Source organism: Streptomyces physcomitrii, from assembly GCF_012273655.1.
GTDB classification, from domain to species: domain Bacteria; phylum Actinomycetota; class Actinomycetes; order Streptomycetales; family Streptomycetaceae; genus Streptomyces; species Streptomyces physcomitrii.
This window is the reverse complement of record NZ_JAAWWP010000029.1, coordinates 3,513-61,183: the sequence shown is the minus strand read 5'-3', so window position 1 is coordinate 61,183 and position 57,671 is coordinate 3,513. Positions and strand designations below refer to the sequence as shown.

General features: G+C 72.9%; 30 protein-coding genes and 1 riboswitch (1 of these 31 only partly in view). Of the genes, 21 read left to right on the top strand and 9 right to left on the bottom strand.

Annotated features, from left to right (window positions below):
- From HFV08_RS29225 to HFV08_RS29155, 15 genes are all read left to right on the top strand, one after another.
- Nucleotides 1-6,490: the final stretch of a type I polyketide synthase gene (locus HFV08_RS29225; RefSeq protein WP_210430927.1), read on the top strand. The gene continues 6,674 nt to the left of window position 1, outside the view; 6,490 of the gene's 13,164 nt are visible here — the last part of the coding sequence; its start codon lies off the left edge, out of view; it ends in the stop codon at nucleotides 6,488-6,490.
- Entirely contained in the window at nucleotides 6,490-11,358 is a 4,869-nt protein-coding gene (locus HFV08_RS29220) for a type I polyketide synthase (protein WP_168543573.1), read from the top strand. Before HFV08_RS29225 ends, HFV08_RS29220 begins: the two co-directional genes overlap by 1 nt.
- 66 nt (nucleotides 11,359-11,424) lie before the next feature.
- A complete protein-coding gene (locus HFV08_RS29215) occupies nucleotides 11,425-16,320 on the top strand; it encodes a type I polyketide synthase (RefSeq protein ID WP_168543571.1) in 4,896 nt (1,631 codons plus the stop codon).
- Nucleotides 16,321-16,346: 26 nt separating this feature from the next.
- Nucleotides 16,347-26,576 carry a type I polyketide synthase gene (locus HFV08_RS29210; RefSeq protein WP_168543569.1) on the top strand — a complete coding sequence of 3,410 codons (10,230 nt, stop codon included), beginning with the start codon at nucleotides 16,347-16,349 and terminating at the stop codon, nucleotides 26,574-26,576.
- 46 nt (nucleotides 26,577-26,622) lie between these two features.
- A complete protein-coding gene (locus HFV08_RS29205) occupies nucleotides 26,623-32,871 on the top strand; it encodes a type I polyketide synthase (protein ID WP_168543567.1) in 6,249 nt (2,082 codons plus the stop codon).
- Between the two features lie 54 nt (nucleotides 32,872-32,925).
- Nucleotides 32,926-33,708 (top strand): thioesterase II family protein, encoded by a 783-nt coding sequence (locus HFV08_RS29200; RefSeq protein ID WP_168543565.1) that lies wholly within the window; start codon nucleotides 32,926-32,928, stop codon nucleotides 33,706-33,708.
- A gap of 110 nt (nucleotides 33,709-33,818) precedes the next feature.
- Nucleotides 33,819-35,072 (top strand): activator-dependent family glycosyltransferase, encoded by a 1,254-nt coding sequence (locus HFV08_RS29195; RefSeq protein ID WP_168543563.1) that lies wholly within the window; start codon nucleotides 33,819-33,821, stop codon nucleotides 35,070-35,072.
- 2 nt (nucleotides 35,073-35,074) lie between these two features.
- Entirely contained in the window at nucleotides 35,075-35,698 is a 624-nt protein-coding gene (locus HFV08_RS29190) for a dTDP-4-dehydrorhamnose 3,5-epimerase family protein (protein WP_376770753.1), read from the top strand.
- A 153-nt stretch (nucleotides 35,699-35,851) separates the two neighbouring features.
- On the top strand, nucleotides 35,852-36,760 hold the full coding sequence (locus tag HFV08_RS29185; RefSeq protein ID WP_040255765.1) for an ABC transporter ATP-binding protein: 909 nt from the start codon (nucleotides 35,852-35,854) through the stop codon (nucleotides 36,758-36,760).
- Nucleotides 36,761-36,814: 54 nt separating this feature from the next.
- Nucleotides 36,815-37,552 carry an ABC transporter permease gene (locus HFV08_RS29180; protein ID WP_168543559.1) on the top strand — a complete coding sequence of 246 codons (738 nt, stop codon included), beginning with the start codon at nucleotides 36,815-36,817 and terminating at the stop codon, nucleotides 37,550-37,552.
- Complete coding sequence (locus tag HFV08_RS29175; protein WP_168543557.1) at nucleotides 37,549-38,925, top strand: sensor histidine kinase; 1,377 nt, start codon at nucleotides 37,549-37,551, stop codon at nucleotides 38,923-38,925. The genes HFV08_RS29180 and HFV08_RS29175 overlap by 4 nt, the downstream gene beginning before the upstream one ends.
- Nucleotides 38,922-39,572, top strand: coding sequence for a response regulator (locus HFV08_RS29170; RefSeq protein ID WP_168543555.1), 651 nt, complete (start codon nucleotides 38,922-38,924; stop codon nucleotides 39,570-39,572). Before HFV08_RS29175 ends, HFV08_RS29170 begins: the two co-directional genes overlap by 4 nt.
- A 118-nt stretch (nucleotides 39,573-39,690) precedes the next feature.
- On the top strand, nucleotides 39,691-40,716 hold the full coding sequence (locus HFV08_RS29165) for an NAD-dependent epimerase/dehydratase family protein (protein WP_168543554.1): 1,026 nt from the start codon (nucleotides 39,691-39,693) through the stop codon (nucleotides 40,714-40,716).
- Nucleotides 40,716-41,702, top strand: a complete 987-nt coding sequence (locus tag HFV08_RS29160; RefSeq protein ID WP_168543553.1) for an aldo/keto reductase — start codon at nucleotides 40,716-40,718, stop codon at nucleotides 41,700-41,702. The genes HFV08_RS29165 and HFV08_RS29160 overlap by 1 nt, the downstream gene beginning before the upstream one ends.
- Nucleotides 41,696-43,150 carry an NDP-hexose 2,3-dehydratase family protein gene (locus HFV08_RS29155; protein WP_210430926.1) on the top strand — a complete coding sequence of 485 codons (1,455 nt, stop codon included), beginning with the start codon at nucleotides 41,696-41,698 and terminating at the stop codon, nucleotides 43,148-43,150. The genes HFV08_RS29160 and HFV08_RS29155 overlap by 7 nt, the downstream gene beginning before the upstream one ends.
- Before the next feature lie 263 nt (nucleotides 43,151-43,413).
- Here the strand turns inward: HFV08_RS29155 and HFV08_RS29145 are convergent, their stop codons facing one another.
- The 3 genes from HFV08_RS29145 to HFV08_RS29135 all read right to left on the bottom strand — a co-directional run bounded on the left by HFV08_RS29145 (nucleotide 43,414) and on the right by HFV08_RS29135 (nucleotide 45,171).
- The gene (locus tag HFV08_RS29145; RefSeq protein WP_168543549.1) at nucleotides 43,414-43,560 is read right to left on the bottom strand and encodes a hypothetical protein; all 147 of its coding nucleotides are present in this window, start codon (nucleotides 43,558-43,560) and stop codon (nucleotides 43,414-43,416) included.
- A gap of 64 nt (nucleotides 43,561-43,624) precedes the next feature.
- Nucleotides 43,625-44,695: a methyltransferase gene (locus tag HFV08_RS29140; protein ID WP_246342162.1), complete on the bottom strand. Its 1,071-nt coding sequence runs from the start codon at nucleotides 44,693-44,695 to the stop codon at nucleotides 43,625-43,627.
- Nucleotides 44,692-45,171, bottom strand: a complete 480-nt coding sequence (locus HFV08_RS29135; RefSeq protein ID WP_244296383.1) for a PhzA/PhzB family protein — start codon at nucleotides 45,169-45,171, stop codon at nucleotides 44,692-44,694. Before HFV08_RS29135 ends, HFV08_RS29140 begins: the two co-directional genes overlap by 4 nt.
- A 276-nt stretch (nucleotides 45,172-45,447) precedes the next feature.
- Here HFV08_RS29135 and HFV08_RS29130 point away from each other — a divergent pair, with 276 nt between their 5' ends.
- The 5 genes from HFV08_RS29130 to HFV08_RS29110 all read left to right on the top strand — a co-directional run bounded on the left by HFV08_RS29130 (nucleotide 45,448) and on the right by HFV08_RS29110 (nucleotide 50,689).
- The gene (locus HFV08_RS29130; RefSeq protein ID WP_168543545.1) at nucleotides 45,448-46,662 is read left to right on the top strand and encodes an FAD-dependent oxidoreductase; all 1,215 of its coding nucleotides are present in this window, start codon (nucleotides 45,448-45,450) and stop codon (nucleotides 46,660-46,662) included.
- A 738-nt stretch (nucleotides 46,663-47,400) separates the two neighbouring features.
- Nucleotides 47,401-49,062, top strand: a complete 1,662-nt coding sequence (locus HFV08_RS29125) for an ATP-binding cassette domain-containing protein (protein WP_168543543.1) — start codon at nucleotides 47,401-47,403, stop codon at nucleotides 49,060-49,062.
- A gap of 210 nt (nucleotides 49,063-49,272) precedes the next feature.
- On the top strand, nucleotides 49,273-49,659 hold the full coding sequence (locus tag HFV08_RS29120; protein ID WP_168543541.1) for a VOC family protein: 387 nt from the start codon (nucleotides 49,273-49,275) through the stop codon (nucleotides 49,657-49,659).
- A complete protein-coding gene (locus HFV08_RS29115; RefSeq protein ID WP_168543539.1) occupies nucleotides 49,656-50,291 on the top strand; it encodes a TetR/AcrR family transcriptional regulator in 636 nt (211 codons plus the stop codon). The genes HFV08_RS29120 and HFV08_RS29115 overlap by 4 nt, the downstream gene beginning before the upstream one ends.
- A 161-nt stretch (nucleotides 50,292-50,452) precedes the next feature.
- Complete coding sequence (locus tag HFV08_RS29110; protein ID WP_168543537.1) at nucleotides 50,453-50,689, top strand: hypothetical protein; 237 nt, start codon at nucleotides 50,453-50,455, stop codon at nucleotides 50,687-50,689.
- Between the two features lie 119 nt (nucleotides 50,690-50,808).
- Here the strand turns inward: HFV08_RS29110 and HFV08_RS29105 are convergent, their stop codons facing one another.
- The 6 genes from HFV08_RS29105 to HFV08_RS29080 all read right to left on the bottom strand — a co-directional run bounded on the left by HFV08_RS29105 (nucleotide 50,809) and on the right by HFV08_RS29080 (nucleotide 56,418).
- Nucleotides 50,809-51,834, bottom strand: a complete 1,026-nt coding sequence (locus tag HFV08_RS29105; protein WP_312885877.1) for a chitinase — start codon at nucleotides 51,832-51,834, stop codon at nucleotides 50,809-50,811.
- Between the two features lie 250 nt (nucleotides 51,835-52,084).
- On the bottom strand, nucleotides 52,085-52,879 hold the full coding sequence (locus HFV08_RS29100) for a class I SAM-dependent methyltransferase (protein ID WP_168543533.1): 795 nt from the start codon (nucleotides 52,877-52,879) through the stop codon (nucleotides 52,085-52,087).
- Nucleotides 52,880-52,893: 14 nt separating this feature from the next.
- Nucleotides 52,894-53,328: a DUF7144 family membrane protein gene (locus tag HFV08_RS29095; protein ID WP_168543531.1), complete on the bottom strand. Its 435-nt coding sequence runs from the start codon at nucleotides 53,326-53,328 to the stop codon at nucleotides 52,894-52,896.
- Between the two features lie 212 nt (nucleotides 53,329-53,540).
- Nucleotides 53,541-54,314 (bottom strand): transglycosylase SLT domain-containing protein, encoded by a 774-nt coding sequence (locus HFV08_RS29090; RefSeq protein ID WP_168543529.1) that lies wholly within the window; start codon nucleotides 54,312-54,314, stop codon nucleotides 53,541-53,543.
- Between the two features lie 2 nt (nucleotides 54,315-54,316).
- A riboswitch (cyclic di-AMP (ydaO/yuaA leader) is annotated at nucleotides 54,317-54,500 on the bottom strand.
- A gap of 451 nt (nucleotides 54,501-54,951) precedes the next feature.
- Nucleotides 54,952-55,545, bottom strand: coding sequence for a VanZ family protein (locus tag HFV08_RS29085; RefSeq protein WP_246342161.1), 594 nt, complete (start codon nucleotides 55,543-55,545; stop codon nucleotides 54,952-54,954).
- Between the two features lie 234 nt (nucleotides 55,546-55,779).
- Entirely contained in the window at nucleotides 55,780-56,418 is a 639-nt protein-coding gene (locus tag HFV08_RS29080; protein ID WP_168543527.1) for an HNH endonuclease family protein, read from the bottom strand.
- A gap of 311 nt (nucleotides 56,419-56,729) precedes the next feature.
- On the opposite strand from HFV08_RS29080, the gene HFV08_RS29075 reads away from it, so the two are divergent.
- The coding region (locus HFV08_RS29075; protein ID WP_168543583.1) for an NADPH:quinone oxidoreductase family protein at nucleotides 56,730-57,671 on the top strand (942 nt) is incomplete at its 3' end.

Genomic DNA, 57,671 nt, shown 5'->3' with positions numbered 1-57,671 from the left:
GCTCGCCCTGGGCGCGGCCACCGGGGCGCAGGTCTTCGAGGAGGCGGACCAGGCCCCGCAGGCGGTGCTGGTCCCGCTCACCGCCGGTGGGGACGAGGTGGCCGAGGCGGCGCACGAGGCGGCCCACCGGGCGCTCGCGCTGATCCAGCGGTGGATCGCCGAGGAGCAACTCGCCGACACCCGGCTGGTGTTCGTCACCCGCGGCGCGCTCGCGGCGGTCGAGGGCGAAGAGGTTCCGGACGTGGCGCACGCCGCGGTCTGGGGTCTGGTGCGCTCGGCCCAGTCCGAGCACCCGGGCCGCTTCGTCCTGGTCGACCTCGACGGGCATCCGGGCTCCGCGCCCGCCCTGCGAGCCGCTCTGGCCTCGGGCGAGGAGCAGTGCGCGATACGCGCGGGCGAGATCCGGGTCCCCCGGCTGGCCCGCGCCGAAGCGAGCCCCGAGGCCGCCGAAGGGGCGGGTGGCGCGCTGGACCCGGAGGGCACCGTACTGATCACCGGTGCCACCGGCACGCTGGGCGGCCTGCTGGCCCGGCATCTGGTCACCGTCCACGGTGTTCGGCGGCTGCTGCTGATCAGCAGGCGCGGCCCGGCCGCCGCGGGCATGGACGAACTGCGCACGGAACTGAGCGCTTTGGGAGCCACGGTCACGGTCGCCGCCTGCGACGCGGCCGACCGGGAGGCACTCGCCCGGCTGCTCGCGGAGATTCCCGCCGCGCACCCGCTGACCGGTGTCCTCCACGCGGCCGGTGTCCTCGACGACGGGGTCGTCGACGCGCTCACCCCCGAACGCCTCGACGCGGTGCTGCGGCCCAAGGCCGACGCCGCGCAGAACCTGCACGAGCTGACGGCGGACGCGGACCTCGCCGCGTTCGTGCTGTACTCCTCCGTCGTCGCGACGATCGGCAACGCCGGACAGGCCAACTACGCGGCCGCCAACGCCTTCCTGGACGCGCTGGCCCAGCACCGCCGGGCGCGCGGACTGAGCGGGCAGTCGCTGGCCTGGGGCCTGTGGGAGCAGGCCAGCGGCATGAGCGGGCATCTGGCCGAGGCCGATGTGCAGCGCATGGCACGCTCGGGTGTCCGCCCGCTGCCCAGCACACTGGGCATGGAGCTCTTCGACGCCGCCCGGGCCACCGGGGACGCCACCCTGGTACCGGTCCTCCTCGACCTCACGGAGCTGCGCAGGCGCGCCGCAGGGGGCGAGACACCCCCGGCCTGGCTGCGCGGCCTGGTGCACACGCCGCCGCGCCGCCTGGTGCGGACCCGGGCGGGCCAGGAGCAGGACACCTCCTTCGGCGCGGCCCTGGCGGCACTGGCACCGGCCATGCGGGAGTCGTTCCTGCTGGATCTGGTACGGGAACACGCCGCGGCCGTCCTGGGTCTGGCCTCGCCGGAGGACATCGCGGCCGGGCGCGCCTTCCGCGAGGTGGGCTTCGACTCGCTGACCGCGGTCGAGCTGCGCAACCGCCTCAACGCGGCCACCGGGCTGCGGCTGCCGGCCACCCTGCTCTTCGACTACCCGACACCCGCCGTCCTCGTCGGCCATCTGCGCACCGAGGCGCTGGGCGAGGAGGCGGCCGCCGTCGAGGTGAGCGCTCCGGTGCGGGGTGCCGACGCGGATGATCCGATCGCCATCGTGGCGATGAGCTGCCGCCTGCCCGGCGGCGCCCGCAGCCCCGAGGAGCTGTGGGAGCTGGTGGCGGAAGGCCGCGATGTCATCTCCGGCTTCCCGGGCGACCGCGGCTGGGACGTCGAGGAGCTGTACGACCCCAACCCCGGTACGCCCGGCCGCAGTTACGCCAAGGAGGGCGGCTTCCTCTACGACGCCTACGACTTCGACGCGGACTTCTTCGGCATCTCGCCCCGCGAGGCCCTGGCGATGGACCCCCAGCAGCGGCTGCTCCTGGAGACGAGCTGGGAGGCGCTGGAGCGCGCGGGCATCGACCCGCACTCCACCCGGGGCACCGCGGCCGGGGTGTTCATCGGCAGCACCGGGCAGGACTACGCCTCCCAACTGCGGGAGATCCCCGAGGAGATGGAGGGCTACCTGCTGACCGGCAAGGCGGCCAGCGTGGTCTCCGGGCGCATCGCCTACTCGCTCGGCTGGGAGGGCCCGGCGCTCACCCTGGACACCGCCTGCTCTTCCTCCCTGGTGGCCATCCACCAGGCGGCGCAGGCACTGCGGCAGGGCGAGTGCACCCTGGCGCTCGCGGGCGGCACGACGATGATGTCCACGCCCAGCCTGTTCGTGGAGTTCAGCCGCCAGCGCGGACTGGCCCCGGACGGCCGTTCCAAGGCCTTCTCCTCCGACACCGACGGCACCAGCTGGGGCGAGGGCGTCAGCATGGTCCTTCTGGAGCGCCTGTCCGACGCGCGGCGCAACGGGCATGAAGTGCTCGCCCTGGTACGGGGATCGGCCGTCAACCAGGACGGCGCCAGCAACGGCCTCACCGCACCCAACGGACCCTCCCAGCAGCGCGTCATCCGCCAGGCCCTCGCCCACGCCGGGCTGAGCGCCGACGAGGTGGACGCGGTCGAGGCACACGGCACCGGCACCCGCCTCGGCGACCCCATCGAGGCGCAGGCGATCCTGGCGACCTACGGGCAGGGCCGGGAGAGCGAACGGCCGCTGTGGCTGGGCGCGTTGAAGTCCAACATCGGCCACACCCAGGGCGCCGCGGGTGGCGCCGGCGTCATCAAGATGGTCATGGCGATGCGGCACGGCCTGCTGCCGCGCACCCTGCACGTCAAGGCGCCCACCCCGCACGTGGACTGGACGGCGGGCGACGTCGAGCTGCTGACCGAGGCCCGTCCGTGGCCGCGCTCGGCACGGGTACGCCGCGCCGGGGTCTCCGCCTTCGGCATCAGCGGCACCAACGCCCACCTGATCCTCGAAGAGGCACCCCCCGCCGAACCGGCCGAGGAGATCACCCCGGAAGAAACCACCACCGAGGACCGCTCCCTCACCAGCACGGCATGGCCGCTCACTTGGCCGCTCTCCGGCCACACCGCCGCAGCCCTGCGCGCCCAGGCCGCCCGCCTGCACACCCACCTCCTCAGCCGCCCCGAACTGCACCCCCTGGACATCGGCTACTCCCTGGCCACCAGCCGGGCCGCCCTCGACCACCGCGCCGTCCTCGTCGGCACCGACCGCGAGCAACTCCTCACGGAACTGGGACAACTCGCCACCGGAATGACCCCCGGCACCACCACCCAGGAAGGCCGCACCGCCTTCCTGTTCACCGGGCAGGGCGCCCAACGCCTGGGCATGGGAAGCGAGTTGTACGAGACGTTCCCCGCCTTCGCCGCAGCCTTCGACGCCGTGTGCGCGGAACTGGACCGCCACCTGGACGTCCCCGTACGGGACGTCGTCTTCGGGCTAGACGCGGAGGCGCTGGATCGCACGGTCTCCACGCAGAGCGGCCTGTTCGCCCTCGAAGTAGCCCTCTTCCGGCTGGTCGAATCGTGGGGCGTGGCACCGGACTTCGTCATGGGCCACTCCATCGGCGAAATCTCCGCCGCACACATCGCCGGGGTGCTCTCCCTCGAAGACGCCGCCGCGCTGACCGCCGCCCGCGGACGCCTGATGCAGGCACTGCCCGAAGGCGGCGCCATGGTCTCCCTGCAACTACCCGAAGCCGAAGTGCTGCCCCATCTGGACGGCTACGAAGACCGCGTGAGCATCGCCGCCATCAACGGCCCCACCGCCACAGTGATTTCAGGCGACGAAGCAAGCGTCCTCCAGATCGCCGAAGCAACCGGCGCCAAGACCAAACGACTTCGCGTCTCCCACGCCTTCCACTCACCCCTCATGGAGCCCATGCTCGCCGAATTCGGCAAGCTCGCAGCCACCCTCACCTACCACACCCCCCGCATCCCCGTCGTCTCCAACGTCACCGGCACCCTCGCCGACGAAGACATCGCCACCCCCGACTACTGGGTACGCCACGTCCGCCAAGCCGTCCGATTCGCCGACGGGGTCCGCTATCTGCACGGCCAGGACGTCGCACGCTTCGTGGAGGTCGGCCCCGCGGGTGTCCTGGCCGCGATGGCCCGCGAAAGTCACCCCGACACCGGGACCGGCAACGGCACGGGCGCAGGTACGGGCACGGGTGCGGGTGCCGCGTTCGTACCGCTGCTGCGCAAGGACCGGCCCGAGGCCCAGGCACTGTTCGCCGCACTCGGCCAACTCCACGCCCACGGCGGCGCGTTGGACTGGCACAAGCTCCACCGGGGTCGCGGTGCACAGCGCGTCGAGCTGCCCACGTACGCCTTCCAGCGCAAGCGGTACTGGTTCGCCGCGCCCGAGGAGACCGGCTCCGAGACGGCTGCCGGAGTCGGGTCCGTGGAGGCGCGGTTCTGGGACGCGGTGGAGCGGGAGGATCTGGCGGAGCTGACGGCCGCCCTGCGGGTGAACGAGCGCACCCGGCTGGGTGAGCTGGTGCCCGCGCTGTCCTCCTGGCGCCGCGGCCAGAGCGACCGGGCGGTGCTGGACTCCTGGCGGTACCGGGTGAGTTGGTACCCGGTGGCCGACAGCGGGCAGTCCGCGGTCTCGGGCGGCTGGCTGGTGGTCGTACCCGCCGGGCAGACCGCGAGCGAACCGGTGGAGTGGGCGCTGCGCGGGCTCCGGGAGCGGGGCGCGCGGGTGGTGCCCCTCCCGGTGGCGGGGCAGGAACCGGCGGAGCTGGCCGGGCGGCTGCGGGAGGCCGCCGCCGAGGGCAGGTTCGCGGGGGTGTTCTCGCTGCTCGCCCTGGACGAGACCGCGTACCCGGAGCATCCGAGTCTGTCGGCCGGTCTGGTGGGCAATCTCGCGCTGGTGCGGGCGCTCGGTGAGGCGGGGATCGCCGCGCCGCTGTGGCTGGCCACCCGGGGAGCGGTGTCGGTCGGCCCCTCGGATCCGCTGAACGGCTGGACGCAGGCGGCCACTTGGGGCATGGGCCGGGTCGTGGCGCTGGAGCATCCGCAGCGCTGGGGCGGTCTGGTCGACCTGGGCACGCATCTGGACGCGCGGGCCGCCGACCGCTTGTGCGCGGTCCTGGCAGGACTTGAGGGGCCGAGCGGGGTGGAGGACCAACTCGCCCTGCGCGACGGCGGAGTGCTGGTGCGGCGGCTGGTGAAGGCGCCGGTACGGGATACGGACAAGAAGGGTTTCACTCCGCACGGCACGGTGCTGATCACCGGCGGTACCGGTGGTCTGGGTGCGCAGGTGGCCCGCCGGCTGGCCCGCGGCGGTGCCGGGCATCTGGTGCTGACCAGCCGCCGCGGCGAGGCGGCGCCCGGCGCCGCGGAACTGCGTACGGAGCTGCTCGCGCTGGGTGCGGACCGGGTGACGGTCGCGGCCTGCGACATGGCCGAGCGGTCCGAGGTCGCGGCGCTGGTCGAGCGGGTCACGACCGGGGGCGAGGCGGTGCGGGCCGTCTTCCACGCGGCCGGGGTGGTGGAGTTCGCGCAGCTCGCGCAGAGCACACCGGCCGACTTCGCGCGGATGGCCGACGGCAAGGTGCGCGGCGCCGGGTATCTGGACGAACTCCTCGACCCGGAGAGCCTTGAGGCCTTCGTCCTGTTCTCCTCGATCGCCGCGACCTGGGGCAGCGGCGGGCAGAGCGCCTATGCCGCCGCCAACGCGCAGTTGGACGCGCTGGCCGAGCACCGCCGCGCCCGCGGACTGCCGGCCACCTCGGTGGCCTGGGGCCCCTGGGCGGACGAGGGGATGATCGAGCAGGGCGAGGTGGCCGAGCATCTGAGCCGCCGCGGGCTGCCCGCGATGGAACCCCGCCTGGCGGTGGCCGCGCTGACCGAGGCGCTGGATGGCCGGGAGACCTCGCTGGTGGTGGCGGATGTGCGCTGGGAGCGGTTCGTGCCCGGCTTCACCTCGGCGCGGTCCCGGCCGCTGCTCGGGGAGCTGGCGGAGGTGCGCGCCGTGCTGGCCGCGCCCGCCGCCGGGGAGAGCGAGTGGGCCGAGGAGGAGGCGCACGGCTTCCTCGAGGGCCTGGCCGGGCTGCCCGCCCAGGAGGTGGAGCGGGCGCTGCGGGATCTGGTGCACGCCCAGACCGCGGCGGTGCTCGGGCACAGTTCGCCGGAGGTGGTCGCCACCGGGCGCGCCTTCAAGGAGCTGGGCATCGACTCGCTGACCTCCGTGGAGCTGCGCAACCGGCTCGGTTCGCTGACCGGCCTGGAGCTGCCGGCCACGCTCGTCTTCGACTATCCCGCGCCCGCGCCGCTGGCGGGTTATCTGCGCGAGGAACTGCTGCGCGGCCGCCCTGACGAGGCGCTCAGCGTCTTCGAGGACCTGGACAAGTGGGAGTCGGCGCTGCCGGAGCTGCTGGCCGACGAGGCGGTACGCGACCGGCTGGCCGGGCGGCTGCACGCGCTGGTGGCCAAGCTCGGCGCGCCGGCGGAGCAGGGCACCGGCTCCGTGGACTCCTCTCTCATATCCGCAACCGCCGACGAGGTCTTCGACTTCATCGACAACGAATTCGGGGCTTCCTGATGGCCAGTGAGAACGAGGAGAAACTCCTCACCTACCTCAAGCGCGTCTCCTCCGACCTCAAGGAGGCCCGCGGCCGCCTGGAGGAGGCGGAGGCCAAGGAGCACGAGCCCATCGCGATCGTCTCGATGGCCTGCCGCTTCCCCGGCCAGGTGCGCTCCCCGGAGGACCTGTGGGAGCTGGTGGCGGGCGGCCGCGACGCCGTCTCCGCCTTCCCCGCGGGCCGCGGCTGGGACCTGGAGGCCCTCTACGACCCCGACCCCGGCCGCTCGGGCACCTGCAACACCCGCGAGGGCGGCTTCGTCCACGACGCGGACCGCTTCGACCCGGCGTTCTTCGGGATCTCCCCGCGCGAGGCGGCGGGCATGGACCCCCAGCAGCGGCTGCTCCTGGAGGTGTCCTGGGAGGCCGTGGAGCGGGCGGGCATCGACCCGCTGAGCCTCAAGGGCAGCAGGTCCGGGGTGTTCGTGGGGCTCGCCTCCTTCCAGTACGGCGGCGATCCGCAGTACGCGGACAAGAGCGTCGAGGGCCATCTGCTCATCGGCAATGTCACGAGCGTGGCCTCCGGCCGGATCTCGTACACCCTGGGTCTCGAGGGACCGGCGATCACCCTGGACACGGCGTGCTCGTCCTCGCTGGTGACGATGCATCTGGCGGCGCAGTCGCTGCGCCGGGGCGAGTGCTCGCTCGCGCTGGCGGGCGGGGCGGCCATCATGTCCACGCCGGGTGTCTTCGTGGAGTTCAGCCATCAGCGCGGGCTGTCCGCGGACGGCCGCTGCAAGTCCTTCGGCGCGGGCGCGGACGGCACCGGGTGGGGCGAGGGCGCCGGCATGGTGCTCCTGGAGCGGCTCTCGGACGCCCGCCGCAACGGGCACCAGGTCCTCGCGGTGCTGCGCGGCAGCGCGATCAACCAGGACGGGGCGAGCAACGGCCTCTCGGCGCCCAACGGTCCCGCCCAGCGCCGCGTCATCGAGGCCGCGCTGTCGGAGGCCGGGCTGACGGTGGCCGAGGTCGACGCGGTCGAGGCGCACGGCACCGGCACCTCCCTCGGCGACCCGATCGAGGCGAACGCCCTGCTCGCCACCTACGGCAAGGACCGCGGCGACGGCGACCCCCTGTGGCTCGGCTCGCTGAAGTCGAACATCGGGCACACCCAGGCCGCCGCCGGAGTCGGCGGCGTCATCAAGACCGTCATGGCCCTGCGCCACGGCATCCTGCCCAAGACCCTGCACGCCGAGGAGCCTTCCCCGGCGGTGAACTGGGCTTCCGGCGCGGTGGAGTTGCTGACCGAGGCCCGCCCCTGGCCGCAGCACGAGCGGCCGCGACGGGCCGGGGTCTCGGCCTTCGGGGTGAGCGGCACCAACGCCCACGTCATCCTCGAACAGGCCCCGCCGCACGAGGAGTTGACCGCGAGCGGGCAGCAGGAGGCGCCGGAGGCCGGACAGCCGGGTGTGCTGGGCGGCGCGGTCGTCCCGGTGATGTTCTCCGGACGCAGCGAGGCCGCACTGCGCGCCCAGGCACGGCAGTTGCTCACCCGGGTGGACGAGGACCCGGAGCTGTCCCCGGCCGCCCTGGGCCGGGCGCTGGCCACCGGGCGTTCGGCCTTCGAGTACCGGGCCGTGGTGGTGGGCGAGGACCGCTCCCGCCTGCTCAGCGGCCTCAAGGCCCTCGCCGCGGGCGGCTTGGCGCCGCACACGGAACGGGGTCAGGGCGTGACGGTGCCCGAGGTCCGCCCGGTGTTCGTCTTCCCCGGGCAGGGTTCGCAGTGGGCGGGCATGGCCGTCGAACTCCTCGACTCCTCCCCCGTGTTCGCCACCCGGATCGCCGAATGCGAGGCCGCACTCGCGGAGTTCGTCGACTGGTCACTGACCGCAGTCCTGCGCGAAACCGAAGGCGCACCCTCCCTGGAACGCGTCGACGTCGTCCAGCCCGCCCTGTGGGCCATCATGATCTCCCTCGCCGAAGTATGGCGGGCGTGTGGAGTCACCCCCGCCGCCGTCGTCGGACACTCCCAGGGCGAGATCGCCGCAGCCGTCGTCGCCGGAGCCCTCACCCTCCAGGACGGCGCACGCGTCGTCGCCCTGCGCTCCCAAGCCATCGGCCGCCAACTCGCCGGACGCGGCGGCATGATGTCCGTCTCCCAACCCGCCGACCAGGTACGAGAACGCCTCACCGCCTGGGACGGACGACTCTCCCTCGCCGCCGTGAACGGGCCCGCGTCGACGGTCGTCTCCGGCGACCCCGACGCGCTCAAGGAACTCCTCGCCCAGTGCGAGAGCGACGGTGTCCGGGCGAAGATCATCCCGGTCGACTACGCCTCCCACTCCGCCCACGTGGAGGAACTGCGCGAGGAATTGCTGACCGTTCTCGCGCCGATCAAGCCGCGCAGTGCCCGGGTGGCCTTCCACTCGACCGTGGACGGGCGGCTGTTGGACACCGCGGGGCTGGACGCCGCGTACTGGACGCGGAATCTGCGCGAGACGGTGCGTCTGGAGGAGGCCACCCGGGGGCTGCTCGCGGGCGGGCACCGGCTGTTCGTGGAGGTGAGTCCGCATCCGGTGCTGACGGCGGCGATCGAGGCGACGGTCGAGTCGGCCGAGAGCCAGGCCGGTGTCCTCGGCACGCTCCGGCGTACGGAGGGCGGACCGCAGCGGATGCTCCTTGCGCTGGCGCAGGCCTATGTGCAGGGCGCGGAGGTCGACTGGCCGGCGCTGTTCGCCGGGCCGCGGGGTCCGCAGGTGGACCTGCCCACCTACCCGTTCCAGCGGGAGCGGTACTGGGTGGAGCCGCAGCACACCCCCTCCGGCGGCGCGCCGGAGGCGGACTTCTGGACGGCCGTCGACAACGCGGACCTCCAGGCGCTGACGTCGGCTCTGGGCACCGATCCCGAGGCGCCGCTCAGCGCGGTCGTTCCGCTGCTGTCCGCTTGGCGGGCGCGCCGCAACGACCAGGCCGCGCAGGACTCGTGGCGCTACCGGATCGGCTGGCAGCCCGTGGCGGGCGCCGACTCCCCCGCGTTGAGCGGGACTTGGCTGCTCGCGGTCCCGGACGCCCCGGCCGGGGATCTCGTCGAGGAGGTCGCCGGGTGGCTGAGCGGTGCCGGTGCCACGGTGGTGACCGTACCGGTGGGTGACGAGGAGCGCGGTGCCCTGGCCGCCCGGCTGACCGAGGCCCTGGGCGGCGGCGCGCCGGGCGGGGTGCTGTCGCTGCTGGCCCTGGATAAGGCCCCGCACCCCGCGCACCCCGAGGTGCCGGCCGCGGTGGCCGCCACGCTGGCCCTGGTGCAGGCGCTGACCGCCGCGGGGATCGAGGCGCCGCTGTGGTGCCTGACCCGGGGCGCGGTCTCCACCGGCGGCGCCGACCGGCTGGCCGCCCCCGGGCAGGCCCTGCTGTGGGGTCTGGGCGCGGTGGTGGCCCTCGAACACCCGCAGCGCTGGGGCGGGTTGGTGGACCTGCCCGCACAACGGGACGCATACGCGGGCGAGTTGCTGTTGGCCGCGCTCGGGCAGGACGGCGAGGACCAGCTCGCCGTGCGCTCCTCGGGGCTGCTTGCGCGGCGGCTGCGGCGAGCGGGCGCGGACGCGGCGACCGAGGGCTGGCGCCCGCGGGGCACCGTCCTGGTCACCGGCGGTACCGGCGGCGTCGGCGCGCAGATCGCCCGCTGGCTCGCCCGCAACGGCGCCGCCCACCTGGTGCTGGCCGGGCGCCGCGGGCCGGAAGCCCCCGGCGCGAAAGCCCTCGAAGCCGAACTGGCCGGGCTGGGCGCCAAGGTGACGATCGCCGCCTGCGACGTCGCCGACCGGGAAGCACTGGCGGCGCTGTTCGACTCCCTCGCCGAGGACGAGGGTGCGTCCGCCGAGGGCGGGTCGGCGCTGACCGCGGTGGTGCACGCGGCGGGCGCCCTGGAGGACGCCACCGTGGACGCGCTCACGGTGGAGCAGACGGCCAGGGTGCTGCGGCCCAAGGTGGCCGGTGCCCGGAACCTGGACGACCTCACCCGCGAACGGGGCCTTCAGCTCGACGCCTTCGTCGTCCTGTCCTCGATCGCCGGAACCCTGGGCGCGGCCGGGCAGGCCAACTACGCGGCCGCCAACGCCTTTGTGGACGCGCTGGCCCGCCGCCGGCGCGGCGACGGGCTGCCCGGTGTCTCGATCGCCTGGAGTGCCTGGGCGGACGGCGGCATGCTCGGCGCGGAGGTGGCCGAGCAGTTGCGGCGCCGCGGAGTGCGCCTGCTCGACGGCGAGCAGGCGACCGGGATCCTGGGCCGTTCGGTCTCTGCGGGCGACGGCTTCCTGGTCGTCGCGGACCTGGACTGGGAACGCTTCGCGCCCTCGCTTTCGGCCACCCGGCCGCTGCCGCTGCTCGCCGAGATCGTCCCCGACGATCCGGCCCAGGCAGCGGGCGCGGAGGCACAGGAGGCGGGCGGTGGTGCGCTGCGCGCCCGGCTCGCCGCTCTGGACCCGGCCGACCAGGACAGCGCGCTGGCCCAACTGGTCGCCGAGCAGGCCGCCGCCGCGCTCGGCTACGCGGACGCCGGTGCCATCGAAGCGGGCCGCGCCTTCAAGGAGTTGGGCTTCGACTCGCTGACCGCCGTCGATCTGCGCAACCGGCTCGGCGCGGCCACCGGGCTGCGGCTGCCGGTGACCCTCGTCTTCGACTACCCCACCGCGGACGATCTCGCCCAGCTGCTGCGCGAGGAACTCCTGCCCCGTACCGGCCCCTTGGCGACCGGTGCCGCGGAGGTGCCCGGCACCCGCTCCGTCCTTCCCCAGCTGGAGCGGGCCGACCTCGAAGAGGCCACCGACGAGGAGATGTTCGCGCTGCTCGACGACGTGTTCACGCTGCTGGACGAGGACTTGGCCGCCTCATGACCCCGTACGTCTCCCGCTTCGGCCGCCGTCCCCGCGTTGTGGCCCTCCCCAGGAGCTGACACCCCCATGGACAACGAGAAGAAACTGCGTGACTACCTCAAGCAGGCCACCGCTCACCTGCGCGCCGCCCACCGGCGGATCGAGGAGCTGAAGAGCCCCGAGCCCATCGCCGTGGTGGCGATGAACTGCCGCTACGCGGGCGGTATCCGCTCGCCCGAGGACCTGTGGGAGGCCGTCACCGAAGGCCGGGACGGCATGTCCGACTTCCCGGCCGACCGCGGCTGGGACCTGGCGAACCTCTTCGACCCGGACCCCGACCGCGAGGGCCGCACCTACGCCCGCCAGGGCGGATTCCTCGACGAGGTGGACCAGTTCGACCCCGCGTTCTTCGGGATCTCCCCGCGCGAGGCGCTCAGCATGGACCCGCAGCAGCGGCTGCTGCTCGAAGTGGTCTGGGAGACCCTGGAGCGGGCCGGTATCGACCCGGGGACCCTGCGCGGCAGCGACACCGGTGTCTTCATGGGCGCCACCGACTTCGACTACGCCCGCGGCCTGAGCGAACTGCCCGAGGGCCTCGAAGGGCAGATGTCGCTGGGCGCCTCGGGGGCCATCCTCTCCGGCCGCGTCTCCTACACCCTGGGCCTGGAAGGGCCCGCGGTCACCGTCGACACCATGTGCTCCTCCTCGCTCGTGGCGCTGCACCAGGCCTGCCAGTCGCTGCGCCAGGGCGACTGCTCGCTGGCGCTGACCGGCGGCACCACGGTGATGTCCACGCCGAGCGGCTTCATCGAGTTCAGCCGCCAGCGCGCCCTGTCCGTCTCCTCGCGCTGCCAGGCCTTCGCCGCGGGCGCCGACGGCACCGCCTGGGGTGAGGGCATCGGCGTCCTGCTCCTGGAACGCCTCTCCGACGCCCAGCGCAACGGCCACCAGGTCCTGGCGGTCATCCGGGGCTCGGCCATCAACCAGGACGGCGCCTCCAACGGGCTCACCGCCCCCAACGGCCGCGCCCAGCAGCGGGTCATCCGCCAGGCCCTCGCCCACGCCCGCCTGACCCCCGCCGACGTGGACGTGGTCGAAGCGCACGGCACCGGCACCTCGCTCGGCGACCCGATCGAGGCGAACGCCCTGCTCGCCACCTACGGCAAGGACCGCGGCGACGGCGACCCCCTGTGGCTGGGCTCGCTGAAGTCGAACATCGGGCACACCGCGGCCGCCGCCGGGGTCGGCGGGGTCATCAAGATGGTGCAGGCGATCCGGCACGGCGTACTGCCCCGGACCCTGCACGCCGAGGAACCCTCGCCCCGGATCGACTGGGACGCGGGCGCGGTACGACTGCTCACCGAGGCGCGGCCCTGGCCCGAGACCGGCCGGGTGCGCCGGGCCGCCGTCTCCGCCTTCGGCGCCAGCGGCACCAACGCCCACGCCCTGATCGAACAGGCCCCGCCCGCGCCCGACCAGGCGCCCGCCCCTGCCCAGGCGCCCGCCCCGCTGGGCGAGCAGGCGCTGCCGTGGGTGCTCTCCGCGAAGAGCGAGCCGGCCCTGCGCGCCCAGGCCGAACGCCTCCTGGCCCACCTCGGCGCCCACCCGGACCTCTCCCCCGCCGAGATCGGCCACTCCCTGATCCACACCCGCGCCCGCTTCCCGCACCGCGCGGTGGTCGTCGGCACCGGTACCCAGGACTTCCGCCGGACCCTGGCCGGGTTCGTACGCGGCGAGCCGGTCGGCACCCTCGCCCAGGGCAGCGCCCGGCCAGCCGGGAAACCCGTGTTCGTCTTCCCCGGGCAGGGTTCGCAGTGGGCAGGCATGGCCGTCGAACTCCTCGACTCCTCCCCCGTGTTCGCCACCCGGATCGCCGAATGCGAGGCCGCACTCGCCGAGTTCGTCGACTGGTCACTGACCGCAGTCCTGCGCGAAGCCGAAGGCGCACCCTCCCTGGAACGCGTCGACGTCGTCCAGCCCGCCCTGTGGGCCATCATGATCTCCCTCGCCGAAGTATGGCGAGCCAGCGGCGTCACCCCCGCCGCTGTCGTCGGACACTCCCAGGGCGAGATCGCCGCAGCCGTCGTCGCCGGAGCCCTCACCCTCCAGGACGGCGCACGCGTCGTCGCCCTGCGCTCCCAAGCCATCGGCCGCCAACTCGCCGGACGCGGCGGCATGATGTCCGTCTCCCAACCTGCCGAAGACGTACGAGAACGCCTCACCGGCTGGGACGGACGACTCTCCCTCGCCGCCGTGAACGGACCCGCGTCGACGGTCGTCTCCGGCGACCCCGACGCGCTCAAGGAACTCCTCGCCCAGTGCGAGAGCGACGGTGTCCGGGCGAAGATCATCCCGGTCGACTACGCCTCCCACTCGGCCCACGTCGAAGAACTACGCGCGGAGCTCCTCGACGTGCTCGCCCCGATCAAGCCGCGGGCCTCCGAGGTCCCGTTCTGCTCGACCCTCACCGGTGAGCTGCTGGACACCACCGCGCTGGACGCGGGCTACTGGTACCGCAATCTGCGCGAGACCGTCGAACTCCAGGCCGCTGTGGCGACGTTGGCCGGTTCCGGGTTCGGCACCTTCGTCGAGGCGAGCCCCCACCCGGTGCTCACCCTGCCGGTGCAGGAGACCGCCCCGGACGCCGTGGTCGTCGGCTCCCTGCGGCGCGGAGAGGGCGGACCGGCCCGCTTCATCGCCTCGCTCGGTGAGGCCTTCACGCAGGGCGCGGCCGTCGACTGGGCCGCGCTGTTCACCCAGCCGGGCGCCCGGCCGGTCGACCTGCCCACGTACGCCTTCCAGCGGCAGCGCTACTGGCTGGAGAGTCCCGCCCGCGGTGCGGAGACGGTCGCGGCCGATCCCGAGGACGCCGCGTTCTGGGAGGCCGTCGAACGGGAGGACACCACCCAGCTGGCAGGCCAACTCGACCTGGACAGCCAGGCGTTGACCCACGTCCTGCCCTCCCTCGCCGCCTGGCGGCGCGGCCGCCGCGAACGCGCCGTACTGGACTCCTGGCGCTACCACGTCACCTGGGACCGTACGGCGGACCCGGCCTCCGCCACACTGGGCGGGACCTGGCTGCTCGCCGTGCCCGAGGGCGAGGCCGCGCGCCAGACGGCCGCCGCCGTACGGGAGGCGCTGGAGGCGAACGGGGCGGCGACCGTGCTCGTCGAGGTCCCCGACGGACTCGCCGAGCGGGGTGAGGTCGCCGCGCGGCTCGCCGAGGCGGCCGGGCAGGCACCCGCCGGGGTGCTGTCGCTGCTCGGCCTCGCGGACGCGCCGCACCCCGTCCACGCGGGCGTGTCCCAGGGCCTGGCCGCCACGCTCGCGCTGGTGCAGGCGCTCGGCGACCGCGGCATCGACGCGCCGCTGTGGCTGCTCACCCAGGGCGCGGTCGCCACCCAGGCGGCCGAGCCGCTGCTCAGCCCCGCGCAGGCGGCGGTCTGGGGTCTCGGCCGGGTCGCCGCGCTGGAACACCCGGGGCGCTGGGGCGGCATGATCGACCTGCCCGGCGGCACCGTCGACGGCCGCGTCACCACCCGGCTGTGCGGAGTGCTCGCCGGATACGGCGAGGAGGACCAACTCGCCCTCCGGGCCTCGGGAGTCTTCGCCCGCCGCCTGGTGCGCGCCAACACGCCCGCCCCGACGGGCGCCCCCTGGACACCGCGCGACACGGTCCTGCTGACCGGCGGTACCGGCGGCGTCGGCGCGCAGATCGCCCGCTGGCTCGCCCGCAACGGCGCCACCCACCTGGTGCTCACCAGCCGCCGCGGCCCGCAGGCGCCCGGCGCCGACACGCTCCGTGCCGAACTGGCCGAGCTGGGCGCCAAGGTGACGATCGCCGCCTGCGACGTCGCCGACCGCGAAGCACTGGCCGCGCTGGTGGCCGAGGTCGAGGCCGAGGGCCCGCCGATCCGTACCGTCATGCACATCGCGGGCGCGGGCGTGCTGGTGCCACTGGCCGACACCGACCTGGCCGAGTTCGCCGACACCGCCGAGGCGAAGGTCGCGGGCGCCGCCCATCTGGACGCCCTCTTCGACAAGGACACCCTCGACTCCTTCGTGCTGTTCTCCTCGATCTCCGCGGTCTGGGGCAGCGGCGAGCACGGCGCCTACGCGGCGGCCAACGCCTACCTCGACGCCCTCGCCGAGCAGCGGCGCTCCCGCGGCCTTGCCGGCACCTCGGTGGTGTGGGGCATCTGGAGCCCGGAGGAGGGCGGCATGGCCGCCAACCTCGCCGAGGAGCAACTGCGCGGGCGGGGCATCCCGTTCATGGCGCCGAAGACGGCCATCGACGCCTTCCAGGAGGTCCTGGACCGCGACGAGCGCGTGGTGGTGGTCGCGGACGTGGACTGGGAGCGCTTCGTGCCCGTGTTCACCTCGGCCCGCCCCAGCCCGCTGCTCGGCCGCGTCCCCGAGGTCGCCCGCATCCTGGCCGCCGCCGAGACGCCCGACGACGGCGGTGCGGAGTCCTCGTCGCTGCGCGCGCGCCTTTCCGGTATGAGCGCCGGGGACCGGCAGGCGGCCCTGCTCTCGCTGGTGCGCACCCAGATCGCCGCCGTACTCGGCTACACCGGGCCCGAGGCAGTCGAAGTGACCCGCGCCTTCCGGGAGTTGGGCTTCGACTCGCTCAGCGCGGTCGATCTGCGCAACCGGCTCGGCACGGCCACCGGACTGCGGCTGCCGGTCACCGTCGTCTTCGACTACCCCAGCGCCGCCGAGCTGGCCGGCCACCTCGGCGGCGAACTCTTCCCCGAGGACGCGGCCTTCGCCGACGCCGACCCCGAGGAGGCCGAGGTCAGGAAGGCGCTGACGGTCATCCCGCTGCCCCGGCTGCGGGAGTCCGGGCTCTTGGACGACCTCCTGCGCCTGGCCCGCGCCGACATCGGGGCGGGCGAGGACGGCACGCAGGACACCGAGTCGATCGACGAGCTCGACGTCGACGACCTGGTGCGCATGGCCTACGACAAGAACGACCTCTGACGGACGCGAGTGCGGAGCTGACCACCATGGCAAACCCCACCGACAAGATCGTTGGCGCGCTGCGCGAGTCCCTCAAGGAGACCGAGCGGCTGCGCCGCGCGAACCAGCAGCTGACCGCCGCGGCCCGGGAGCCCATCGCCATCGTCGCGATGAGCTGCCGCTACCCGGGCGGCGTACGCGACGCCGAGGGCCTGTGGGACCTGCTCGTCGAGGGCCGCGACGCGATCTCCGGCTTCCCCCACAACCGTGACTGGGACCTGGAGGGCCTCTACGACCCGGACCCGGACCGGCAGGGCACCGTGTACGCCACCGAGGGCGGATTCCTGCACGACGCCGACCAGTTCGACCCCGCGTTCTTCGGGATCTCCCCGCGCGAGGCCACCGTCATGGACCCCCAGCAGCGCCTGCTCCTGGAGACCAGCTGGGAGGCCTTCGAACGCGGCGGCATCGACCCGGCCGCGCTGCGCGGCACCAAGACGGGCGTCTTCGTCGGCGCCGCCTACCAGGGCTACGTACCCGACTGGCCGCACATGCCCGAGGGACTGGAAGGCCATCTGGTCACCGGTATCTCCGCGAGCATCATGTCCGGCCGCATCTCCTACACCCTGGGCCTGGAGGGCCCCGCGGTCACGATCGACACCGCCTGCTCCTCCTCGCTGGTGGCCCTGCACCTGGCCTGCCAGTCGCTGCGCCAGGGCGACTGCTCGCTGGCGCTGGCCGGCGGCGCCGCGGTGATGGGCGCGCCGATGGGCCTGATCGGCTTCGCCCGGCAGCGCGGTCTGGCCTGGGACGGGCGCTGCAAGGCCTTCGCCGAGGGCGCCGACGGCATGGGCCTGGGCGAGGGCGTGGGCATGCTGCTCCTGGAGCGCCTCTCGGACGCCCGGCGCAACGGCCACCAGGTCCTGGCGGTGGTACGCGGCTCGGCCGTCAACCAGGACGGCGCCTCCAACGGGCTCACCGCCCCCAACGGCCGCTCCCAGCAGCGGGTCATCCGCCAGGCCCTGGCCAACGCCGGGCTCAGCGCCGACCAGGTCGACGCGGTCGAGGCGCACGGCACCGGCACCCCGCTGGGCGACCCGATCGAGGCCGGGGCGCTGCTCGCCACCTACGGCAAGGACCGGCCCGAGGAGCGGCCCGTCCTGGTCGGCTCGCTGAAGTCGAACATCGGGCACCCCCAGGCCGCCGGCGGTATCGGCGGGGTCATCAAGATGGTCCAGGCGATGCGGCACGACCTGCTGCCCAAGACCCTGCACGCGGACCGGCGTTCCTCGCGGATCGACTGGAGCTCGGGCGCGGTGGAGCTGCTGACCGAGGCCCGGGCGTGGCCGCGCGGTGAGCAGCCCCGGCGGGCGGGCATCTCGGCCTTCGGCGCGAGCGGCACCAATGTGCACACCCTCATCGAAGAGGCTCCCGAGACGGCCGCTCCCGCACCGGACGGCTCCGAGGGCGGGGAGGCCGCGTCCGCCCCGCTGGGCGGGGGCCTGCTGCCGTGGGTGCTCTCCGCGAAGAGCGAGGCGGCGCTGCGCGCCCAGGCCCGAGAGCTGCTCACCCACGCCGGCGCCCGCCCCGAGCTGTCCCCGGCCGAGATCGGGTACTCCCTGGCCGCCACCCGCGGCCGCTTCTCGCACCGGGCGGTCGTCGCCGGGGCGGACCGCGAGCAACTGCTGACCGCCTTGCGGGAGTTGGCGTCGGACGACTCGCCTTCCGCGGCGGTGGTACGCGGGAGCGGCACCCTCGCGGCCGACCCGCGCCCGGTGTTCGTCTTCCCCGGTCAGGGTTCGCAGTGGGCGGGCATGGCCGTCGAACTCCTCGACTCCTCCCCCGTGTTCGCCACCCGGATCGCCGAATGCGAGGCCGCCCTCGCGGAGTTCGTCGACTGGTCACTGACCGCAGTCCTGCGCGAGACCGAAGGCGCACCCTCCCTGGAACGCGTCGACGTCGTCCAGCCCGCCCTGTGGGCCATCATGATCTCGCTCGCCGAGGTATGGCGGGCGTGTGGTGTCACCCCGGCCGCCGTCGTCGGACACTCCCAGGGCGAGATCGCCGCAGCCGTCGTCGCCGGAGCCCTCACCCTCCAGGACGGGGCACGCGTCGTCGCCCTGCGCTCCCAGGCCATCGGCCGCCAACTCGCCGGACGCGGCGGCATGATGTCCGTCTCCCAACCCGCCGACCAGGTACGAGAACGCCTCAACGCCTGGGACGGACGACTCTCCCTCGCCGCCGTCAACGGACCCGCCTCCACGGTGGTCTCGGGCGACCCCGACGCACTGCGGGAACTGCAGGAAGCCTGCGAGGCCGACGGCATCCGCGCCAAGATCATCCCGGTCGACTACGCCTCCCACTCCGCCCACGTCGAAGAACTCCGCGCGGAACTCCTCGACGTCCTCGCCCCGATCCGGGCGCGGAGTGCCGAGATCCCGTTCTGCTCCACGGTGACCGGTGAGCTCGTGGACACCGCTTCCCTGGACGCGGGCTACTGGTACCGCAACCTGCGCGAGACCGTCGAACTCGACACGGCCATAGGCGCGTTGAGCGAGGCCGGGTTCGCCCTCTTCGTCGAGGCGAGCCCCCATCCGGTGCTGACCATGCCGGTGCAGGAAGCCGCCCCGGAGGCCGTGGTCGTCGGCTCCCTGCGGCGCGGGGAAGGCGGACCGGCGCGCTTTGTCGCCTCGCTCGGTGAGGCCTTCGCCCGCGGCGCCGAGGTCGACTGGACCGCGCTGTTCGCCGGAACGGACGCCCGGCCGGTCGACCTCCCCACGTACGCCTTCCAGCGCCAGCGCTACTGGCTGGAGGGCCAGGCGACCGCCCCCACCGCGGCCGATCCCGAGGACGCCGCGTTCTGGGAGGCCGTCGAACGCGAGGACACCACCCACCTCGCAGGCCAACTCGACCTCGACAGCGAGACGCTGACCCACGTCCTGCCCTCCCTCGCCGCCTGGCGGCGCGGACGCCGCGAACGCGCCGTACTGGACTCCTGGCGCTACCACGTCACCTGGGCACCGCTGGACGACACCCTCGCCTCCCCTCATACGGGGGTCCTTCAGGGCGGCGACTGGCTGCTCGTGGCCCCCGCCTCGGCGGGGGCGGAGGGCGAGCAGCTCGCCGCGGCGCTGCGCGTGCACGGCGCCCGCGTACGGCTGTGGGAACTGACCCGGGAGGAGGCCGGGCGCGAGGAACTGGCCGCCCGGCTGCGGCAGTTGACGGCGGAGGGCGCACCCACCGGGGTGCTCTCGCTGCTCGCGCTGGACGAAGAGCCCTGGACGCCCGGCGAGGCGCAGCCCGCCGGTTTCGCCCAGCATCTGGCGCTGCTCCAGGCGCTCGGTGACGCGGGGGCAGGCCTGCCGCTGTGGTGCGCCACCCGTGGCGCGGTGGCCACCGGCCGGGCCGAGACGGTGGCCCGCCCGCTCCAGGCCCTCCACTGGGGCCTTGGCCGGATCGCCGCGGTGGAGTACCCGCAGCGCGGGGGCGGCCTGATCGACCTGCCCGAGGTCCTCGACGAGCGGGCCGCGGCCCGGCTGTGCGGGGTGCTCGCCGGGCAGGCGGCGGGCGAGGACCAGCTCGCGCTGCGCGCCTCGGGCGTGCACGGGCGCAGGCTGGTGCGCGCCACGGCAGCCCCCGCCGCCGAGGCCGGGGACTGGCGGCCGCGGGGCACGGTCCTGGTGACCGGCGGCACCGGCGGGCTGGGGGCGCACGTGGCGCGCTGGCTGGCCCGTGGCGGCGCCGCCCGCCTGGTGCTCACCAGCCGCCGCGGCGAACAGGCGCCCGGGGCGGCGGAGTTGGCCGAGCAACTGCGCGCGGCCGGCACCGAGGTGCTGCTCGCGGCCTGCGACGTGTCCGACCGGGCGGCGCTGGCCGCGCTGCTCGACCGTATCGACGAGGAGGGTCCCGCGCTGGACGCCGTGGTGCACACCGCGGGCGTCCTGGACGACGGTGTCCTCGACACGCTCACCCCGGCGAGGGCCCAGGGCGTGCTGCGCCCGAAGGTGGACGCGGCCCTGCACCTCGACGAGCTGACCCGGACGCGTGAGCTCTCGGCGTTCGTGCTCTTCTCCTCCTTCGCGGGCACCCTCGGCGGCCCCGGCCAGGGCAGCTACGCCGCCGCCAACGCCTTCCTGGACGCCCTCGCCCAGCGGCGGCGCGCCCAGGGCCTGCCCGCCACCTCGGTGGCCTGGGGCGCCTGGTCGGGCGGCGGCCTGGTGGACGAGCAGGTCAAGGCGCGGCTGCGGGCCACCGGGATGCCCGCGATGGCTCCCGACTCGGCCGTCGCCGCCCTCCAGCAGGCCCTCGACGCGGGGGACGCCTATGTGGCGGTGGCGGACATCGAATGGGACCGGCTGATCGCAGCCACCCCCGCGCTCGGCTCCGCCCCCGTCCTCGCCGCGCTCCCCGAGGCGCGGCCCGCCCCGAACACCACGACCACCGGCGCCGGTGCGGAGGCGGCGACGCCGCTGGCCGAGCGGCTGGCCGGGCTCTCCCGCGCCCAGGCCGAGGAGGCGCTGACCCAGCTGGCCGCCACCGAGGTCGCCGCGGCCCTCGGCTACGCCGATCCGGGCGAGGTGGAGGCCGGACGCGCCTTCCGTGAGCTGGGCTTCGACTCACTCACCGCGGTCGATCTGCGGAACCGGCTCGCCGCCGCCACGGGACTGCGGCTGCCGGTCACCCTGGTCTTCGACTACCCGACCGTCAGCGCGCTGGCCCGCTTCCTCCTCGACGAGAGCGGCGCCGCCCCCGAAGCCGCCGCAACCGCCACCGTCGCCACGGGCAGCAGCACCGGCGCTCCCGCCGCCGGGGACGATCCGATCGCGATCGTGGCGATGAGCTGCCGCCTGCCGGGCGGGGTGAGCAGCCCCGAGGACCTGTGGCAGCTGCTCACCGAAGGCCGGGACGCCATCGGCGCGTTCCCCGCGGACCGCGGCTGGGACATCGAGGGCCGCTACCACCCCGACGCCGAGGTGCCGGGCACCTTCTACGCGACCGGCGGCGGCTTCCTGTACGAGGCGGGCGCCTTCGACCCCGAGTTCTTCGGGATCTCCCCGCGTGAGGCCCTGGCCATCGACCCGCAGCAGCGCCTGCTCCTGGAGACCACCTGGGAGGCCTTCGAGCGCGCCGGGATCGACCCGGCCACGGTCCGCGGCAGCCAGGCCGGTGTCTTCATCGGCGCCAGCTACAACGACTACGGCTCCCGCTTCCAGCGGGCGCCGGAGGAGTTCGAGGGCTATCTGGCCACCGGCAGCGCCAGCAGTGTCGCCTCCGGCCGCATCTCCTACACCTTCGGTCTCGAAGGCCCCGCCGTCACCATCGACACCGCCTGCTCCTCCTCCCTGGTGGCCCTGCACCAGGCGGCGCAGGCGCTGCGGCAGGGCGAGTGCAGCCTGGCGCTGGCGGGCGGGGTGGTGGTGATGTCCACCCTGGACACCTTCATCGAGTTCAGCCGCCAGCGCGCGATAGCCCCGGACGGCCGCTGCAAGGCCTTCTCCGCCGACGCCGACGGCGCGGGCTGGGCCGAGGGCGTCGGCATGCTCCTGCTGGAGCGCCTGTCCGACGCGCGGCGCAACGGGCATGAAGTGCTCGCCCTGGTACGGGGATCGGCCGTCAACCAGGACGGCGCCAGCAACGGCCTCACCGCACCCAACGGACCCTCCCAGCAGCGCGTCATCCGCCAGGCCCTCGCCCACGCCGGACTGGCCGCCGACGAGGTGGACGCGGTCGAGGCACACGGCACCGGCACCTCGCTGGGCGACCCGATCGAGGCGCAGGCGCTGATGGCGACCTACGGCCAAGGCCGGGCGGCCGACCGGCCGCTGTGGCTGGGCGCGCTGAAGTCCAACATCGGCCACACCCAGGCCGCCTCCGGAGTGGCCGGAGTCATCAAGACGGTGCTCGCGCTGCGCAACGGCGTCCTCCCGCGGACCCTGCACGCCGAGGAGCGCTCACCCAACGTGGACTGGTCGGCCGGTGCGGTCGAGCTGCTCACCGAATCGCGCGCCTGGCCCGCCACCGGGCGCCCGCGCCGCGCCGGGGTGTCCGCCTTCGGCGTCAGCGGCACCAACGTCCACGTCGTCCTCGAACAGGGCCCCGCCCACGACCCCGACGGTCCCGCCCAGGACACCGCCGAGAGCCCGGTCGAGGGCCTCGCCGACGACCCGGCCGGAGAGTTGGCCGGGGTGGAGGCGGCCTCGGTGGCCGGGGACCTCACGGCCTGGCCGCTGGCCGCCCGCACCGAGGACGCCCTGCGCGCCCAGGCCGCCACGCTGCACACCCACCTCCTGAGCCGCCCCGAACTGCAGCCCCTGGACGTCGGCTACTCGCTGGCCACCGGCCGCGCCTCCTTCGCCCACCGCGCCGTCCTCGTCGGCACCGACCGGGAGAAACTCCTCGCGGACCTGGTACACCTCGCCTCCGGCACCCGCCCGGACACCGTGGCCGCCGCCGGCCGCACCGCTTTCCTGTTCACCGGGCAGGGCGCCCAACGCCTGGGCATGGGCCGGGAGTTGTACGAAACGTTCCCCGCCTTCGCCGCAGCCTTCGACGCCGTCTGCGCGGAACTCGACCGCCACCTGGACACCCCCGTACGCGACGTCGTCTTCGGGCAAGACGCGGAGGCGCTGGATCGCACGGTCTCCACGCAGAGCGGCCTGTTCGCCCTCGAAGTAGCCCTGTACCGGCTGGTCGAATCGTGGGGCGTGGCACCGGACTTCGTCATGGGCCACTCCATCGGAGAGATCGCCGCCGCGCACATCGCCGGGGTGCTCTCCCTCGAAGACGCCGCCGCGCTGACCGCCGCGCGCGGACGCCTGATGCAGGCACTGCCCGAAGGCGGCGCCATGGTCTCCCTGCAACTACCCGAAGCCGACATCCTGCCCCATCTGGAGGGCTACGAGGACCGCGTAAGCATCGCCGCCATCAACGGCCCCACCGCCACAGTGATTTCAGGCGACGAAGCAAGCGTCGTTGAGATCGCCGAAGCAACCGGCGCCAAGACCAAGCGACTTCGCGTCTCCCACGCCTTCCACTCACCCCTGATGGAGCCCATGCTCGCCGAGTTCGGCAAGCTCGCGGCCACCCTCACCTACCACACCCCCCACCTCCCCGTCGTCTCCAACGTCACCGGCACCCTCGCCGACGAGGACATCGCCACCCCCGACTACTGGGTACGCCACGTCCGCCAAGCCGTCCGATTCGCCGACGGTATCGAGGAGTTGACGGCTCGTCAGGTGACCCGCTTCGTGGAGGTGGGTCCCGGCGGTGTCCTGGCCGCGATGGGGCAGGACTGCCGGCCGGAGGGTGCGTTCTGGCCGCTGCTGCGCAAAGACCGGCCCGAGGCCCAGGCACTGTTCGCCGGGATCGGTCAACTGCACGCCCACGGGGGGCGGTTGGACTGGCACCAGGTCTTCGCGGGGCGTGGTGCCCGGCGGGTGGAGCTGCCCACGTACGCCTTCCAGCGCAAGCGGTACTGGCTGGACGCGCCGGTGGAGTTCACCGATGTGACCTCGGCCGGTCTGGGGGCGGCCGGGCATCCGCTGCTCGGCGCCGCGGTCGAACTGGCGGGCAGCGAGCAGCTGGTGTTCACCGGGGTGCTCTCGGTGCGGACCCAGCCGTGGCTGGCCGACCACGCGGTCTCGGGGTCGGTCCTCTTCCCCGGCACCGCCTTTGTGGAGCTGGCGCTGCAGGCCGGCTACCAGGCCGGTTGCGCGCAGGTCGAGGAGCTGACCTTGCAGGCCCCGCTGATCCTCGCCGAAAACGGCGCGGCCACCGTGCAGATGGTGGTGGAGGCGCCCGACGAGAGCGGGCGGCGTTCGCTGGGCCTGTACTCCCGGCCGAAGGACGCGGGCGGTGAGGTGCCCTGGCTCCAGCACGCCAGTGGGGTACTGGCCGTGGACGAGGCCGAGGCCCCCTACGAGCTGGGGGGTGCCTGGCCGCCGCCGGGAGCCGAGCCGCTCGACGTCGCGGATCTGTACGAGCGGTTCGCGGCGAACGGCTTCGGCTACGGGCCCGCCTTCCAGGGCCTTCGGGCCGCTTGGCTGCAGGGCGAGGACGTCTACGCGGAGATCCGGCTGCCCCAGGAGCAGCAGCAGTCGGCCACGGACTACGGTCTGCACCCCGCCCTGCTGGACGCCGCCCTGCACACCATCGCCCTCGGGCCGACCCTGCAGGCGGACGAGGGGCGGCTGCCGTTCTCCTTCACGGGCGTGTCGCTGCACGCCGCCGGGGCGGGCGAGCTGCGGGTGCGGCTGAGCCCGAAGGGCACCGACACGGTGGCGCTGACGGTGGCCGACGCCATCGGGCGGCCGGTGGCGAGCGTGGCCTCCCTGGTGCTGCGCAAGCGCCCCGAACGCCTCGGCGAGACCACGGGCGGCGGAGAGGCGCTCTACCGGCTCGACTGGACCCCGGTCACCGAACTCCCCTCCGCGGAAACCGAGTTCGGGAACGACGGCTGGGCGGTGCTGGGCGACGACGACTTCAAGCTGGCGGGGCTGGACGAGTTCGGGGTGCGCCGCTACCCGGATCTGGCGGCGCTGCCCGAGGAGCTGCCGGGCACGCTTCTGGTCCCGCTGGCTCCACTGCCGGGTCCCACCGCCGAGGCGGTACGGGCGGCGTGCGAGCGGGCACTGGGGCTGGTGCGGGCCCACCTGGCCGAGGAGCGCTTCGCGCAGCTGCGGCTGGTGTTCCTCACCCGGGGCGCGGTGGCCACCGATCCCGACGCGGATGTGGCCGACCTGGCGCATGCCGCGATGTGGGGGCTGGTGCGCTCCGCGCAGACCGAGAACCCCGGCCGCTTCGTCCTCGTCGACCTGGACGAGCACCCGGACTCGGCGGTGGCCCTGCCCGCGGCCCTCGCCCTGGACGAACCCCAACTGGCCCTGCGCGAAGGCACGGTACGGGCCGCCCGGCTGGCCACGCTACGAATCGAGGAGAGCCCGGAAGCCGTCTGGGACCCGGAGGGAACGGTGCTCGTCACCGGGGCCACCGGGACGATCGGCGGGGTCATCGCCCGGCATCTGGCCGCCGAGCGGGGGGTGCGGCATCTGCTCCTCGCGAGCAGGCGCGGCCCCGACGCCGAGGGCGCGGACGCACTCCTCGCGGAGCTGGCCGCCGCGGGCGCGGATGCCCGCCTGGTGGCCTGCGACGCGGCCGACCGCGGCGCGCTGGCCGAGCTGCTCGCGACGGTGGACGCGGCGCATCCGCTGACCGCCGTCGTGCACACCGCGGGGGTCCTGGACGACGGTGTCGTCTCCTCGCTCACCCCCGACCGCCTGGAGCGGGTGCTGCGGCCCAAGGTGGACGCGGCCCTGAACCTGTACGAGCTGACCCGGGAGTCGGGCCGTACCGCGCTGGTGCTGTTCTCCTCCATCGCGGGCACCTTCGGCGGCATGGGCCAGGCCAACTACGCGGCCGCCAACGCCTTCCTGGACGCCTTCGCCCAGCACTGCCGCGCCCAGGGCCTGCCGGTGCAGTCGCAGGCCTGGGGGCTGTGGGCCGAGCGCAGCGAGATGACCGGCAAGCTGGACGGCACGGATCTGAAGCGGCTGGCCCGCGGCGGCATCCTGCCCTTCTCCTCCACGGACGGGGCGCGGCTGTTCGACACCGCCGGTGCCCTGGACGAGGCGGTGGTGCTGCCGATGCGGCTGGACACGGCCGCGTTCGCCGCGGGTCCGGTGCCGGCGCTGCTGCGCGGCCTGGTCAAGGCGCGCCCCGTACGCCGCCGGGCGAGTGCCGGGGCGGACGCCGCAGGACCGGGTCGTGCCGGGGGGCTCAAGGAGCATCTGGCGGGGCTGGCGGAGGCGGAGCGGGGCATCTTCCTGCTCGATCTGGTGCGTACCACCGTCGCCGGTGTCCTGGGCTTCGAGAGCGCGGCCTCGGTGGAGGCCGAACGGGGCCTGCTGGATCTGGGCTTCGACTCGCTGACGGCGGTGGAGCTGCGCAACCAGCTCGGCCGCGGCACCGGGCTGCGGCTGCCGGTGACGCTGCTGTTCGACTATCCGACCTCCCGGGCGATCGCCGAGCACCTGCAGGCCGAGATCGCGCCCGCCCCCTTCTCCGGGGCGCAGGCGTCCTTCGCCGAACTGGACGCGCTGGAGGGCCACTTGGCGGAGGTGGCCGCCGACGAGGAGGCGCGCACCCGGCTCGCCGCCCGGTTGCAGGACCTGCTCGCCCAGCTCGGCGAGGTCCCCCAGGACGCGCTCGGCAGCCGTATCGACGCCGCGTCCGACGAGGAAGTCTTCGACTTCATCGAGAACGAACTCGGCCTGTCCTGACCCCTGCCCGCAAGCAAGAGATTTCTGACGTGAACGGCGGTAAACGGTGAGCGAGGCAAAGCTCCGCGACTACCTCAAGCGGGTGACCACGGATCTGGCGCGTACGCGCCAGCGCCTGAAGGACAGCGAGGACCGGGCCCAGGAGCCCATCGCCGTCATCGGCATGGCCTGCCGCTACCCGGGCGGGGTCGCCTCGCCCGAGGACCTGTGGGAGCTGGTGGCGGGCGGCCACGACGCCGTCTCGATGTTCCCCGGCGACCGGGGCTGGGACCTGGACGCGCTCTACGACCCGGACCCGGACACCCCGGGCACCAGCTACGCCCGCGAGGGCGGATTCCTCGACGAGGCCGCCCACTTCGACCCGGCGTTCTTCGGGATCTCCCCGCGCGAGGCCCTGGCCATGGACCCCCAGCAGCGCCTGCTCCTGGAGACCGGCTGGGAGGCCTTCGAGCGGGCCGGGATCGACCCGGCGCGGCTGCGCGGCAGCCGTACCGGGGTCTTCGCGGGCGTGATGTACCAGGACTACGCCACCCGGCTGCGGCAGGCGCCGGAGGATGTCGAGGGCTATGTCGGCAGCGGCGGTTCGGGCTCCATCGCCTCCGGCCGGATCGCCTACACCTTCGGCCTGGAGGGCCCCGCGGTCACCGTGGACACGGCCTGCTCGTCCTCGCTGGTCGCGCTGCACCTGGCGGCGCAGGCGCTGCGCCGGGGCGAGTGCTCGCTCGCGCTGGTGGGCGGGTCGATGGTGATGTCGACGCCGGTGGCCTTCGTGGACTTCAGCCGCCAGCGCGGGCTGGCCGCCGACGGCCGCTGCAAGGCCTTCTCGGCGGCCGCGGACGGCACCGGCTGGGGCGAGGGTGTGGGCATGCTCCTGGTGGAGCGGCTGTCCGAGGCCCGCCGCAACGGGCACGAGGTCCTCGCGGTGCTGCGCGGCAGCGCCACCAACCAGGACGGCGCCAGCAGCGGACTGACCGCGCCCAACGGGCCCGCCCAGCAGCGGGTGATCCAGCAGGCCCTGGCCGACGCGGGCCTGGGCCCGGCCGAGGTCGACGCGGTCGAGGCGCACGGCACCGGCACCTCCCTCGGCGACCCGATCGAGGCCGGGGCGCTCCTGGCCACCTACGGCAAGGACCGCGACGGCGGCGACCCGCTGTGGCTCGGCTCGCTCAAGTCGAACATCGGGCACACCCAGGCCGCCGCCGGAGTCGGCGGCGTCATCAAGACCGTCATGGCCCTGCGCCACGGCATCCTGCCCAAGACCCTGCACGCCGAGGAGCCCTCGCCGAGCGTGGACTGGGCCTCGGGCGCGGTGGAGCTGCTCACCGAGGCCCGCCCCTGGCCGGTGGTGGAGGGCAGGCCGCGCCGGGCCGCGGTCTCCGCCTTCGGCTTCAGCGGCACCAACGCCCACGTCATCCTGGAACAGGCACCCGCCGAGGAGGCGGCCGCCGACACGGAGGCACCCGAAGGGGCGCCCGGGGGAACGGCCGCTCTGCCGCAGGAGGACACCTCCGCCACCGCGGTGGTGCCCTGGCTGCTCTCGGCGCGCTCGCCGGAGGCGCTGAGGGCGCAGGCGCTGCGGCTGGCCGAGCGGGTGGAGGCCGCGCCCGAGGCGAGTGCGGCCGACATCGGGTACTCGCTGGCGCTGACCCGTTCCGCGCTCGGCCACCGGGTGGCCGTGGCCGGCGGCGGGCGGGACGAACTCGTGGGCCGGTTGCGGCAGATCGCCGCCGGCCAGGTCGAGGGCGCGGTGGCCGACGCGGGCCGCACCGCCTTCCTCTTCGCCGGGCAGGGCGCTCAACGCCTGGGCATGGGGCGGGAGTTGTACGAGGCGTTCCCGGTGTTCGCGGCCGCCTTCGACGAGGTGTGCGCCGCGCTGGACACACACCTTGCGGGACATGTGCCGCTGCCGCTGCGCGAGGTGGTCTTCGGCGGCGACAAGGAACTCCTCGACCGCACGGTGTACACGCAGACCGCGCTGTTCGCGCTGGAGGTGTCGCTGTTCCGCCTTGTGGCGTCCTTCGGGCTCGTACCGGACTTCGTGGTCGGCCACTCGGTGGGCGAGCTGGCGGCCGCGCAGGTGGCCGGGGTGTTCTCCCTGGAGGACGGCTGCGCGCTGGCCGCCGCCCGGGCCCGGCTGATGCAGCAGGTCGCCCAGGGCGGGGCGATGGTCTCGCTGACCGCCTCCGAGGAGAAGGTGCTGGCCCATCTCCGGGGCCGCGAGGACGAGGTGAGTCTCGGCGCCGTCAACGGGCCCGAGGCCACGGTGATCTCCGGCGCCGAGGAAGCGGTCCTGGAGGTGGCGGCCGCGGTCGGCGCCAAGAGCAAGCGGCTGAGCGTCCAGGTCGCGGCCCACTCCCCGCTCCTGGAACCGGTGCTCGCCGAGTTCGCCCGGATCGCGGGCCGGGTGCGCTACCAGGCGCCGCGGCTGCCCGTGGTCTCCAATGTCACCGGTGAGACGGCCGGGGCGGAGCTGGCCGACGCCGCGTACTGGGTGGCGCACATGCGCCAGGCGGTGCGGTTCGCCGACGGCATCGCTCATCTGGAGCGGCAGGGCGTGACCCGGTTCGTGGAGATCGGCCCCTCGGGGGTACTGTCCGCCATGGGCCAGTCCTGCCTGGCCGATGCGGGCGCGGGCGTGTTCGTACCGCTGCTGCGCGCCGACCGGCCCGAGCCCGAGGCCCTGCTGAGCGGTCTGGGCCGGGCCTGGGCACACGGCGCCACCGTGGACTGGGGTGGGTTCTTCACCGGCCGCGGGCGGCGGGTGGACCTGCCCACCTACGCCTTCCAGCGCGAGCGCTACTGGCTGGACTCCCCGGCGGGCGCCGGTGACCTGGCCGCGGCGGGCCTGGGCGAGGCCGGCCACCCGCTGCTGGGGGCCGCGGTCGAACTGCCGGGCTCCGACGCGCTGGTGCTGACCGGGCGCCTGTCGCTGGGCGCGCAGCCGTGGCTGGCCGGGCACGCGGTGGCCAACACCGTGCTGCTGCCGGGGACCGCCTTCCTCGAACTGGCCGTCCAGGCCGCCGAGCATGTCGGCTGCGCCCAGGTCGAGGAACTCACCCTGGGCGCCCCGCTGATCCTCGCGCCCCGCGGCGCGCTGACGCTGCGGGTGCGGGCGGGCGAGGCGGACGCGGACGGCCGCCGGGAACTGCACATCCACTCCCGCCCGCAGGACGCGGGCCTGGGCGAGCCGTGGACCGCGCACGCCACCGGCATCCTCTCCCCCACCGCGACCGGCGGCGGGGAGAAGCTGACGAGCTGGCCGCCGTCGGACGCCGAGGAGATCGACGTCAGCGAGGTGTACGCGCGCTTCGCCGCGGGCGGCTTCGCCTACGGCGAGGCCTTCCAGGGCCTGCACACCGCCTGGCGGCGCGGCGAGGAGGTGTACGCCGAGATCCGGCTGCCCGCCCCGCAGCGCTCGGCGGCCGGTGCGTACGGACTGCATCCGGCGCTGCTCGACGCCTGCCTGCACACCATCGCGCTGGCGCCCGCGCTGCAGAGCGAGCAGAGCCGGCTGCCGTTCTCCTTCACCGGGGTGTCCCTGCACGCCACCGGCGCCCAGGACCTGCGGATACGGCTCACCCCGACCGGCGAGGACTCGGTCGCCCTGGACCTCGCCGACACCACCGGCGCGCCGGTGGCCACCGTCGAGGGGCTGCTGCTGCGCGCGATGAGCGGCGAGCAGCTGGGGGGCGCCCGCGCCGCCGCCAGCCAGGCCCTGTTCCGCCTCGACTGGCCGGTCCGGAGCACCGAAGCCCCCGCCGTGACCCGGGCCGCGATGATCGGCGAGGACACCCTGGAGGTGACCGAGGAGCTCTTCGCGGCGGGCGTCCACCTGGAGTCCTACGCGGACCTCGACGCCCTGGGCGCGGCGGCCGAGTCCGGCACCTCGGTGCCCGTCCACACCCTGCTGACCTGCCCGCCCGCCACCGGCGAACTGCCGGGCGCCGTCCGGCAGTCGCTCGACGGCGCGCTGGCGGCGGCGCAGAGCTGGCTCGCCGACGAGCGTTTCGCCGCCTCCCGGCTGGTCTTCGTCACCCGCGGCGCCACCGCCACCGGTCCCGGCGAGGACATCGGTGATCTGGCGCAGGCCGCGCTGTGGGGGCTGATCCGCTCCGCGCAGTCCGAGAGCCCCGACCGCTTCGTCCTGGTGGACCTGGACGAGGACGAGGCCTCGCTCCGCGCCCTGCCCGCCGCCCTGGCCACGGGCGAACCCCAACTCGCTCTGCGCGCCGGGCAGTTCCACACCCCGCGTCTGGCGCGCGCCCAGGCGGACACCGAACAGCAGCCGGCCCGCGCCCTCGACGCCGAGGGCACCGTCCTGGTCACCGGCGCCACCGGCGGGCTGGGCACCCTGCTCGCCCGGCACCTGGTCACCGCGCACGGCGCCCGCCATCTGCTGCTGGCGAGCCGCCGCGGAGGGCAGGCCGAGGGCGCCGAGCGGCTGCGGGAGGAGCTGACCGCGCTGGGCGCGCGGGTGACGCTGGCCGCCTGCGACGTCGCCGACCGGCAGGCGCTGGACGCGCTGATCGCCTCGGTGCCCGCCGCGCACCCGCTGACCGGTGTCTTCCACACCGCGGGCGTCCTGGACGACAAGACCCTCACCTCGCTCACCCCCGAGCAGGTGGACACCGTCCTGCGCCCCAAGGCGGACGCGGCGTGGCACCTGCACGAGGCCACCGCGCACCTGGACCTCGCGGCCTTCGTGCTCTACTCCTCGGCCGCCGGTGTCCTCGGCGGCGCCGGTCAGGGCAACTACGCCGCCGCCAACGCCTTCCTGGACGCCCTCGCCCAGCACCGCAGGGCCCGGCAGCTGCCCGCCCACTCCCTGGCCTGGGGCCTGTGGGCGCAGCCCGGCTCGATGACCGGCGCCACGCCCGCCACCGGCACCAGCCGCTCCGGGATCGCCCCGCTCAGCGCCGAGCAGGGCATGGAACTCCTCGACACCAGCCTGGCCCTGGGCACCGCCCACCTGGTGCCGATGCGCCTGGACATGGCCGCCCTGCGGGCCGGGGCCTCGGCCGGTTCGGTACCGCTGCTGCTGCGCCACCTGGTGCGCACCCCGGCCACCCGCCGCACCACCGCCGCCACGGCCGGTTCCGGCGCGGGCGGATCGGAGCTGCTCTCCCGTCTCGCGGGTCTGGACGAGGACGAACAGACCGCGCTCCTGGTGGAGTTGGTACGTACCCAGGTCGCCGTGGTCCTCGGCCATCCGGACGCCTCGGCGATCGGCGCCACGCACGACTTCGTCGACTCCGGCTTCGACTCGCTCACCGCGGTCGAACTGCGCAACCGGCTCGCCGCCGCCACCGGGCTGCGGCTGCCCGCCACCCTCGTCTTCGACCACCAGAGCCCCACCGAGCTGGCCCAGCGGCTGCGCACCGACCTCGCCGCGGCCCGCACCAGCGCACCCGCCGGGGACACCGCCGGCGCGGTGGCGGCACCGGCGGGTGGCGAGTCGACGACGCTGAGCGCCCTGTACACGCAGGCCTTCGCCACCGGCAAATGGAAGGAGATCTTCGACCTGCTGCACGCCACCGCCGCGCTGCGCGACCGGTTCGCCTCCCCCGCGGAACTGCCGCAACTGCCCAAGCCGGTACGGCTGAGCAAGGGCCCGGCCCGCGAGCACCTGTTCTGCTTCTCCTCCTGCCTGGCCGTCGCGGGCATCCACCAGTACGCCCGCTTCGCGGCCTCGCTACGCGGGCGCCGGGATGTCTCCGCGCTCGCCCTGCCCGGCTTCGGCCGCGGCGAGCCCCTGCCCGAGACCGCCGCGGCCGTGGTCGCCGCCCAGGCGGAGGCCGTCGCCGAAGCCGCCGACGGGGCGCCCATCGTGCTGCTCGGGTCCTCGGCGGGCGGCTGGTTCGCCCAGGCCGCCGCGGGCCATCTGGAGCGCATGGGCCACACGCCCGCGGCCGTCGTCCTGGTCGACACCTACGTGCCCAAGAGCAGCATCCTCAACCAGTTCGGCCTGTCGCTGATGGACGGCATGACCGAACGCGAGGGCGTCTTCGTGACCATGGACGACGACCGGCTGTCCGCCATGGGCTGGTACCTGAACCTCTTCGGCACCTGGGAGCCGGACCCGATCTCCACGCCCACCCTGCTGGTCCGCGCCACCGAGCCGCTGTCCACCGGCTCCCTGCAACTGGCCGACCTGCCGGACTGGCGCTCCTTCTGGGAACTGCCCCACGAGATCGTCGACGTCCGCGGCAACCACTTCACGATGATGGAGGACTTCTCCAGCCCCACCGCCCAGGCGATCGAGGACTGGCTGGACAGCCTCCCGCACCGCACCTGACCACCTCCGCACCGCACGTGAGCCCCCCACGGAACGCGAGAAACGAGAACCACCATGGCCCTGCCCGCCGCCGACGAAAGCCTGTGGCTGCGCCGCTTCCACCCCCGACCGAACGCCGCCGTACGCCTGGTCTGCCTGCCCCACGCGGGCGGCGCCGCGAGCTCCTACGCGCCGCTGTCCGCACTGCTGCCCCCGAGCGTCCAGGCGCTGGCGGTGCAGTACCCCGGCCGCCAGGACCGGCGCCACGACACCCCCCTGGAGAGCGTCCACGAGCTGGCGCAGGCGGTGTTCGAGGCGCTGCGCCCGAGCGCCGGCCAGGGGCCGCTGGCGCTGTTCGGCCACAGCATGGGCGCCAGCGTCGGCTTCGAGGTGGCACGCCTGCTGGAAGACGAACTCGGCGTCGTCCCCGCGGTGTTGTTCGCCTCCGGCCGCCCGGCCCCTTCCCTGCACCGCAGCCTGGGCATCCACCGCATGGACGACGCCGGGATCATCGCCGAACTCCAGGCCGTCAGCGGCACCGACGACCGGGTCCTGGACAACGCCGAGCTGCTGCGGCTGACCCTGCCCTCGCTGCGCAGCGACTACAAGGCCGCGGAGACCTACCGCTACCGGCCCGGCCCGAAGCTGGCCTGCGACATCGTCGGCCTGACCGGCGACGGCGACAACCGGGTCTCCATCGAGGAGGTCGCCGCCTGGAAGGAGCACACCGCCGGCTCCTTCACCCTCCAGGTCTTTCCCGGCGGCCACTTCTACCTCCAGGAGCAGAAGGCGGCCGTCGCCGGTGTCCTCACCGACACCCTGCGCGCCGCCACCCGCACCGGACACCCCCTCCACTAGAGCCCCACCCCCCGCGCCCCGATCCACCGGCAACCACCCGCACCCACCGGCGTCCGCCCGCATCCGGCGGGAGGCGCCGGGACCGGCCCAGACCCACGAAGGAAGAACCCATGCGCATCCTCTTTTCCACGGTGTCCGAGAAGTCGCACCTGTACACCATGGTTCCGCTGGCCTGGGCCCTGGCCGCCGCCGGCCACGAGGTCCACGTCGCCAGCAACCCCGCACTGACCGAGGCGATCAAGAGCACCGGCCTGACCGCGGTGTCCGTCGGCACCGACCACAACCTGCACGACATGCTGCGCGAGAACCGCGACTCGCTGGAGAACCCCCTCTCCGACTGGTCCGCGCCCTCCCTGGACACGCACTCCTGGGAGCAGGTGCTGATGAAGTTCAAGGTCAGCGTGATGTTCGCCTACCAGACCTACAACGACTGCATGGTCCACGAACTCATCGACTACGCCCGCTCCTGGCAGCCGGACCTCGTCATCTGGGACCCGGTCACCTACGCGGGCCCCGTCGCCGCCACGGTCTCGGGCGCCGCCCACGCCCGGCTGCTGTGGTGTATCGACATCTACTCCACGATGCGCGAGGTCTTCCTGGCCCGGCTCGCCGAACAGCCCGAGGCGCGCCGGGAGGACCCGCTCGCCGACTGGCTCGGCGGCATCCTGAAGCGGTACGGCAAGGAGTTCGACGAGTCCGTCGTCACCGGCCGGTGGACCATCGACCAGATCCCCACCAGCCTCCAACTCCCGATCGGCGTCGACCGGTTGCCGGTGCGCTACCTGCCCTACAACGGCCCCAGCGACATCCCCGCCTGGCTGCACCAGAAGCCCGAGCGGCCCCGGGTCGTGCTCACCTCCGGCGTCTCGGCGCGCGCGGCCCTCGGCGGTACCTTCATGCCGCTGGCCGAGATGATCACCGCCCTCGGCGAACTCGACGTCGACGTGGTCGCCGCCGTACCGGCCGAGGAGATCGAGACCCTCGCCTCGATACCCGACAACACCCGCCTGGTCGACTTCGTCCCCCTGCACGCCCTGCTGCCGAGCGCCGATGTCCTCATCCACCACGGCGGCTTCGGCTCCTACGGCACCGCCCTGGCCAACGCCGTACCGCAGTTCATCCCCACCATCCGCTACGCCGACTGGTGGAACAAGGCCATGAGCATCCAGGACGCCGGTGCGGGCCTCGCCGTACACGCCTCCGAGCTGACCGCCGACATCCTCAAGGACAGCGTGCAGCGGCTGATCGAGGACGCCTCGTTCAAGAAGTCCGCCGAGCGCCTGCGCGAGGAGAACCAGCAGACGCCCACCCCGCACCAGCTGGTCGCCGAGCTGGAAGCCCGCACCGCGGAGCACCACGCGTGAAGATCCGCGAGCTGGCGGTGCCCGGCGCCTACGAGTTCGCGCCCCCGGTGCACCGCGACGAACGCGGCGCCTTCGTCGCCCACTACACCGACTCGGCGTTCACCGAGGCCCTCGGGCATCCCCTGCACCTGGGCCAGAACCACCACAGCGTCTCCCGGCGCGGAACCGTGCGCGGCATCCACTACGCCGATGTGCCACCCGGCCAGGCCAAGTTGGTGACCTGCGTCAGCGGTGAACTCCTCGACATGATCATCGACCTGCGCGTGGGCTCCCCCACCTTCGGCCAGGTCGACAGCGTCCACCTCGACGCCGTCGACTACCGGGCGGTCTACCTCTCCGAGGGCCTGGGCCACGCCTTCATCGCCCTGCGCGACGACACGGTCGCCGCCTACCTCAACTCCGTCCAGTACACCCCCGACCGCGAGCACGAGATCGACCCCTTCGATCCCGAACTCGCCCTGCCCTGGCCCCCCGACATGACCTACCTGGTCTCGGAGCGGGACCGCACCGCACCCACCCTGCGACAGGCCCGCGAGGCCGGACGGCTCCCCACCTGGGAGGCCTGCGAGGCACTCCGCACCGCCCGGATCCAGGAACCAGGGGACGGTCAACCCGCCTCCGGGTGAACCGAGTTGGTCCACCGACTGGTTGATCCCCCCTCGACCGGTCGGTGGAGGGCCCCTACTCCCCCGGAGCAGCCGATGAGGCGATCCGCGGCGGGGCAGCCCGCCCCTACGATCTTCAGGGGTGAGCCGGCGACAAGGAAAGGACAGCGGCCGATGGCCCTGATCGAGGTCAAGAACCTCCGCAAGGAGTACCCCCAGCACGTGGCCGTGGCCGACGTGTCCTTCTCGGTGGAGGAGGGAGAGATCTTCGGGATCCTGGGCCCCAACGGCGCGGGCAAGACCACCGCCGTCGAGTGCGTGGAAGGCATGCGCAAACGCGACGGCGGCGACATCTCCGTCATGGGCCTGGACCCGCTGAAGGACCTCGCCGAGCTGCGCCAGGTCATCGGCATCCAGCTCCAGCAGAGCGAACTCCCGGCGAAGATGAAGGTCTGGGAGGCGCTGGAGCTCTACAGCACCTTCTACCGCGACCCCGTCGACTGGCGTGAACTCCTCCACGAATGGGGCCTCGCGGAGAAGGCGGACGCCGCCTACGGCTCCCTGTCGGGCGGACAGCAGCAGCGGCTGTCCATCGCCCTCGCCCTGGTCGGCAAGCCGAAGATCGCCGTCTTCGACGAACTGACCACCGCCCTGGACCCGCACGCCCGCCGCGAGACCTGGAAGCTCATCGAGAAGGTCCGCGCCCAGGACGTCACCGTGCTCCTGGTCACGCACTTCATGGAGGAGGCCGAGCGCCTCTGCGACCGGCTCGCCCTCATCGAGTCCGGCCGGGTCGTCGCCCTGGACACCCCCGCGGGCCTCATCTCCCGCGTCGACGAGAAGCAGATCATCCGCTTCAAGCCCTCCGTCGACTTCGAGGACAGCCTGCTGACCTCCCTGCCGGAGGTCGACAGCATCACCCGCTCCCACTCCCAGGTGACCGTCACCGGCAAGGGCAACGTCGTCTACGCGGTGATCTCCGTCCTGGCCCGCAACCACATCGTCGCCGGTGAACTGCGCCTGGAACAGGCGAGCCTCGACGACGCCTTCGTCGCCCTGACCGGCACCCACCCCGCCACCTGACCCACCGTCGGATCCACCCCGCCGCGTACCCCCCTTTCGAGGAGACCTGGTTCCATGTCCGGGCGCACCAAACTCACCTACGTCGAGACCAAGCTGTTCCTGCGGGATCCGACCGCGGTGTTCTTCGTGATCGCGCTGCCGATCATGCTGCTGACGATCTTCCACTTCGTCACCGAGAAGTCGCAGGACGACGCCGCGACCAAGGAGTCGATGGAGGCCTTCGTCCCGGCGATGGCGATATCGCTGTGCCTGACGATGCTGGCGCTGAACCTGCTGCCCACCACCCTTGCCACCTACCGGGAGAAGGGCATCCTGCGGCGGATGGCCGCCAGCCCCGTCCACCCGGCGAACCTGCTGCTGGCCCAGCTCGTCATCAACCTGGCGACCGCCACCCTCTCCGCGGTCCTGGTCCTCGTCGTGGGCCGGGCCGCCTTCGACACCCCCGCCCCCGAGAGCGTCGGCGGGTTCGTCGTCAGCTTCGCGCTCGGCACCTGGGCCCTGTTCGCGATCGGACTGGTCATCGCCGCCGTGGCTCCCGGCAGCAAGGCGGCCACCGCGATCGGCCTGTCCCTGCTCTTCCCCAGCCTCTTCTTCGGCGGCGCCTTCGTGCCCAAGGAGGACATGCCGTCCACCCTGTCGACGATCGGCGACTACACTCCGCTGGGCGCCGCGCTCCAGGCGCTGCGGGACTCCTGGGAGGGCCAGTGGCCGCAGGCACTGCATCTGAGCGTGCTGGCCGTCCTCGCCGTGGTGGGCACGGCCGCGGCGGCCAAGCTCTTCCGCTGGGAATGAGCGCCGCCGCCGTCGAGGAGAACCGGCGCTGGGAGACCCACTCCGACATCCTCTTCGGCGCCCTCCCCTACCTCCTGTTGCTGCTGCCGACCGCCTGGAGCCTCACCCACGACCACCGCGGCGGTGGGCAGCAGCCCGTCCTGCTCGCCCTGGTGGCGGCCGCGGGCTGCTGGAGCGCCCTCACCTACACGCTGCCGACCCGCCGCCACAGCCGCCGCCGCTACGGCACCGCCCCCGCCGCCCTCTACCTCGCCGGACTGCTCGCCCTGGCCGCCGCGCTCATGGCCCACGACCGGGTGTTCATGCTCTTCGCCGCCACCGGCTTCCTCCAGGCCCTGGTACTCCTGCCGACCTGCTGGGCCTTCGCCTGCGTGGCCGCCACCTCCTTCGTCGTCAACACCGTCCCCGCGGGCCTGCCCGAACCCACCCTCACGGCGCTGATCCCCTATACGGGCGCCATCGCCTTCCAGACCGTCCTCATCGGCTGGATCAACCTGCTCTCCAGCAGACTCGGCCAGCAGCACAGAGACCGGCGGCACACCGTCGCCGAACTGCGTACCGCGCTCACCGAGAACGCCGGCCTCTACGCCCAGCTCATCACCCAGGCCCGCGAAGCAGGCATCCACGACGAACGGCGCCGGATGGCCGGGGAGATCCACGACACCCTCGCCCAGGGACTCGCCGGCATCATCCGCCAGCTCGAAGCCGCCGAGCACAGCGGGACCGGCGACGAGGAGCGCCGGCACCACATCCGCACCGCGAAGACCCTGGCCCGCGAGAGCCTGCGCGAAGCCCGGCGCTCCGCCCAGGCCCTGCGCCCCGAACAACTCGAATCGACCACCCTCCCCGAAGCCCTGGGGACCCTCGCCCGCACCTGGGCCCACGGCAAAGAGCTCCACCTCAGCTTCGAGACCACCGGCACCACCGCCCCCCTGCACCCCGAACTCGAGGCCACGCTCTACCGCGTCGCCCAGGAAGCCCTCACCAACACCGCCAAGCACGCCCGCGCCACACAGCTCACCCTGACCCTCAGCTACATGGACGACCTCGTGGTCCTCGACATCCTCGACAACGGCACCGGCTTCCGCCCCCCGCACCCGACCGGCCCGGACTGCACATCTACGGCGGTCGGCACGAACGGCGCCAACGGCGCGGCCGACGCGGGCAGTTCGGACGCGGCGGACGGCACGGGCGGTACGTCCGGCGCGGTCCGGGCGGAGAGCGCGGCCGGTGCGGGGCACGGGCTGGGGCTGATCGCGATGCGGCGCCGGCTGAGCAGGGTGGCCGGGACCCTCACCATCGAAAGCGCCCCCGGCGAGGGCACCGCCCTGAGCGCCGCCGTCCCCGCCATCCCCCCGGGAGCCGGCACATGAGCACACCCCACCCCGTACGGACCGAGCCGATCCGTATCCTCATCGCCGACGACCACCCCGTGGTCCGCGACGGACTCCGCGCGCTCCTGGAACGCGAGAGCGACTTCACCGTCACCGCGGAGGCCCGCGACGGAACCGAGGCCCTCGACCTCTACCGCCGAGACGGCGCCGACGTCGTCCTGATGGACCTGCGCATGCCCCTGATGGGCGGCGTCGAAGCCATCGAGCACCTCCTGCGCCACGACCCCGACGCCCGCATCCTGGTCCTCACCACCTACGACACCGACGGCGACGTCATGGGCGCCCTGGCCGCCGGAGCGACCGGCTACCTCCTCAAGGACACCCCTCGCGAGGAACTCACCCGCGCCGTCCGCACCGCAGCCGCCGGCCAGTCCGTCCTCTCCCCCGCGATCACCACCCGAGTCCTGCAAACCGTACGCAAACCCAGCGCGGGCCCCCTGAGCGAACGCGAACTCCAAGTCCTGCGCCTCATTGCCGACGGCGCCACCAATCGGGAAGCCGCCGCCGCATTGTTCATCAGCCAGGCAACCGTGAAGACGCACCTGATCCACGTCTACGAGAAACTCGGCGTGAAGGACAGGGCGGCGGCCGTCAGCGAAGCGCACAAACGGCATCTGTTCCGGTGAAACCCCCACCCCTGGAGAACACAGAAGAACAGCAGGTCAAGGCGGCCTAGGGGGGACCTTTAGGGGGGTCGAGGCTAGGGGTTGTTCCCCTTCACAAAGCGCCAATAGCGTTGCTCATATGGCCCCTTCGCACTATCGGCGTGCTGTTGTCATCGGCGGCACCGGATTCCTCGGACGCCATATCTGTACGGCCCTGGCCGCACAGGGACATGACGTACTGGCAATAGCCAGAAAAGCCGCGGACCCGATTCCCCGCACCGCGTTCACCGCACTCGACATCCTCACCGCCGACGACACCGAGATCTCCGCCGCGCTCAGCGGAGCGGAACTCGTGATCAACGCCGCGGGCGACGCCTGGCAGGGGGACGAGGCCGCCATGGCCGCCTCCCACCAGCCCCTGGTCCAGCGGCTCGTGGACACCCTCGCCGCCCACGCCCACCGCCCCCGGCTGATCCACCTGGGCAGCGTCCACGAATACGGGCCCCTCACCCCGCCCCACCCCGTCACCGAGGACCACACCCCTGCTCCGGGCACCGTCTACGCCCGCACCAAACTCGCCGCCAGTACGCACCTCCTGGACGCCACCGAAGCCGGCCGCGTCGACGGCTGCGTCCTCCGCGTCACCAACGTCTGCGGGCCCGGCCTCCCCCCTGGCAGCTTCCTGGGCCATCTCACCCGGCAACTGCGCCGGACCCAGCAGACCCGGCAGCCCCTCAGCCTCACCCTCGCCGACGACCAGCGCGACTACATCGACGTACGCGATGTCGCCACCGCCGTGCTGCACGCCGCCACCGCACCCGTCACCGGCCGCGTCCTCAACATCGGCCAGGGCCGCCCCACCCCGATCCGCGAACTCGCCCACCAGCTCATCGCGCTCTCCGGCCTGCCCCCGCACCTCATCCACACCCGGACCGCCCCGCTCACCAGCAACGGCAGCGGATGGACCAGCGTCGACACCGGCCTCGCCACCCGCCTCCTCGACTGGACCCCCCGCATCAGCCTCGAACAATCCCTCCACGACCAGTGGGCCACCCCCACCGAAGCCACCGCGGAGGCCGGATCCGCCGCTCCGGCCACGCCCACGAAACCCGCCGGGCCCGCCAGTCCAGGCGAGCCGGTCCCCTCCTCGGACGAAGGACACTGATGCGCTACACCTATCTCGGCCGTACCGCGCTCAAGGTCAGCCAGGTCTGCCTGGGCACCTTGAACCTCGGTGTCAGAGCCGGCGAGGACGAAAGCCGCACCCTCCTGGACACCGCCCTGGACCACGGCATCAACTTCCTGGACACCGCCAACCAGTACGGCTGGCAGAAGCACAAGGGCTACACCGAGGAGCTCCTCGGCACCTGGTTCGCCCAAGGAGGCGGCCGCCGCGAGAAGGTCGTCCTCGCCACCAAGGCCGGGAACCCCATGGACGACTGGCCCAATGAATCGGGCCTGTCCGCCCGCCACCTCATCGCCTCCTGCGAGGCCTCCCTGCGGCGGCTGGGCACCGACTGGATCGACGTCTACCAGATGCACCACGTCGACCGCCACGCCCCCTGGGACGAGATCTGGCAGGCCATGGACGTCCTGGTCCAGCAGGGCAAGATCCGCTACGTCGGCTCCTCCAACTTCGCCGGCTGGAACCTCGCCGAAGCCCAGGAGACCGCCCACCGCCGCCACACCCTCGGCCTCGTCAGCGAGCAGAGCATCTACAACCTCATCACCCGGCACATCGAGCTCGAGGTCATCCCCGCCGCCCAGCGCTACGGCATCGCCGTCATCGCCTGGTCCCCGCTGCACGGCGGACTCCTCAGCGGCGCCCTGCGCAAACTCGCCGACAACACCGCCCAGAAGACCGCCCAGGGCCGCGCCGCCCAGGCCCTCACCATCCACCACGACACCATCGCCGCCTACGAGAAGCTCTGCACCGCCCTGGGCACCGACCCCGCCGAGGTCGCCCTCGCCTGGGTCGCCTCCCGCCCCGGCATCACCGCACCCGCGATCGGCCCCCGTACCGTCGCCCAGCTGGAAAGCGCCCTCAGCGCCCTCGAACTCACCCTCGGCCCCGACACCCTGAGCGAACTCGAACGCCTCTTCCCCCCGATCGGCAACGGCGGCCCCGGACCGGAGGCATGGGCATGGTGACCAGCACCCTCCACCGGCGCCTGACCCGCTCGGCCGCCGCGCTCGACAGTCCCCAGACCCAACTCACCGAATTCCACCGGTGGTTCAACGACCGCGTGGATGCCGACAAAAGCCGCATCGACATCATCGAATTCGACCGGCTGAACGGCTGGCACTTTCACCCCGACACCGGGAACCTCACCCACGAGAGCGGCCGCTTCTTCACCGTCGAGGGCCTCAGCACCGATATGCCAGGCGCTCCCGTGGAGCACTGGGAGCAGCCCATCCTGCACCAACCCGAGATCGGCATACTCGGCATACTCGTCAAGGATTTCGCCGGTATCCCCCATTTCCTCATGCAAGCGAAAATGGAGCCCGGCAACCACGGTCCCCTGCAGATCTCACCGACCGTCCAGGCCACCCGCTCCAACTACACGCGTGTGCACCGGGGAAAGCCCGTTCCCTATCTCGAATACTTCCAGCATCCCGACCGCCATCACATCCTCGCGGACACCCGCCAGTCCGAACAGGGCACCTGGTTCCTGCGCAAACGCAATCGCAACATGCTCATCGAGGTCTCGCCCGACACGGACATCCCGCTCCTCGACGGATACCGCTGGCTCACCCTCGGTCAGATCCGCCATCTCCTCACCCACGACAACCTCATCAACATGGACTCCCGCAGCGTCCTGGCCCTCCTGCCCCATCCACCCGCCAATCACCACGGAACCCCGTACCTGGACGAAGCCGACCACGAAGCCCTCCACACGCACGGCGGCGACCACAAGCGGAAGGCGGACGCCCGAAGCAGGCAGGACAGCGTCCACCCCGACCCCGACATCCACAGCTGGATCACCACCCAGCGCACCGAACGCACCGTCACCACCCAGCGCATTCCGCTGAAGAACCTGCCCCACTGGCACCAGACCCCGCACCGCATCACCCACGAGACCGGCCGCTACTTCAATGTCATGGCCGTCGACGTCACCACCCACAACCGCGAAATCGCCCGGTGGACCCAGCCGATGATCGAACCCCACGGTCCCGGCGTCGCCGCCTTCCTCCTCGCCCATCACGAGGGCACCCCCCACGTCCTCGTGCAGGCCCGCGCCGAACCCGGCTACACCGACACCGTCGAACTCGCCCCCACCATCCAGTACACCCCCCGCAACTACGCCCATCTCCCCGCCCACCACCAGCCTCCGCACCTCGACCACCTCACGCCCGGCTCACCCCACCGGACGCTCTACGACACCCTGCTCTCCGAAGAGGGCGGTCGCTTCTACCACGCCGACAACCGCTACCTGATCATCGAGACCGCCCTCAACCCCGACCACGAGACCCCCGACCACCGCTGGATCTCCCTGCCCCAACTCCAGCAACTCGCGCACCACAGCCACTACCTCAACATCGAGACCCGCACCCTCCTCACCTGCCTCCACACTCTCCACCAGCCCGCGGGCGGCTAGGGCAGGAACTGGCCCCGCCGCGGGGCCAGTTCAGAGCACCGGCGACCGAGAGGCCCGCCAAGCGGTCACCAGCGCAGCCCGGCCGCCACCATCGAGCCGAAGGTGATCACCAGGGCGACGGCCACGATCACCACACCGACCCGTTCGCCCGCGCCCTGCTCCGGCGCGCCCTTGGCCGCGTCCCCGCCGACCTCGACGGTGAGCCCGGCCTTCTCGCCCGGCTCCCCGGTCGCGAACAGGGCCTCCGGTCCTCCTCGGTGAGGTCACCGCTTCCCGCCGAAGCCGGTGGCCACCGCCAGCCGGGCGCCGAGCAACCGGGCGATCCGGTCGGCCGGGACCGCGCCCGCCACCAGGCCGCCGATCAGCGGCAGCAGCCGCACCCCCAAAAACGCCCCGTCCCCGTACAACACCGCTCCCCTCCCGGTGCTTCGAGAGGGGAGCGGTCCGTGCGGGGACGGGGCAGGGGGCAGTCGTTCAGGGGCGGGGTGCGGCGATCAGGGCGGTGGTCTGCACGGGCAGGGCGGCCACACGTTCCACCGCCAGGCCCGCCCGTTCGAGCAGTGAGGTGAAGCGGGCGACGCTGCGGTGCCGCCCGCCGTTGGTCATCAGCAGGTGCAGGTCCCACAGGGCGGGCAGCATCGCGGAGCCCTCGTCCTCGACCACCCGCTCCAGGATCAGCAGCCGGGAGGAGGAACTCGCCATCGCCCGGCGGCAGGCGGCGAAGACACCGACCACGGCCTCGTCGTCCCAGCCCGCGAGCACCCGGCACAGCAGATAGACGTCGCCGCCCTGCGGAACGGCGGTGAACATGTCCCCGCCCTCCAGCCGGACCCGGTCGGCCATCCCCCGGGACTCCAGATAGGCGCGCGCGGCGGGCATCACATGCTCGCGGTCGAGCAGGGTCCCCTTGGCGTCGGGCACCGCCTCCAGGAGCGCGGCGAGCAGGTGCCCGGTGCCACCGCCGACATCGACCAGCTGCTTCCCGCCGGAGAAGTCGAAGATCTCCGGTACGTGCTCGAAGAAGAGGCTGCCCGCCCGCATCGCCTGCTGGAAGCGCCGGGAGACGTCCTCGTCCTGGCCGAGGTAGGCGTACAACGGCTGCCCGTAGGCCGCCTCGAAACCCGAACCGAGCGTACGGAAGGCCTCGGAGGCGTGCCCCCAGGCCGTGTAGAACTCCTCGCCGTACAGCAGGCACATCTCCCGCAGCGAGTGGGGGCCCGAGAGCAGCGTCCGGCTCAGCGCGGTGTTGCGGTAGCCGTCCCGCTCACCGCCCTCGAAGACGCCCATCGCGACCAGGAGGCGCAGCAGCCGGCGGACACCCTCCGGCTCAGCCCCGCACAGCTCGGCCAGCGCGGCGCTGGAAGTGTGCCCGGCCTCCAGATGGTCCGGGATCCCCCACTTCACCGCCGAGTAGAGAGCCTGGGCGCGCCAGCCGCCGGTGATCAGCTCCACCGCCCGCTCGGCGGCCTCCAGGTCCATCGGCCCGGGGCCCCGTATTTCGGGGTTCTGTGTATCGGCGCCGTGTGTTCCGGGCTCCGGCGTCATGAGGTGGGGATCTTTCCCCGGTTGATCACCGGGATGTCGATGCCGAGCGCGTAGAGCTGATTGAAGGGATTCATGAACTCCCGCTGCTCCTCGATCAGTCCGTCGCGCAGCCGGAAGGCGTGCAGGAAGTGGTTCTCGTAATACCCTTCGGGATATCCCGGGTAGCAGATCTTCCCCTTGCCGTCGCACTCCACCCAGAAGCGGTTCGGGTCCTGGGTCTCGAACACCTCGATGTTGTACCAGACCCAGTCAGGGAACATCTTCAGCGACCATTCCCCATGGGCCTTCAGTACCGCGTGTCCGCGGGAGACGACCGGCTTGCGCGTATCCGCCGTGTACAGGCCCGCGCTGCCTTCCTCGGTGAAGAGCAGATAGCGGTCGAGCCGGCCCTCCCCCTGCCGGCTCAGATAGTCCTCCACCACCGCGCGCTGGCGACGCCGCAACTCCACGTCACCTTCACCATCGCCCTCGAACACACCCACCACCCCTTCCGGTCGCGGAGCACCAAAAAGCCGACCCTCCTAAGCAACCAACCACCCGGCCCCAGCGTCAACACACCTCGGCCGCCCGCACAGCGCACACCGACAGGTGTCCCAACTACCGCATCCCGGCCCGCCGTTCAACCGCGGAAACCTCGCACTCGCACAAGCCGCCACCGCCCGCCTACCCTCACCCCCGGCCCCTCCGCAGCGAAAGCGATCCCCTCCGCGGACGACGGAAACGGCAATCCACAAGGCAAAGGAAAAAGGCCCATGACGCCACCCGGCCAGGAAAACCGAGCGGGTACCGGTAACGGCACCGATTCCGGCACCACCGCCCGCGCCCGTTCGGCGATTGTCATCGGCGGGGGAATCGCGGGGCCCGCGGTCGCCATGGCACTCCGAAAGGCGGGTGTCGAGGCCACGATCTACGAGGCCTATGACACCACCGCCGACGGAATAGGCGGCGGGATCAGCATCGCCCCGAACGGCCTCGACGCGCTCGGCGCCATCGACGCCGATGAACCGGTGCGCGCCATCGGGACACCGCTCTACGGCAATGTCATCACCAACGCCCAGAATGTGAAGGTGGCGGAGCTGGCGCTCCCCGAGGAACTGCCGCCGCTGCATTTCGTCTGGCGTACGGACCTCTACCGGACGCTCCACGACCAGAGCGGGGAACGCGGTATCACGACCCACCGCAACAAGAAATTCCTCACCGCCGAGGAATCCCCCACCCATATCACCGCGCACTTCGCCGACGGCAGCACGGCGCAGGCCGATATCCTCATCGGCGCGGACGGAATCCGTTCCACGGTCCGCACGCTCATCAACGCGGAGAATCCGCCGCCGCATTACGCCGGTCTGCTCGGCTTCGCCGCGCCGCTCGCGGACACCCGCACCCCGCCCACCGGCGGCAAGCTGCACATCACCCACGGCAAGCGGGCCTCGTTCGGCTATCTCAGCCAGGAGGACCGTTCGGGCGGCTGGTTCGCCAATCTGCCGCATCCGGAGCACCTCACGCTGCAGGAGGTCCGTAAGACCACGCCCCAGGAGTGGCTGCGGACGCTCCGCGCGGCCTACGCGGACGACGACTCCCCGGCCGTCGCCATGCTCGACCTCACCGACCCGGACCAGCTGCTCATGACCGGCCCCCTGGAGCTGACACCCCCGACACCCACCTGGCACCGGGGCCGGATCGTGCTCGTCGGGGACTCCCTGCACGCGACCTCGCCCACCAGCGGGCAGGGCGCCAGCCTGGCCCTGGAGAGCGCCGTGCAGCTGGCCCGGTGCCTGCGCGACCACCCGTACTCCGAGGCCTTCGCCGCCTACGAGGCGCTGCGCCGCCCCCGGGTCGAGGAGATCATCGAGCAGACCGACCAGGCCAATCAGACCAAGGCCAGGCCCGAAACCCGCAAGACCGACGCCCGGCACCACAGCGCCACCTGGCATCTGCACCACCACATCGACTGGAACTCGCCCACGTAGCCGGGCGGTTGCCCCGTAGGCCTGCGCTGGTGTGCCGCAAGTGCCGCCGCCAGCCGGGGAGTTCGGCCACGCGGACGGGCCGAGAGCAGCCCCCGCGGCCTTGCCGTCCTGTGTCCAGCACGCAGACCACGCAGTCGGCGGGATCGGCGCCGACGCCGGTGCAGGGGTTCCGGAACCAGCCGGTCACGGGGCGGCGACCGGACGCCAGGTGGCCCTGACGGTGAGGTGCGCCTGACCGCTGCCGCCGACGATGCCGCGCTCGGGGTCGCGGCCGGCCTGGACACCGAAAGGCGGCGCCCACTGCCTCGGCCGAGGCAGTGGGCGCCCCGGCGTGCGCGCAGAAGCTCCGGGACCCGGGATCGGAGGCGCCGCGCCGGTGCGGCGCCTCCGCCTGCCGAGGCCCTCGGCGCCCCGCTCCCCCTCTCCCGCTCTCCCGCTCTCCCGCCCTGAAATACGGCTGCCGACGTCTGCCGCTCTCGGTTACAGTGGCCGGGTCCTGTTGTCGGAGATTGAGGTGGACGTTGCGCATCTGAGGTTCGCGATCATCGCGCGGTACGGCTCCCGGCCGTACGCCGTCACGTCCGATCGGCTCTGTCGCCGTCCGTGACCCCGCGTGCATGCGACCTCGGTGCCGAGCCGCCCGCGCTTCCCGCGGGGACTCGCCCCTCTCCGTCAGCCGTCGCCCGGTGTTCGCCTGAGCAGCCCCCTTTCCACCGCGCTCCTGACCGGGAGATCCCCATGCCCCATTCCGCCACCCCCGGCGCCGCTGTGACCTGCTCCGCCCTCTCCTTCCGCTGGCCGGACGGCACCACCGTCTTCGACTCCCTCTCCTTCACCGCGCCCCGCGGCCGCATCGGTCTCGTGGGCGGCAACGGCGCGGGCAAGTCGACGCTGCTGCGGCTGCTCGCCGGAGCCTTGCGCCCCGCCGAGGGCTCGGTGACCGTCGGCGGGAACCTCGCCCATCTGCCGCAGGACCTCACCCTCGACACGGGGCTCCGCGTCGAGGAGGCGCTCGGCATCGCGGACCGCCGGGCGGCGCTGCGGGCCGTCGAGTCCGGCGATGTGCGCGAGGAGCACTTCGAGACGATCGGCGAGGACTGGGACGTCGAGGAGCGGGCCCTGGCCACCCTCGGCTCGCTCGGCCTCGGCGGGCTCGGACTCGACCGGACCGTCGGCGAGATGTCCGGCGGCGAGACCGTACTGCTGCGCCTTGCCGCCCTCCTCCTGGAGCGCCCCGACGTCCTGCTCCTCGACGAACCCACCAACAACCTGGACCTGTTCGCCCGCCGCAGGCTGTACGAGGCGGTCGACTCCTGGCGCTCCGGAGTGCTCATCGTGGTGAGCCACGACCGCGAACTCCTGGAGCGCGTGGACCGCATCGCCGAGCTGCGCGCGGGCGCGGTGAGTTGGTACGGCGGCGGCTGGAGCGCCTACCAGGAGGCGCTGGCCGCCCAACAAGAGGCGGCGGGGCGGACCTTGCGTGCCGCCGAGGCCGATGTGCGCAGGCAGCGGCGGGAGTTGGAGGAGGCGCAGGTGAAGGTGGCCCGCCGCCAGCGGCACAGCAGGAAGATGGACGCCCAGCGGCGCGCGCCGAGGATCGTCGCCGGGGAGCGCAAGCGGTCCGCGCAGGAGTCCGGGGACAAACTGCGCGGCCTGCAGGAGGACCGGCTCCAGCAGGCGCGCGAGCGGCGCGAGGAGGCCGCCGAGGCGATCCGTGCCGACGCCGAGATCCGGGTCGGCCTCCCGCACACGGCGGTGCCCGCGGGCCGCGGAGTGCTGAGCCTGAGCGGACTGCGTCCGCGCTTCGGGAAGCTGCGCGAGGGCGACTTGGAGGTGCGCGGGCCGGAGCGGATCGCCCTGGTCGGACGCAATGGCGCGGGCAAGACGACGCTGCTGCGCACCCTCACGGGCGAGCTGGAGCCGCTGGCCGGCGAGGCCCGCGCCTTCGTTCCGCTGCGCTTCCTTCCCCAGCGACTCGACGTACTGGACGAGGAGTTGAGCGTCGCCGCGAATGTGGCCCGCAGCGCGCCGGGCGTCTCCGAGAACGAGATCCGCGCCCAGCTGGCCCGCTTCCTGTTCCGGGGCGCCCGTGCGGAGCAGCCCGCGGGCACCCTCTCCGGCGGCGAGCGGTTCCGGGCCGCCCTCGCGGCGACGATGCTGGCCGCCCCCGCCCCGCAGCTGCTGATGCTGGACGAGCCGACGAACAACCTGGACCTGGCCAGCGTCCGGCAGCTGACGAGCGCCCTCGACTCCTACGAGGGCGCCCTGCTCATCGCCGGCCACGACCTCTCCTTCCTGGCGGACGTGGGCGTCACCCGCTGGCTGGTCCTCGGCGAGACGATCGAGGAGACGAGCGCCGAGGAGGTGCGCGAGGTGCTGGAGGCGGCGGAGGGCAGCTGAGACCGGCGGGGAGCGGCCGGGAGCCGCCGGGAAGGGCGGGGAAACGGAGAGCGGTGTTGACCGTCTCCCGGCACGGGATTACGATCCGGACCGGTTCGGATCGTAATCCGTATCGACCTCGGGCGGCGCAGCCTCGCGGCGGCCGTCCGGGCTCGCGCCCCTCCATGCCGGCCCGTCCCGTCCGCCGTATCGCCTCTTCGAGGAGTCCTCATGCGCGTCACCGGCTTCGACCATCTGGTGCTCAATGTCAGCGATGTCGAGCGCTCCCTCGACTTCTACTGCGGTCCGCTCGGCCTGGCGGGCGAGCGGGTCGCGGAGTGGCGGGCCGGGAAGGTGCCGTTCCCCTCAGTGCGGGTGAGCCCGGACACCGTCATCGACCTCTTCCAGGGCCCTCGCGGCGAGTCCAATGTGGACCACATCTGCCTGGTCGTGGAGCCGCTGGACTGGCAGCAGGTCGCCGACTCCGGGGAGCTGCGCGTGCTGGAGGGCCCGGTCGGCCGCTGGGGCGCCCGCGGCAGGGCCGAGTCGGTGTACGTGAACGATCCGGACGGCAACACCGTTGAGCTGCGCTGGTACCCGCAGGACGCCGGACGGTGACGCCCCCAACCGCCGCGGGGCGCCCGCGCGACCCCGCGATCGACGCGGCGGTGCTCGAAGCCGCCGTGGGCCTGCTCGGTGAGGCCGGGTACGCCGCCTTCGCCATGGAGAAGGTGGCGGCGCGGGCCGGGACGACGAAGGCGGCGATACGGCGCCGCTGGCCGGTGCGGCAGCGGCTGGTCATCGACGCGCTCGCCTCGGTGATGATGGCGCCGCCGGTGCCGGACAACGGCTGCACCCGCTGCGATCTCCACCAGAGCGTGCAGCTGCTCGCCGAGGCTCTTGAGAAGCGGCTGCCGCCGGGGGTACTGGCCCCGCTGCTCGCCGACTGCGCGGCGGAACCGGAGCTCCACCGGCAGCTGGTGGAGAAGCTGATCACCCCGAGCAGGAGCGCGGCGGCCACCGCGGTGCGCCGCGCCGTCGACCGGGGCGATCTGCTGCCCGGCACCGACCCGGACCTGCTCACCGATCTGCTGGCCTCGGTGGTCTATCAGCGCGCCCTGCTCGGCGGCGCCCCCGTGGACCGGGCGGGGGCACGGACGCTCGTGGACCTGCTGCTGCGGGGCGTTGCCGTCGACTTCGCGCGCCTGGTCCGCATCAGCGAGGAGCGCGACCGGGACCACCGGCACTGAACCGGCACCACCGCGCCGAGCGGGAAGGAGCCGCTCCGCCGCCGGGCACACCGCCGGGGAAGCTGCGAGGCTTGGACGGGCGGGCCGCGTCCTCACCCTTCCGGATGAACATACGGATCCCGCGCGTGGGCAACGATTCCCCCGAGCGATGGGAGACAGACATGAGTGGATTTCTCGACCGGGCCAAGGAGCAGGCGCAGAGCGCGCTGAACCAGGGCAAGCAGAAGGTCGACGAGGTACAGCAGCAGCGCGCGGGCAACGACCTGCTGCGCAAGCTCGGCGCCGCCTACTACGCGGAACGCCACGGCACCGGCACCCCGCAGGCGACCGGGGACGCGCTCAACGCCCTGGAGGCCCATATCGCCCTGCACGGGGACGGGTTCCTGCACAGCTCCTGAGGGCGGGGGCGCGCTCTCGGCGCCTCAAGCGGTGGCGGCCCGGGGCACGGAGAGAGTTTCTCCGCGACCCGGGCCGCCGACGGTTCCGCGTACGTACGAGCCGGACGAGGGGATACGGGCTACGGCAGTCCGTGGACGTGCGGACCGACCGCGCCGGACCAGGAGTTGCCCGCCGCGGCGTCCCAGTTCGTCGACCAGGTCATCGCGCCGCGCAGCCCCGGGTAGGTCTTCGAGGGCTTGAAGGAACCGCAGTTGGTGCCCTGGGTGAGGCAGTCGAGGGCGTTGTTCACCACCGAGGGCTCCACATAGCCGCTGCCCGCGCCCTTGGTGGAGGCCGGCACGCCGATCCCGACCTGGGAGGGGTCGAGGCCGCCTTCGAGCTGGATGCAGGCGAGGCCGGTCAGGAAGTCGACGGTGCCCTGGGAGTAGACCTGGCCGTCGCAGCCGAGCATCGAACCGCTGTTGTAGTACTGCATGTTGACGACGGTGAGCAGGTCCTTCACGTTCAGCGCCGTCTTGAAGTACTCGTTCTCGGTCGACTGCATGTCGATGGTCTGCGGCGCCATCGTGAGCACGAAGTCCGAACCGGCCTTCTCGCCCAGGGACTTGAGCGCCTTGGTCATGTACGTCGAGTTGAGGCCGTTCTCCAGGTCGATGTCGACACCGTCGAAGCCGTACTCCTGCATGAGCGCGTACACCGAGTCGGCGAAGGCGGTGGCGGAGGCGTCGTCGGTGATGCTGACCGTGCCCTTCTCGCCGCCGATGGAGATGATCACGGACTTCCCGTCGGCCTGCTTGGCGGCGACGTCCGCCTTGAACTGCTCGACGCTGTAGCCGCCGAGGCCCGCCGAGTCGAGGTTGAAGGTCACCTCGCCCGGGGTGCCGGTGGCGTCGGCGAAGGCGACGGCAACGATGTCGTACTCGTCCTGCACCTCGGCGAGGGTCTGGACGGTCGCCCCGTTGTCGAAGTTCTGCCAGTAGCCGGTCACGGCGTGCGCCGGGACAGCGGCCGGGCCCGCCTTGCTGCTGACGGACGGCGCGCTCTCCTGTGCGGCGCTCACCGTGGGTGCGGCGAGGCCCGCGGCGGCGAGCACCCCGGCGACGAGAACGGCTTTGAGCGTGCGGGGACGAACTCTGCTGTGCACTGCATGGCCTCCCGGAAATGCGCTCCGCACCGGGCGGGCAGCGTCGACTGCGCGCCCCGTGCGGGAACTTGGGTGTGGGGGTCGGTGGCCACCGATGAACGTACAAGCTGGTCCAGACCATTGTTCCTGTCAAGGGTGCGCGCAGGAGTCGGGCCGCCGCGGCGGGGCCTCTCGCCCGCGCCGGGCGGCAGGACGCACGGCATTGCCGCCGGTCACCGCCGCGGTGGACCGCCCGCGGCGCACCGGCGGATCAGTCGGGGACGGCGGCCGTGAAACCCGCCGGGAACGGGTTGGCGAGCGCGGTGGCCCAGTAGTCGGCCCCGCGGCTCGCGAACTCCTCGGCCGGGATGCTCTCCTCGTCCGGCAGCTCCCAGGACGGCGGGCCGAAACCGGCCTCCGCCAGCGCCCGCGCGTAGACGTCGGCGTCCCAGCGGGACATCGACAGCGGGATGTCGGCCTCCGGGGCGATCAGCGCGATACGGAGCCGGTGCCGCCCCTCGGCGGGCTCGGCGCGGTGCACCCGCAGTCCGTACCGGGTCCAGTCCGGGCCGCGCACCTCGTAGCCGGGGTTCACGGTGATCGCGACCAGGCGGCCCCCGGGGCGCAGCGCCCGGCGCGCGCTCGCGGCCATCGCGGTCAGCTCCGCCGGTGAGTCGGCGTAGTTGAACAGCCAGACGGCGGTGACCGTGTCGAAGCTGCCGAGGTCGGGCAGATCGCGGGCGTCACCGACGTGGAAGCGGACCGCCGGATCCCCGGTGGCCGACTCGGCGCGCCGGACCATCTCGGGCGAGAGGTCCACGCCGACGACCTCGGCGGTGCCGAGGCCGTGCGCGGTGCGGGCGTAGAAGCCGTACCCCGTGGCCAGGTCCAGGACCCGCTGACCCGCCACGTCCCCGAGGAGCCGCAGGAAGAGGCCCAGTTCGGGGACGGGGGCGGTGGCGGACATCTTGTACTGGCGGTACAGATCGCCCACCCGGTCGTACTGCGGGTCGTCGCCGGCCCGCCCGGGATCGTCGCTGTCCTGCTGCGGGTCGGTGTGTGCCATGGCGCGCCCCGCGGTCAGGTGCGGGGGCGCGCGGTGCGCATGCTGCCGCAGAGTGCCCAGATCACGAAGCCGTCGATGGCGACCGCCACGATGGCCCACACCGGGGAGTACGGCAGCCACATGAAGTTGGCGATCAGATGGAGCGAGGCGATCACCACGCCGAGCGTGCGCGCCCAGGCCACTCCGCTGAGGATGCCGAGGCCGGTCAGGACCAGCACGATGCCGAGGACGAGGTGGGTCCAGCCCCACGAGGAGACATCGAACTCGTACACGTAGTTGCCGACGCGGCCGTAGACGTCGTCGTCGGCGATGCCCGCGATCCCTGTGAGGATCGCCAGCACTCCCCCGACGAACATCAGGGTGCCCGCGAACATGGTGCCGCCCGTGATCCACGCGCCGCCGGACGGGTCGCTGCGCGAGCCTCCCGGCCTGTTCACCGTCTGCGCCATGACCGGACTCCTTCACTCGGGTGGACGGTCATACCGAGCGTGGGCGGGCGCCGCCGCCGCGGCCATCCGCCGGGGGCCATTCGGGTGAATCCCCGGGCGGCGGCCCCCGGAGCCGGGGCGTCACAGAGCGTGCCGGCGCGCTTCCCCTGTCGGGGCGCGCACCGGCACGCTCGGGTGGAGTCAGGTGGAGACGGGTGGAGGTGGCGGGTGAATCAGTACGGTCCGTCGACGTTGTCGATCGAGCCGTAGTTGTCGGCGGCGTAGTTGCACGCGGCCGTGATGTTCGCGACGGGGTCGAAGATGTCCGTCGAGGTACCCGGCACGTGGTACGCCTCGAAGGTCGGCGGGATGACCTGGAGCAGGCCCTTCGACGGGGTTCCGGCCGCCGCGTTCGAGTCCCAGTTGTTGACGGCCGAGGGGTTGCCGGAGGACTCGCGCAGGATGTTGCGCTCAATTCCCTCGTAGGAGCCGGGAATTCCGTGCTCGGCCATCACCGCGAGCGATTCCTTGATCCAGCCGTCGAGGTCGTCGGAATACGTGGCCGGCTCCGCGGATTCACTCGCCGAGGTCTTCGAGGCAGTGGTGTCGGAGACCGGCTTTTCCTGGGACTTCGACTTGGCCGGGGCGTTGATGGTGAGCTTCAGGCCCGGGCGGATCAGCGACGGGTCGTCACCGACGGCCTTCCGGTTGTCCTGGTAGAGCCGCTTCCAGCCGCCGTCCACGGACTGGTCCTGAGCGATCTTCGAGAGGTAGTCGCCGGCGACCACGGAGTACGTGGCGGGGGCGTCCTTCTTCTTCTCGGACTTCTCGGCGGTGGCGGCCGCGCTGCTCTTCTCGGGGGCGGACGACTTGGCCGAGTCGGCCGCGTTCGCGCCGGTCGCGGCCATCATCGGCAGGACGAGAGCGGCGCCGCCGGTACCCGCGGCGACGACGGAACGGGTGAGCGAACTGCTCTTCGGACGACGGTGCTTGCCCTTTTTGGCCATGGTGAATTCCTCTCCGTCGCCTGCGAGGTGAGCTGTCGGGTTCGGGCTGGAGATGCCCGGCCGTGGCGCGCACGACTTCACCCCGAGCCGTTCCGTTTCGGACCGGCGGTGATATTGGGTTCCCCGCTCCTGCCTGGCGAGTGAGTGCGGTGACCGGACAGCGGCAGGATTAGGCGTCCATCCGGATTGCGGTGACGCTAAGCGAATCCGGCGGCGGGGAACAAGTCCCTGATTAACGGATGCAATCCGCGACGGGAGAACCGGAGAAGTTCCGGAGTGGCACAGACCTCGGCGGGCAGCACAACTCGGCTTCCGGGAAAGGGAAATGGGCCTGGAGATCACTCCGCGATATCCGGCGGGGAGTGACGCATGTCACTGGCTCGTGGTGCAACCATTCGCCGTTCGGCGACCCAGGCAAGGAACACAAGGCGAGTTATTTCGCGCAAAGAGCGGTGATGGTGATGAGACAGAAAAAGAGATGCTAATTCCCATCAAAACGGTCAGCCGTTCTCGCGCCGGGAAGACGGGTGGCGCACATACGACTGCTGCGGCACCCGGACGTGCACGGGTGCCGCAGCAGGAGGGCGACGGGCGGAGCGGCGTGTACGGGTACGGCTCCGTCGGCGTCGGGACGGGCTCAGCTCTCCGCGGTGGAGCGGCGGGTGAAGCGGTGCCACCAGTGCGCACGGCGCGGGTGCAGCGCCCGGCTCACCCGGCGGCCGAGGAGGAGGTAACCGGCAAGCGCACCCGAGGTGTTGAGCAGGACGTCGTCCACGTCGAAGGCGCGCCCGGTCACGAAGGCGCCCTGGGTCAGCTCTACCAGGAGCATGACAAAAGCGGTCAGAAAGGCGATCCGCAGCAGCCCCCGGGTGCGCGGCGCGAGGACCGGAAGCAGCAGGCCGAAGGGGACGCCGAGCAGGAGGTTCCCGCCGAGCTGCTTGACGGTGTCGCGGAAGGCGGGCCGGGCGAGGTAGTCCCGGATCGAGCTGCCGGGGCTCAGGTTGTTGTGGGTCAGGGCCTCCGAACTGGCCGAGGGCTCCAGGGTGAGCCGGGCGAGTACCACCGCGAAGCCGACCATGAGCCCGAAGGCGAGCAGCATCACCAGAACCCGCAGGAACATCGGCGCCGGCGCCTTGCCGTTCACCGGGGCGGTGCCCGCGTCCTCCCGGGGACCCTTGTCCTCCGTACCGCCCTCGGCGCCCTTGCCGCTCTTGCCACGTGCCTGCTTCATCGGTCCTGCCTCCGTCTTTCCCGGTGCTCCGGCGTGCGAGTTCCGCTACCCGCTTCGGGAGACCGCACGCGCGGAGCACCGGGATCCGGCCACCGGTTCTGATGCGGGAGGGCGCGTGCACCGGGACAGCGGCGGGAGGAGGCGGCCGAGGACGGCTCCACCCTCGCGGACCTGGCCTGTCCACCCCGGGGTGCTCGACCGGGGTGGACAGGCCAGGCCGCAAGAGGGCAGGGCTCAGCAGCCGTTGAGGACCGAGCTGAGCGCGCTCTTCTCGGCGGAGTCGACGCTCAGCCCGTAGTAGTGCTTCACCTGCACCCAGGCGCGGGCGTAGGTGCACTTGTAGGCGGTGCGGGAGGGCCACCACTCCGCCGGGTCCTTGTCGCTCTTGGACTGGTTGACGTTGTCGGTGACCGCGAGCAGCTGCGGCCGGGTCAGGTCGTTGGCGAGCTGCTGGCGCTTGGCGGTGCTCCAGTTCCAGGCACCGCTGCCCCAGGCCTCGGCCAGCGGGACCAGGTGGTCGATGTCGACGTCGGAGGCGGAGCTCCAGGTGGCCCCGTCGTAGGGCGAGTACCAACTGCCGCTGGTGGCCTTGCAGGAGGAGTCGGTGACGACCCCCGAACCGTCGCGCTTGAGGATGGTCTCGCGGGTGTCGCAGGAGCCGCTGATGGTGATCCAGTGCGGGAAGAGGTCCCGGCTGTAGCCGCTCATGGAGTGCTCGGCGGTGGCGCTCATCGAGGACAGGTAGGAGCGGGCGGTGCTGGCCGCGATCGGGGTGGGCAGCGCCGCCTCGGCGGGGGCGGTGGCGAGCAGGGTCAGGGCGGTCGTGGCGGCGGCGGTGAAGGCCGCGGCGAGGGCGCGTGCACGCTTGCGCATCAGTTCTCCCGGCAAGTGGAGGAGCAGGGGATGGGGGGCGGCCATATGGTGCCGCGCCCGGCTCTATGCGGGTAGATGCCAGAGTGAAATTCCCGTGACGAGTGCACAACAGGCCGGATATTGCGGGTGGTTGGCGGCTCTTGCGCCCCTCTGGGCACCCCGGCCGCACGGGTCACCGACCGCGGATCCCGGCCCGGCGCGACGACCGCGCGGGGGCACCGTGGCCCGCACGCCGACCCGACCGCTATTGAGCAATGCTCAGGAGCTGCCCTAGCCTCGGCAGGGTCGACGTCTGGGAAAGGACAATGCGGATGCGCGCGGTGCGGGTGGTACGGCTCGAAGGACCGGATGCGGTGGAGGTCGCGGAGATCGACCCGCCGGAGCGCCAGGAGGGGCAGGTCCTGATCGACGTACGGGCGGCGGGGGTGACCTACCCGGACGTGCTCCTGACCCGGGGCGCCTACCAGCTCAAGCCCGAGCCGCCGTTCGTCCCCGGCTCCGAGGTGGCCGGGGTGGTCCGCGAGGCCCCGGCGGGCTCCGGCTTCACCGCGGGGCAGCGCGTCGCCGCCTTCCCGGGCTTCGGCGGCTTCGCCGAGCAGGTGGTCGCCGATCCCGCGATGGTCTTCCCGCTGCCCGAGCGCCTGTCCTTCGCCGCCGGTGCGGGCCTGCCGATGAACTACCTCACCGCCCACTTCGCCTTCGTCCGGCGGGCCGGGCTGCGCGCCGGCGAGACCGTACTGGTGCACGGCGCGGCGGGCGGCGTGGGCACCGCCGCCGTCCAGCTGGCCGCGGCCCTCGGTGCCCGGGTGGTGGCCGTGGTCTCCTCGGAGGCGAAGGGCGAGGTCGCCCGCAAGGCGGGGGCCGACGAGGTGGTGCTCGCCGACGGCTTCCTGCCCGCGGTCAAGGAGCTGACCGGCGGCCGCGGCGTGGACGTGGTGGTCGACCCGGTGGGCGGCGACCGCTTCACCGACTCGCTGCGCAGCCTCGCCCCCGAGGGGCGCCTGCTCGTCATCGGCTTCACCGGCGGCGAGATCCCGACCGTGAAGGTGAACCGGCTGCTGCTCAACAACATCGACGTACGGGGCGTCGGCTGGGGCGCCTACTGGCTGGCCCGCCCCGCGTATCTGCAGGAGCAGTGGCGGGACCTGCTCCCGCATCTGGAGGCCGGGCGCCTGGACCCGGTCCTCGGCGACTCCTACGCCCTCGACGACGCCGCCGCGGCCCTGCGCGCCCTGGACGACCGCAGCGCCTCC

Coding starts and splice junctions, on each gene's coding strand:
- HFV08_RS29090 (WP_168543529.1), bottom strand. CDS start 54,314: ATGGCCAAAAAGGGCAAGCACCGTCGTCCGAAGAGCAGTTCGCTCACC.
- HFV08_RS29185 (WP_040255765.1), top strand. CDS start 35,852: ATGGCCCTGATCGAGGTCAAGAACCTCCGCAAGGAGTACCCCCAGCAC.
- HFV08_RS29210 (WP_168543569.1), top strand. CDS start 16,347: ATGGCAAACCCCACCGACAAGATCGTTGGCGCGCTGCGCGAGTCCCTC.
- HFV08_RS29170 (WP_168543555.1), top strand. CDS start 38,922: ATGAGCACACCCCACCCCGTACGGACCGAGCCGATCCGTATCCTCATC.
- HFV08_RS29215 (WP_168543571.1), top strand. CDS start 11,425: ATGGACAACGAGAAGAAACTGCGTGACTACCTCAAGCAGGCCACCGCT.
- HFV08_RS29180 (WP_168543559.1), top strand. CDS start 36,815: ATGTCCGGGCGCACCAAACTCACCTACGTCGAGACCAAGCTGTTCCTG.
- HFV08_RS29095 (WP_168543531.1), bottom strand. CDS start 53,328: ATGGCGCAGACGGTGAACAGGCCGGGAGGCTCGCGCAGCGACCCGTCC.
- HFV08_RS29125 (WP_168543543.1), top strand. CDS start 47,401: ATGCCCCATTCCGCCACCCCCGGCGCCGCTGTGACCTGCTCCGCCCTC.
- HFV08_RS29130 (WP_168543545.1), top strand. CDS start 45,448: ATGACGCCACCCGGCCAGGAAAACCGAGCGGGTACCGGTAACGGCACC.
- HFV08_RS29175 (WP_168543557.1), top strand. CDS start 37,549: ATGAGCGCCGCCGCCGTCGAGGAGAACCGGCGCTGGGAGACCCACTCC.
- HFV08_RS29120 (WP_168543541.1), top strand. CDS start 49,273: ATGCGCGTCACCGGCTTCGACCATCTGGTGCTCAATGTCAGCGATGTC.
- HFV08_RS29110 (WP_168543537.1), top strand. CDS start 50,453: ATGAGTGGATTTCTCGACCGGGCCAAGGAGCAGGCGCAGAGCGCGCTG.
- HFV08_RS29140 (WP_246342162.1), bottom strand. CDS start 44,695: ATGACGCCGGAGCCCGGAACACACGGCGCCGATACACAGAACCCCGAA.
- HFV08_RS29200 (WP_168543565.1), top strand. CDS start 32,926: ATGGCCCTGCCCGCCGCCGACGAAAGCCTGTGGCTGCGCCGCTTCCAC.
- HFV08_RS29155 (WP_210430926.1), top strand. CDS start 41,696: ATGGTGACCAGCACCCTCCACCGGCGCCTGACCCGCTCGGCCGCCGCG.
- HFV08_RS29100 (WP_168543533.1), bottom strand. CDS start 52,879: ATGGCACACACCGACCCGCAGCAGGACAGCGACGATCCCGGGCGGGCC.
- HFV08_RS29220 (WP_168543573.1), top strand. CDS start 6,490: ATGGCCAGTGAGAACGAGGAGAAACTCCTCACCTACCTCAAGCGCGTC.
- HFV08_RS29165 (WP_168543554.1), top strand. CDS start 39,691: ATGGCCCCTTCGCACTATCGGCGTGCTGTTGTCATCGGCGGCACCGGA.
- HFV08_RS29160 (WP_168543553.1), top strand. CDS start 40,716: ATGCGCTACACCTATCTCGGCCGTACCGCGCTCAAGGTCAGCCAGGTC.
- HFV08_RS29195 (WP_168543563.1), top strand. CDS start 33,819: ATGCGCATCCTCTTTTCCACGGTGTCCGAGAAGTCGCACCTGTACACC.
- HFV08_RS29085 (WP_246342161.1), bottom strand. CDS start 55,545: ATGAAGCAGGCACGTGGCAAGAGCGGCAAGGGCGCCGAGGGCGGTACG.
- HFV08_RS29080 (WP_168543527.1), bottom strand. CDS start 56,418: ATGCGCAAGCGTGCACGCGCCCTCGCCGCGGCCTTCACCGCCGCCGCC.